This window comes from Solirubrobacter deserti (genome assembly GCF_027587175.1).
In the GTDB taxonomy this organism is placed as follows: Bacteria; Actinomycetota; Thermoleophilia; order Solirubrobacterales; family Solirubrobacteraceae; genus Solirubrobacter; species Solirubrobacter deserti.
Genome location: NZ_JAPCID010000002.1, coordinates 115,344 through 171,431, shown reverse-complemented (window position 1 = coordinate 171,431; position 56,088 = coordinate 115,344). Strand labels below are relative to the sequence as shown.

50 protein-coding genes and 1 pseudogene (2 of these 51 running past the window's edge) are annotated in these 56,088 nt (G+C 72.7%); 27 read left to right on the top strand and 24 right to left on the bottom strand.

Annotated elements, in window-relative coordinates:
- The 4 genes in view from OJ962_RS02005 to OJ962_RS01990 are tightly spaced (at most 48 nt apart) and all read left to right on the top strand, a layout consistent with a single transcriptional unit that may run on beyond the window.
- Window positions 1-148, top strand: the end of a protein-coding gene (locus OJ962_RS02005) for a type 2 periplasmic-binding domain-containing protein (RefSeq protein ID WP_202953188.1). It extends 524 nt beyond the left edge of the window; only the last 148 of its 672 coding nucleotides appear in the window; the start codon falls outside the window, past its left edge; the stop codon is at window positions 146-148.
- Window positions 145-1,146 carry a cation diffusion facilitator family transporter gene (locus tag OJ962_RS02000; protein ID WP_202953187.1) on the top strand — a complete coding sequence of 334 codons (1,002 nt, stop codon included), beginning with the start codon at window positions 145-147 and terminating at the stop codon, window positions 1,144-1,146. Before OJ962_RS02005 ends, OJ962_RS02000 begins: the two co-directional genes overlap by 4 nt.
- Before the next feature lie 48 nt (window positions 1,147-1,194).
- The gene (locus tag OJ962_RS01995; protein WP_238930991.1) at window positions 1,195-1,677 is read left to right on the top strand and encodes a DUF559 domain-containing protein; all 483 of its coding nucleotides are present in this window, start codon (window positions 1,195-1,197) and stop codon (window positions 1,675-1,677) included.
- A 35-nt stretch (window positions 1,678-1,712) separates the two neighbouring features.
- A complete protein-coding gene (locus OJ962_RS01990) occupies window positions 1,713-2,714 on the top strand; it encodes a TerC/Alx family metal homeostasis membrane protein (RefSeq protein ID WP_202953185.1) in 1,002 nt (333 codons plus the stop codon).
- Here OJ962_RS01990 and OJ962_RS01985 read toward each other — a convergent pair.
- On the bottom strand, window positions 2,711-2,908 hold the full coding sequence (locus OJ962_RS01985; RefSeq protein WP_202953184.1) for a PspC domain-containing protein: 198 nt from the start codon (window positions 2,906-2,908) through the stop codon (window positions 2,711-2,713). The two genes, OJ962_RS01990 and OJ962_RS01985, sit on opposite strands and share 4 nt — an antisense overlap.
- Window positions 2,909-3,012: 104 nt before the next feature.
- On the opposite strand from OJ962_RS01985, the gene OJ962_RS01980 reads away from it, so the two are divergent.
- The gene (locus tag OJ962_RS01980; RefSeq protein WP_202953183.1) at window positions 3,013-4,674 is read left to right on the top strand and encodes a hypothetical protein; all 1,662 of its coding nucleotides are present in this window, start codon (window positions 3,013-3,015) and stop codon (window positions 4,672-4,674) included.
- 146 nt (window positions 4,675-4,820) lie between these two features.
- On the opposite strand, the gene OJ962_RS01975 is transcribed toward OJ962_RS01980, so the two are convergent.
- The 4 genes from OJ962_RS01975 to OJ962_RS01960 all read right to left on the bottom strand — a co-directional run bounded on the left by OJ962_RS01975 (window position 4,821) and on the right by OJ962_RS01960 (window position 7,230).
- Window positions 4,821-5,192, bottom strand: coding sequence for a hypothetical protein (locus tag OJ962_RS01975; RefSeq protein WP_202953182.1), 372 nt, complete (start codon window positions 5,190-5,192; stop codon window positions 4,821-4,823).
- A 223-nt stretch (window positions 5,193-5,415) separates the two neighbouring features.
- A complete protein-coding gene (locus OJ962_RS01970; protein WP_202953181.1) occupies window positions 5,416-6,120 on the bottom strand; it encodes a GAF and ANTAR domain-containing protein in 705 nt (234 codons plus the stop codon).
- A 20-nt stretch (window positions 6,121-6,140) separates the two neighbouring features.
- Window positions 6,141-6,911: a cyclic nucleotide-binding domain-containing protein gene (locus tag OJ962_RS01965; protein WP_202953180.1), complete on the bottom strand. Its 771-nt coding sequence runs from the start codon at window positions 6,909-6,911 to the stop codon at window positions 6,141-6,143.
- Window positions 6,912-6,978: 67 nt separating this feature from the next.
- The gene (locus tag OJ962_RS01960; RefSeq protein ID WP_202953179.1) at window positions 6,979-7,230 is read right to left on the bottom strand and encodes a universal stress protein; all 252 of its coding nucleotides are present in this window, start codon (window positions 7,228-7,230) and stop codon (window positions 6,979-6,981) included.
- 183 nt (window positions 7,231-7,413) lie between these two features.
- Between OJ962_RS01960 and OJ962_RS01955 the strand changes: the two genes are divergently transcribed.
- Together OJ962_RS01955 and OJ962_RS01950 are read left to right on the top strand one after the other, a co-directional pair.
- A complete protein-coding gene (locus OJ962_RS01955) occupies window positions 7,414-8,892 on the top strand; it encodes a GAF domain-containing sensor histidine kinase (protein ID WP_202953178.1) in 1,479 nt (492 codons plus the stop codon).
- Window positions 8,893-8,901: 9 nt separating this feature from the next.
- A complete protein-coding gene (locus OJ962_RS01950; RefSeq protein ID WP_202953177.1) occupies window positions 8,902-9,105 on the top strand; it encodes a hypothetical protein in 204 nt (67 codons plus the stop codon).
- On the opposite strand, the gene OJ962_RS01945 is transcribed toward OJ962_RS01950, so the two are convergent.
- From OJ962_RS01945 to OJ962_RS01935, 3 genes are read right to left on the bottom strand one after another with little or no spacing between them, the layout of a single operon-like run.
- A complete protein-coding gene (locus OJ962_RS01945) occupies window positions 9,065-10,537 on the bottom strand; it encodes a hypothetical protein (RefSeq protein WP_202953176.1) in 1,473 nt (490 codons plus the stop codon). The two genes, OJ962_RS01950 and OJ962_RS01945, sit on opposite strands and share 41 nt — an antisense overlap.
- Window positions 10,534-11,088: an RNA polymerase sigma factor gene (locus OJ962_RS01940; RefSeq protein ID WP_202953175.1), complete on the bottom strand. Its 555-nt coding sequence runs from the start codon at window positions 11,086-11,088 to the stop codon at window positions 10,534-10,536. Before OJ962_RS01940 ends, OJ962_RS01945 begins: the two co-directional genes overlap by 4 nt.
- Window positions 11,072-12,658, bottom strand: a complete 1,587-nt coding sequence (locus tag OJ962_RS01935; protein ID WP_255525753.1) for a PAS domain-containing sensor histidine kinase — start codon at window positions 12,656-12,658, stop codon at window positions 11,072-11,074. The genes OJ962_RS01940 and OJ962_RS01935 overlap by 17 nt, the downstream gene beginning before the upstream one ends.
- A 125-nt stretch (window positions 12,659-12,783) precedes the next feature.
- Here OJ962_RS01935 and OJ962_RS01930 point away from each other — a divergent pair, with 125 nt between their 5' ends.
- Window positions 12,784-13,593 carry a neutral zinc metallopeptidase gene (locus tag OJ962_RS01930; RefSeq protein ID WP_202953173.1) on the top strand — a complete coding sequence of 270 codons (810 nt, stop codon included), beginning with the start codon at window positions 12,784-12,786 and terminating at the stop codon, window positions 13,591-13,593.
- Between the two features lie 11 nt (window positions 13,594-13,604).
- Here OJ962_RS01930 and OJ962_RS01925 read toward each other — a convergent pair whose 3' ends face one another.
- Window positions 13,605-14,174, bottom strand: coding sequence for a TetR/AcrR family transcriptional regulator (locus tag OJ962_RS01925; RefSeq protein ID WP_202953172.1), 570 nt, complete (start codon window positions 14,172-14,174; stop codon window positions 13,605-13,607).
- 138 nt (window positions 14,175-14,312) lie between these two features.
- On the opposite strand from OJ962_RS01925, the gene OJ962_RS01920 reads away from it, so the two are divergent.
- The 6 genes from OJ962_RS01920 to OJ962_RS01895 are packed head-to-tail and all read left to right on the top strand — an operon-like array spanning window position 14,313 to window position 22,530.
- Entirely contained in the window at window positions 14,313-15,359 is a 1,047-nt protein-coding gene (locus OJ962_RS01920) for a multicopper oxidase domain-containing protein (RefSeq protein WP_202953171.1), read from the top strand.
- Between the two features lie 8 nt (window positions 15,360-15,367).
- The gene (locus tag OJ962_RS01915; RefSeq protein ID WP_202953170.1) at window positions 15,368-16,936 is read left to right on the top strand and encodes a right-handed parallel beta-helix repeat-containing protein; all 1,569 of its coding nucleotides are present in this window, start codon (window positions 15,368-15,370) and stop codon (window positions 16,934-16,936) included.
- Window positions 16,937-16,989: 53 nt separating this feature from the next.
- On the top strand, window positions 16,990-19,674 hold the full coding sequence (locus OJ962_RS01910) for an ATP-binding protein (protein WP_202953169.1): 2,685 nt from the start codon (window positions 16,990-16,992) through the stop codon (window positions 19,672-19,674).
- The gene (locus OJ962_RS01905; protein ID WP_202953168.1) at window positions 19,671-20,060 is read left to right on the top strand and encodes a response regulator transcription factor; all 390 of its coding nucleotides are present in this window, start codon (window positions 19,671-19,673) and stop codon (window positions 20,058-20,060) included. Before OJ962_RS01910 ends, OJ962_RS01905 begins: the two co-directional genes overlap by 4 nt.
- Window positions 20,057-21,103 (top strand): HEAT repeat domain-containing protein, encoded by a 1,047-nt coding sequence (locus tag OJ962_RS01900; RefSeq protein WP_202953167.1) that lies wholly within the window; start codon window positions 20,057-20,059, stop codon window positions 21,101-21,103. Before OJ962_RS01905 ends, OJ962_RS01900 begins: the two co-directional genes overlap by 4 nt.
- Window positions 21,100-22,530 (top strand): glycosyltransferase family 2 protein, encoded by a 1,431-nt coding sequence (locus OJ962_RS01895; RefSeq protein WP_202953166.1) that lies wholly within the window; start codon window positions 21,100-21,102, stop codon window positions 22,528-22,530. The genes OJ962_RS01900 and OJ962_RS01895 overlap by 4 nt, the downstream gene beginning before the upstream one ends.
- Before the next feature lie 41 nt (window positions 22,531-22,571).
- On the opposite strand, the gene OJ962_RS01890 is transcribed toward OJ962_RS01895, so the two are convergent.
- Together OJ962_RS01890 and OJ962_RS01885 are read right to left on the bottom strand one after the other, a co-directional pair.
- Window positions 22,572-23,774 carry a PhoX family protein gene (locus tag OJ962_RS01890; protein WP_407697481.1) on the bottom strand — a complete coding sequence of 401 codons (1,203 nt, stop codon included), beginning with the start codon at window positions 23,772-23,774 and terminating at the stop codon, window positions 22,572-22,574.
- Window positions 23,774-24,772: pseudogene (locus OJ962_RS01885) on the bottom strand (PhoX family protein); the annotation flags it as partial. The pseudogene OJ962_RS01885 and the gene OJ962_RS01890, both read right to left, overlap by 1 nt.
- Before the next feature lie 115 nt (window positions 24,773-24,887).
- Here OJ962_RS01885 and OJ962_RS01880 point away from each other — a divergent pair.
- Window positions 24,888-26,471 (top strand): protein kinase domain-containing protein, encoded by a 1,584-nt coding sequence (locus tag OJ962_RS01880; protein WP_270006145.1) that lies wholly within the window; start codon window positions 24,888-24,890, stop codon window positions 26,469-26,471.
- Here OJ962_RS01880 and OJ962_RS01875 read toward each other — a convergent pair.
- Entirely contained in the window at window positions 26,441-27,370 is a 930-nt protein-coding gene (locus tag OJ962_RS01875; protein ID WP_202953161.1) for an AraC family transcriptional regulator, read from the bottom strand. The genes OJ962_RS01880 and OJ962_RS01875 overlap by 31 nt on opposite strands.
- A 75-nt stretch (window positions 27,371-27,445) precedes the next feature.
- Between OJ962_RS01875 and OJ962_RS01870 the strand changes: the two genes are divergently transcribed.
- The gene (locus tag OJ962_RS01870) at window positions 27,446-28,306 is read left to right on the top strand and encodes an NmrA family NAD(P)-binding protein (RefSeq protein ID WP_202953160.1); all 861 of its coding nucleotides are present in this window, start codon (window positions 27,446-27,448) and stop codon (window positions 28,304-28,306) included.
- Here OJ962_RS01870 and OJ962_RS01865 read toward each other — a convergent pair.
- Window positions 28,243-28,998: a peptide ligase PGM1-related protein gene (locus tag OJ962_RS01865; RefSeq protein WP_202953159.1), complete on the bottom strand. Its 756-nt coding sequence runs from the start codon at window positions 28,996-28,998 to the stop codon at window positions 28,243-28,245. The two genes, OJ962_RS01870 and OJ962_RS01865, sit on opposite strands and share 64 nt — an antisense overlap.
- 61 nt (window positions 28,999-29,059) lie before the next feature.
- On the opposite strand from OJ962_RS01865, the gene OJ962_RS01860 reads away from it, so the two are divergent.
- Window positions 29,060-29,194: a hypothetical protein gene (locus OJ962_RS01860; protein ID WP_255525662.1), complete on the top strand. Its 135-nt coding sequence runs from the start codon at window positions 29,060-29,062 to the stop codon at window positions 29,192-29,194.
- A gap of 15 nt (window positions 29,195-29,209) precedes the next feature.
- The gene (locus OJ962_RS01855; RefSeq protein WP_202953158.1) at window positions 29,210-30,124 is read left to right on the top strand and encodes a cation diffusion facilitator family transporter; all 915 of its coding nucleotides are present in this window, start codon (window positions 29,210-29,212) and stop codon (window positions 30,122-30,124) included.
- Here OJ962_RS01855 and OJ962_RS01850 read toward each other — a convergent pair.
- A complete protein-coding gene (locus OJ962_RS01850; RefSeq protein WP_202953157.1) occupies window positions 30,121-30,585 on the bottom strand; it encodes a GNAT family N-acetyltransferase in 465 nt (154 codons plus the stop codon). The genes OJ962_RS01855 and OJ962_RS01850 overlap by 4 nt on opposite strands.
- A gap of 14 nt (window positions 30,586-30,599) precedes the next feature.
- Between OJ962_RS01850 and OJ962_RS01845 the strand changes: the two genes are divergently transcribed.
- Complete coding sequence (locus tag OJ962_RS01845) at window positions 30,600-31,766, top strand: MFS transporter (protein WP_202953156.1); 1,167 nt, start codon at window positions 30,600-30,602, stop codon at window positions 31,764-31,766.
- Here the strand turns inward: OJ962_RS01845 and OJ962_RS01840 are convergent.
- From OJ962_RS01840 to OJ962_RS01800, 9 genes are all read right to left on the bottom strand, one after another.
- Window positions 31,744-32,274: a hypothetical protein gene (locus OJ962_RS01840; protein ID WP_202953155.1), complete on the bottom strand. Its 531-nt coding sequence runs from the start codon at window positions 32,272-32,274 to the stop codon at window positions 31,744-31,746. The two genes, OJ962_RS01845 and OJ962_RS01840, sit on opposite strands and share 23 nt — an antisense overlap.
- Window positions 32,271-33,002 (bottom strand): hypothetical protein, encoded by a 732-nt coding sequence (locus OJ962_RS01835; RefSeq protein ID WP_202953154.1) that lies wholly within the window; start codon window positions 33,000-33,002, stop codon window positions 32,271-32,273. The genes OJ962_RS01840 and OJ962_RS01835 overlap by 4 nt, the downstream gene beginning before the upstream one ends.
- Before the next feature lie 73 nt (window positions 33,003-33,075).
- Window positions 33,076-34,248 (bottom strand): glycosyltransferase family 4 protein, encoded by a 1,173-nt coding sequence (locus OJ962_RS01830; RefSeq protein ID WP_202953153.1) that lies wholly within the window; start codon window positions 34,246-34,248, stop codon window positions 33,076-33,078.
- Window positions 34,214-34,570 (bottom strand): hypothetical protein, encoded by a 357-nt coding sequence (locus OJ962_RS01825; protein WP_202953152.1) that lies wholly within the window; start codon window positions 34,568-34,570, stop codon window positions 34,214-34,216. The genes OJ962_RS01830 and OJ962_RS01825 overlap by 35 nt, the downstream gene beginning before the upstream one ends.
- Window positions 34,567-35,328, bottom strand: coding sequence for a hypothetical protein (locus OJ962_RS01820; protein ID WP_202953151.1), 762 nt, complete (start codon window positions 35,326-35,328; stop codon window positions 34,567-34,569). Before OJ962_RS01820 ends, OJ962_RS01825 begins: the two co-directional genes overlap by 4 nt.
- On the bottom strand, window positions 35,313-36,440 hold the full coding sequence (locus OJ962_RS01815) for a glycosyltransferase family 4 protein (RefSeq protein ID WP_202953150.1): 1,128 nt from the start codon (window positions 36,438-36,440) through the stop codon (window positions 35,313-35,315). The genes OJ962_RS01820 and OJ962_RS01815 overlap by 16 nt, the downstream gene beginning before the upstream one ends.
- Before the next feature lie 52 nt (window positions 36,441-36,492).
- Window positions 36,493-37,974: a phytoene desaturase family protein gene (locus tag OJ962_RS01810; protein ID WP_202953149.1), complete on the bottom strand. Its 1,482-nt coding sequence runs from the start codon at window positions 37,972-37,974 to the stop codon at window positions 36,493-36,495.
- A complete protein-coding gene (locus tag OJ962_RS01805) occupies window positions 37,971-39,038 on the bottom strand; it encodes a hypothetical protein (RefSeq protein WP_202953148.1) in 1,068 nt (355 codons plus the stop codon). Before OJ962_RS01805 ends, OJ962_RS01810 begins: the two co-directional genes overlap by 4 nt.
- Before the next feature lie 120 nt (window positions 39,039-39,158).
- Window positions 39,159-40,619 carry an APC family permease gene (locus tag OJ962_RS01800; RefSeq protein WP_202953147.1) on the bottom strand — a complete coding sequence of 487 codons (1,461 nt, stop codon included), beginning with the start codon at window positions 40,617-40,619 and terminating at the stop codon, window positions 39,159-39,161.
- A 118-nt stretch (window positions 40,620-40,737) separates the two neighbouring features.
- Between OJ962_RS01800 and OJ962_RS01795 the strand changes: the two genes are divergently transcribed.
- From OJ962_RS01795 to OJ962_RS01785, 3 genes are all read left to right on the top strand, one after another.
- Window positions 40,738-42,696: an ArnT family glycosyltransferase gene (locus OJ962_RS01795; RefSeq protein ID WP_270006144.1), complete on the top strand. Its 1,959-nt coding sequence runs from the start codon at window positions 40,738-40,740 to the stop codon at window positions 42,694-42,696.
- Between the two features lie 92 nt (window positions 42,697-42,788).
- Window positions 42,789-45,083, top strand: a complete 2,295-nt coding sequence (locus OJ962_RS01790) for an MXAN_6230/SCO0854 family RING domain-containing protein (protein WP_238931279.1) — start codon at window positions 42,789-42,791, stop codon at window positions 45,081-45,083.
- Window positions 45,084-45,149: 66 nt separating this feature from the next.
- Entirely contained in the window at window positions 45,150-52,325 is a 7,176-nt protein-coding gene (locus OJ962_RS01785) for a M36 family metallopeptidase (RefSeq protein WP_202953144.1), read from the top strand.
- Here OJ962_RS01785 and OJ962_RS01780 read toward each other — a convergent pair.
- Window positions 52,322-52,471 carry a hypothetical protein gene (locus OJ962_RS01780; protein WP_202953143.1) on the bottom strand — a complete coding sequence of 50 codons (150 nt, stop codon included), beginning with the start codon at window positions 52,469-52,471 and terminating at the stop codon, window positions 52,322-52,324. The two genes, OJ962_RS01785 and OJ962_RS01780, sit on opposite strands and share 4 nt — an antisense overlap.
- Window positions 52,472-52,507: 36 nt before the next feature.
- Between OJ962_RS01780 and OJ962_RS01775 the strand changes: the two genes are divergently transcribed.
- The 5 genes in view from OJ962_RS01775 to OJ962_RS01755 are tightly spaced (at most 34 nt apart) and all read left to right on the top strand, a layout consistent with a single transcriptional unit that may run on beyond the window.
- Entirely contained in the window at window positions 52,508-53,359 is an 852-nt protein-coding gene (locus OJ962_RS01775) for an STAS domain-containing protein (RefSeq protein ID WP_202953142.1), read from the top strand.
- Between the two features lie 14 nt (window positions 53,360-53,373).
- A complete protein-coding gene (locus OJ962_RS01770; RefSeq protein WP_407697479.1) occupies window positions 53,374-53,772 on the top strand; it encodes an STAS domain-containing protein in 399 nt (132 codons plus the stop codon).
- A 34-nt stretch (window positions 53,773-53,806) separates the two neighbouring features.
- On the top strand, window positions 53,807-54,160 hold the full coding sequence (locus tag OJ962_RS01765) for an ATP-binding protein (protein WP_270006143.1): 354 nt from the start codon (window positions 53,807-53,809) through the stop codon (window positions 54,158-54,160).
- Window positions 54,151-55,116 carry an ATP-binding protein gene (locus tag OJ962_RS01760; RefSeq protein WP_202953140.1) on the top strand — a complete coding sequence of 322 codons (966 nt, stop codon included), beginning with the start codon at window positions 54,151-54,153 and terminating at the stop codon, window positions 55,114-55,116. Before OJ962_RS01765 ends, OJ962_RS01760 begins: the two co-directional genes overlap by 10 nt.
- Window positions 55,113-56,088: the 5' portion of an ATP-binding protein gene (locus OJ962_RS01755; RefSeq protein WP_202953139.1), read on the top strand. It continues 725 nt past the right edge of the window; 976 of the gene's 1,701 nt are visible here — the first part of the coding sequence; it begins with the start codon at window positions 55,113-55,115; its stop codon lies off the right edge, out of view. The genes OJ962_RS01760 and OJ962_RS01755 overlap by 4 nt, the downstream gene beginning before the upstream one ends.

Genomic DNA, 56,088 nt, shown 5'->3' with positions numbered 1-56,088 from the left:
CGTGCGCACCGACGCCGAGCTCGACGAGCACGAGCACGCGATGGCCGTCTCGATGGGCGAGAACGCGATGCTGGTCACGCTGGAGCGGTTCCTGCTCGACCGCGAGGCCTACGCGCGCGAGCTGCTCGAGCGGGAGGGCAAGCCGTGAGGTACCCGCCGGGAGTCGAGATCCCGCCCGAGCTCGACGACGTCTACCGGCGCGCGGTTCGCCTCGAGTGGATCACGGTCGCCTACCTGATCTCCGCGGTGGTGGCGATCTACTTCACGCTCGGCAGCTCGCAGGCCATGAAGGGCGCGTGGCTGGAGGACCTGCTGTCGCTCGCGCCGCCGATCGCGTTCCTAATCGCAGACCGGATCCGCTACCGGCGACCCGACAAGGACTTCCCGTACGGCTACCACCGCGCGCTCGAGGTCGCCTTCCTGGCCGGCGCGCTGGCACTGCTGATCACGGGCCTGTACCTGATCTTCGACTCGGTGCTCAAGCTGCTGGCGGGCGAGCACGCGCCGATCGGCATGGTCGAGCTGTTCGACTGGCAGGTGTGGCTGGGCTGGCTGATGATCGCGGCGCTGCTGTGGTCGGCGATCCCGGTCCTGATCATCGGCCGGATCAAGACCGGGCTGGCTTTGAAGCTGCACGACAAGGTCCTCAACGCGGACGCCGCGATGAACCGCGCGGACTGGATGACCGCCGGCGCCGCCCTGGTCGGCGTGATCGGCATCGGCTTCGGCGTCTGGTGGCTCGACGCGGCGGCCGCGATCGTGATCGGCGCCGACATCACCCGCGACGGCTGGAAGTACACGCGAGCGGCGACCGCCGACCTCGTCGACGGCCGCCCTCGCCGCCTGGACGAGTCCGGCGTCCACGCGCTCGTGGGCCAGGTGCACGAGGTGGTCGGCTCGCTCGACTGGGTCGAGGTCGCCGCGGTGCGCATGCGCGAGCTCGGGCACGTGATCAGCGTCAGCGTCCTCGCGGTGCCGCGTGCGCCCGACGACCCCGGGCTGCTCGACCACGTCGAGGACGCGGTCCAGCGGATCTGCACGCTGGACTGGAAGCTGCAGGACGTGGTCGTCGCCGTCGTGCGCGAGCTCGACGAGGCCCCGGAGGACATCCTGGTCCGCCCGCGCTCGAATTTGGCACAGAGTTGAGGCGAACGCGTCTTGCTCCGTGTGTACGGGACGGCGTGAGATGGGGGCATGCCCGCCGACGCCCGCTTTTCGGACACTTTCAGGCACACCCCCTCGCGCAACCGTGAGATCCGCGCAGTCGCGGCGCGCCAGCGCGACCTGATCACCCGCGATCAGCTCTGGCGTGGGGGCCAGGGGCGGGCATCAGCCACTTCGCCGCAGGCAGCCTGCGCGGCGTCTCGCGCTTCCGCTCCCCGCGCATCGACGTCGTCTCGCCGCGCAAGCGCACCCTCGAAGGCGTCCGGGTCCACTACGCGCACCCTGGACCCAAACGACCTGACGACCGTCCACGGCAGGCCGGAGCAGCGGCTCGTCGTGGAGGTCGACGGCCCGGCGCACGGGCGCCCGTACAACCGCAACGCGGACACCCACCGCGACGCCGCGCGACAGGCGGCCGGTCACACCGTGCTGCGCTTCAGCGCGGACGAGGTCCAGCGCTACGGAGCCTCCGTCGCCGAACGCGTCCGAGGCGCCCTGATCGGCGCGAGATAAGAAGTCGCTCATGTTGAGCGGCTAACTCAATCTGCGTGCTTGAAGTCACCACGGCCGGATGGGCCATCACGCTCGGACTGATCGCCGGGCTCCTGATCCTCGACCTCGGACTGTCGGCCATGCGGCCGCACGCCGTCGGGTTCCGCGAGGCGGCGGCGTGGTCGATCTTCTACATCGCGATCGCCGTCGGGTTCGGCGTCGTGTTCGGGATGGTCGCCGGGTGGGAGTTCGGCGCGGAGTACTTCGCGGGCTACGTCGTCGAAAAGAGCCTGAGCGTCGACAACCTGTTCGTGTTCGTGGTGATCATGACCACGTTCGCCGTGCCCGCCGAGCACCAGCAGAAGGTGCTGATCATCGGGATCCTGCTGGCGCTGATCCTGCGCGCGATCTTCATCGCGCTCGGCGCGGCGCTGCTGTCGGCGTTCAGCTTCATGTTCCTGATCTTCGGGGCGTTGCTGATCTTCACGGCGGTGCAGCTGTTCCGGCACCGCGAGCAGGACCCGAGCATCGAGGACAACGCGGTGGTGGGCTTCGCGCGCCGGCGGCTGCCGTTCCGGGAGACCTACGACGGCGGGAAGCTGGTCACGCGCGAGAACGGCAAGCGGGTGTTCACGCCGCTGTTCATCGTGCTGCTGGCGATCGGCAGCACCGACATCCTGTTCGCGCTGGACTCGATCCCCGCGATCTTCGGCATCACGCAGGAGGCGTACATCGTGTTCGCGGCCAACGCGTTCGCGCTGCTCGGGCTGCGCGCGCTGTTCTTCCTCGTGTCCGGCCTGCTCGACCGGCTCGTCTACCTCTCGACCGGCCTGTCGCTAATCCTCGCGTTCATCGGCGTCAAGCTGATCCTGCACTTCGGCCACGAGCAGAGCGACTCGGTCCCGGAGATCGAGACGACCACGAGCCTGGTCGTGATCGTCGTCATCCTCGTGGTCACGACCGTGGCGAGCCTGGTCAAGTCGCGCCGGGACCCGTCGGCCAAGGCGCACGCCGGCTCGGTGCGCGATCAGTCCAAGCGCAGGGAGAACCGCGGCTAGAAGCCGCGACGGTCGGTCGGCACGACGATCCAGAGCCCGAGGTAGAGCAGGATCTGCGGGCCGGGCAGCAGGCAGGAGATCACGAACAGGGTCCGCATCTGCCACGGCTTCATGCCGAAGCGGCGGGCGAGGCCGGCGCAGACGCCGGCGATCATGCGGCCTCGCTTGGGTCGGACGAGCGCGGTGGTAGCCATGGCTCGACGGTACGTGTCGAGCCTGTCGACCAGATAAGCGCGTGTGGTCCGGACGACACCTTGGGTGGGTGATGCGGGGAAACCGGTCCAGTAGGGTCAACGGCATGGCAGCACGGGGTTTGCTGGCGGCGATCATCGCGTTCGTGGTGATCGCGGCGCCGGCGGAAGCGACGATTCGCAAGGGCTCGATCGACGATCAGCCCCAGGACACGAACACCAGCGGGCACGACATCCTGCAGGCCGTCGGCGTGTCCGACGACAAGGGCGCGGCCGCGATCGCGATCCGCGTGGGTGGGACGCCCGCGACGTCGGCGCTCGTCTCGGGTGCGCTCGGGACCCGGGCGCAGAACGGCACCTGCGGCGCACCGTTCGCGGTCTTCACCGGCATGGTGGGCAACGAGAACGCGCTCTTCGCCCGGGACACGGACACGCGCACGACGTTCCCCGCCCGGCTCGTCGTCGAGGGCACCACCGTGACGATCGCGGCGCAGGACGCCGCCCGGCTGAACCTGCCGTTCGACTGCGCGTACGCGTCGACGCGCAACGTCAACAACGTCCTCTACGACGAGACGGCCGAGTTCGGGCTCGAGGTCGAGGCGCCGCCCGCGGCGACGCCGACCGCGACGCCCAGCCCGACCCCGACCGCGGTGCCGCCCGCGCCCGTCCCGGCGCCGACGACCGCGACCGCTCCGCCGGTCCAGGTGCCCAAGGAGGCCAAGCTCACGGTGTCGCTCACCGGCACGCCGACCACGATCAAGCGCAACCGCGCGATGAAGCTCAAGCTCAAGGTCGCCAACGACGGGTCCAAGCGCTCGTCGAAGGTGTCGGTGAGCGTCGGCAAGGCGCGTGGGCTCTCGGTCTCCAAAGTCAAGGCGTTCAAGGCGCTCGACCCGGCCAAAAGCAAGACCGTGACGCTGAAGGTCACGCTGGGCAAGAAGGCCAAGGCGGAGACGACGCTCAAGGTCACGGTGAAGGCCGGCAAGCTCAAGCAGACGAGCTCGGTGCTGCTGAAGATCGGCAAGGCCAAGAAGATCACGCCGGGCAAGACGGTGCCGGCGCCAGAGGCGAAGAAGAGCCCGATCGTCGGCACGTACTGGTGGCGGACGGTCAACCACGTCGACTGGGCGTGGGACAACCGCGCGCTGTACTTCGTCGACGGCGGCGCCGTCTACAGCGGCTTCCCCGCGGGCGGGCTGCCGACCACGTGCACGACCCCGGTCCAGAGCCCGGAGGACGAGTTCGACACCCGCGAGGGCTGCCTCGCCTACAGCTTCGACGAGAAGACCGGCGCGGTCACGATCGGCGACAAGACGGGCACGTTCGCCAACGGCAAGCTGACGATCGACGGCCAGGGCTACTACGCCACGCAGATCCCGCCCGCCGGCACGCGCTTCAGCTTCTTCGAGCACAAGCACGTCGACTTCAACGGCATGTGCGGGATGTACCTGGGCTGCTCGGTCACCCAGAAGTTCCTGTCGATGTCACCGGACGGCAAGTTCATCCTCAGCCGCAGCACGACGACGACGATGGGCGACCCCGGCATGGGCCCGTTCACCGCGATCGGCAGCTATCCGCCCGACCAGCACGGCACGTACGAGGTGCTGGCCGGCGGCAAGATCCAGCTGTCCTACGCGGACGGGACCGTGAAGGTGGAGACGTTCGCGGTCGACACCAACCACGAGACGGACGTGCCGGACCCGGTCGGGGAAGGTGTCCTCATCGGCGAGGACAACTTCTACCCCGACCCGTTCCCGGAGATCGACTAGGACCGGCTCCCGGGAGTACGCACGATTCCGGCGGCCGCCGATCACCGCCTGGCGCCACCCGGCGACCGGTCATGGGCCACAGCACACTTCCGGTCACCGTGCGGCCCCAGCCGGCGCCGGCGATCGCGCGTACCCCCGGTCGCCGGTCAGCCGTTCGGCACGACGTAGTCGAACGTGACCACGCGCGAGCCCTTGGTGCCGCGCAGGCGATAGGTCTGCGCGGCGTTGGGCCGCAGCTCGCGCCACCGGTAGCCGCCCGCCGTGCGCGGCATCACGAGGTCGCCGTCGCCGCGCAGCGACGCCTCGAACTCCGCCATCCACGCGTGGGCGGCGTGATGGGCGGCCAGACACGAGGCGCCGGTGGCCTTGAGCTTGAAGACGCCGAAGGTCTTCGGCCCGCCGGGCTCGAACGCGTAGCGCAGGTCGGCGGAGGAGCACGAGCGCGGCTTGGCCTCGGCGGCGGCGGGAGCGGCGGCGAGGAGCGACAGGGCGGCGAGAGCGGGGAGGAGGCGGCGCATGGGTCGGGTGAGCCTACGGGCGCGCCGCGGGACCCTGCGATGGGGGTGCCCGTACCGGGGCGGGAGAGGCTCCACGACAAGCCGGCGCGTCCGCGGGCCGCTCGGAAGCGAGTGGGTCAGACTCGTCGGGAAGCCCGTTCGCAGAGGCGGTGACGGGAGGCCGGCGGCACGCGGACGCGCCGTCGTCATCCCCCTCAGGGCTCTTGAGCAAACGCGAGTACGCTCACTGTTCGCCGGGTGACACACTGGCGAGGATGTCGGCCGCGACGTCGGCCGCCCGGCGGCGTGAATCACGCGCGGCGGAGCGCAGCCGCTCGAACGCGGCGAGCTGGTCGAGCCGGTGGCGTTCCATCAGCACGCCGACGGCCCGCTCGATCACGACGCGGTGCTCGAGCGCGTGCTCGAGCTGCTTGACGGTCTTCTCGTTGCGCTGCGCGCGCATGGCCGTCAGCAGCAGGCGCTCGATCAGGGCGGCGTAGGCCAGCAGGCCTTCGACCTCGTGGTCGTCCCAGCGGTGGGGCGAGTCGCAGTAGGCGTCGAGCGAGCCGGCGACAGCGCCGCCGATGTGGAGCGGCACCCCGAGAACCCCGCGCACGCGGGTCGCACTCAGGTCCTCGTGGATCTCGGGCCAGCGCTCGTCGGCCGTGACGTCCTCGGTCTTGACGATGTGGTCGGTGACCAGCGACTGCACGCACGGCCCCGTGCCCGCCCGGACCTGCGCCCGCTCGAGCTCGCGTCCGTGCCCGTCGCTGGAGGCGGCGTAGTGCAGGACCTGGCCGGCGTCGAGGAACATCACGCCGCAGCCCGCGACGTTGAACAGGGCGGCGGCGGAATTGACCGCCTGCTGGATGGCCTCGAGAATGGGGGTCTCACCCTCGAGCTCTTCCAGCTCCCTCAGCGTTCGATGAAGTTCAGCGGCCGTTTCCACGGCCAGCATCCTAGGTGGTTCTAGACGGCGAGCAGTCGGCGGCGCTGCGCGACGCTGTCCGGCGCCGGGCGCGGCACGGTCTCGTCGTCGCGCACGAGCCAGGTGCCGTCGGGCCGGCGGATCAGCCGGCCCGCGCGCTCGAGCGCCGCGGCGGCGGTGGAGACGGACGGGCGCCGAGCGCCGACGAGCTCGCCGAGCATGCGGTGGCTCAGGCACAGCGGGAGCAGGATGCCGTCCCCGGTGACGCGGCCCCAGCGCTCGCAGAAGTGGCGGATGACGGCGACCAGGCGCTCGTCCACGCGTGTGAGCTGCGCAATCGCCTTGACCGTCGCGAGCCGGTGTGCGCGCGCCTCGATGCGCTCCATCAGCATCGCGGCGACCCCGGGGTAGGCGGCGGCGCGGGCCATGAACGAGCTGTCGAGCAGCGCGACCCGGCCGGTGGCGAGGACGTTCCAGCGCACGTCGGCCTCGACGAGCCGGGTCTCGCCGTCCGCCCACGGGCGGATCAGGTCACCGGCGCCCAGCAGTTCGCTGCTCACGTCACCGGCGAGCGCGACCTCGCGCGCGACCACGCCGCTGAGGATCAGCAGGCCCGCGTTGGCGGGGGAGGCGTCGCGCAGGCGGCCGACCTCCCACGGGCCCGTGGTGAGCGGGGCCGAAGTGGTCGTCAGCGATGCGCGAGCTCGCGAGAAGGACTCGGCGTCGAGCAGCATGCCCAGCTCCGGGTCGGCTTCCAGCAGCAGGAGCCGCGGCCGTGATGTGGCGGCGGTGGGTGCGGCGGGTTGAAGCAATTGACCCCTGCGTCAGTTCGTCGGTACGAGGACCGGTTGCGGGGTCAAGGCGAACCGGCAATTCACCCTAGCAACGCCTCCGCGCCCGTGTGAAGGGGCACGTCAACGCTCGAGGCAGTACCAGTACGGGGCAGTGAGCGTGGTGGATCAGCGGACCGCTCGTCCCGCCGGTGAGCACCGCGCGCAGCGGTCCGTAGCCGCGCGAGCCGACCAGCAACAGGTCGAGCTGGTCGCGGTGAGCGGCGAGCGCGGCCCACGGCCGGCCGTCCAGGACGGCGGTCTGCGCGCGGGCGGCGGCGTCCTCGAGCGGGGTCCGCATCGAGACCAGGTTCGAGCAGCCGTGTCATGCGCCGGACGGTGAGCTCACCGGCGGCGGGGTCGTGATCGATCGCGGCGACCACGAGGGGCGGAAACCGTGGTCGGCCGCGGTCCGGGTCCGTGGAAACTACAGCTCGACGAGCTTGTGCTCGAGCGTGTAGATTAACACCGTCTGGCGAGGCTGGTGGACGTCGGGCGGTCGCTCGTGACCGAGCTCGACCCGGAGGCCGTCCTGCAGCGGCTGCTCGAGGTGGCGCGCGAGCTCACGCACGCGCGCTACGCCGCGATCGGCTTGCTGGACGAGCGCCGCGAGCGGCTCGAGCGCTTTCTCACCGCGGGCATCGACCCGGACGTCCACCGCGCGATCGGGGACCTTCCGCGCGGGCGCGGCGTGCTCGGCGTCCTCATCAGCGATCCCCGGCCGCTGCGGTTGCCGGACGTCGGCGCGCACCCGCAGTCCTACGGGTTCCCGCTCGCGCATCCGGAGATGACGACGTTCCTGGGCGTCCCACTGATCATCGACGGCCAGCCGTGGGGCAACCTGTACCTGACGGAGAAGGACGCGGGCGAGTTCACGGCCGAGGAGGATGAGGAGACCGTGGTCGTGCTCGCCGACTGGGCGGCGATCGCGATCCGCAACGCGCGCCTGTACCGCACCGTCCGCGAGCGCCGGGACGAGCTCGAGCGCACGATGCGCGGTTTGGAGACGACGACCGAGATCAGCCGCGCGCTCGGCGGCATGACCGACCTCGACCGGGTCCTGGAGCTCGTGGTCAAGCGCTCGCGCGCGCTGCTGGACGCGCGGGCGGCGGAGATCGCGCTCGGCGAGCATCACGTGCTGGCGGCGCGGGCGGGGGAGGAGACCGACGGCCGCGGCGACCGGATCGACGCGCCGATGATCTTCCGCCATCGCACGGTCGGCACGCTCACCGTGATCGACCGCCTGCACGGCGACCGTCCGTTCAACGAGGAGGACGAGCGTCTGCTGCAGGCGTTCGCGGCCAGCGCCGCGACGGCCGTGGCCACCGCGCAGAACGCGAGCGAGGAGGCGTTGCGGCGCAGCATCGAGGCGTCCGAGGCCGAGCGCACCCGCTGGGCCCGGGAGCTGCACGACGACACGCTCCAGCAGCTCGCCGGCCTGCGCATGTTGCTCTCGGGCGCGCGCCGCAGAGGCGACGCCGCCCGCATCGGGGCCGCGATCGAGGACGCGCTGGAGCAGATCACGACCGCGATCGGCGACCTGCGCTCGTTGATCACCGAGCTGCGACCCGCCGCGCTCGACGAGCTCGGCATCAAGCCCGCGCTGGAGTCGCTGGCGGCGCGCTTCGAGCGCCAGACCGACATCGAGGTCGACCTCGACGTCACCGACACGCGCTTGGATCCCGAGATCGAGTCGACGGTCTACCGGCTCGTGCAGGAGGCGCTGACCAACATCACCAAGCATGCTCGCGCGCAGCGCGTGGCCGTGCAGGTCGAGGCGCGCGGGGGCGAGATCGCGCTGGTGGTGCGCGACGACGGCACGGGCTTCGACCCCCAGCAGCAGTCGAGCGGCTTCGGGCTGATCGGGATGCGTGAGCGGCTCGCGCTCGTCGACGGCGCGCTCGAGCTGCAGACCTCGCCGGGCGCCGGCACCGAGCTGCGCGCGCGGATTCCGCGGCGCTAGCGTTCGCTCATGCCCGCGCTGCTGACCGAGGGCTCGGATGTGACCGTCATGTACCTGGGGGCGACCGAGCCCGGCGTGGTCGAGCGGCTCGAGGACGGCGGGCGGACCGCGCTCGTGGTCACCGAGAGCGGCGACGTGCTGCGCTTCGTGCTGATGGCGAGCGCGGACTACATCACGGCCGATCGCTCCGCCCGCCTGCGACCCGGCGCGTGAAGCGGCCGATCAGCTCCCCGTCCTCGCGCGTGGCGGCGGTGAGCACCACCCGCCCCTCCAGGGTTCCGTGGCAGCGGTTGCCGACGACGCCCTCGAGCTCCACCGTGTCGCCGCGCGCGTAGTTGCGCCGGCTCGGGGTGAACATGACCACGCTGCGGCAGCGCTTGTCGGCGCTGCGCGGGAACCGGCCCTCGAGGCGGTACTCCTGGCCCGCGCCGGTGATCGCCGCGGGCGCGCGGAAGCGCACGGTGAACCACGTGAACCCGCGCTCGCGCCGCGCCGTCACGCGCAGCGGGCGCCGCAGCGAGGCGGCGTCGACCTGCTTGGGCTCCACGTACCCCTTCGGCTCGCAGACCCGCGGCGTTCCGGGCACCGGGCAGCTGGTGCCGTCGCGGTAGTCGATGCGCGTGATCGCCCCGCCCGGGAAGCCCGCCGTGGGCGCGCCGCCCATCATCGTCACCGTCTCGTCGGTCCCTCGGTCGGTCACGTACAGATACGCGCCGTCGGGCGCCAGCGGGACCTGCGCGCTGCCGTCCGTGAACGTGACCTTCGTCGCCTCCGGGCCCAGCAGCCCGAACGCGATCCGCCGCGCATTGGCCGGGTTGCAGCGCGGCTTGTCCCGGTCGCCGTCGAGCGGGCCGCGGCACGCGCGCTCGCGCGTCTCCCCGCTCGCGTAGCTGAGCTTGTCGACGGCCAGGAAGAAGCGGCCGTTGCCGTCGGGCAGCTGGCACGGAGTGTCGGGCGCGCCGCCGACCGTGTTCCGGAGTGGGTGGAAGCGGCCGTCGTCGTTCGCAACCCCGTCCTGGCCCAGCAGCCCGAGCTGCTCGCCGACGACCCGCCCGACCTGCACGCACAGCATCCCGCGCGTGGTCGGAACGAGCCGCATGCCCCACGGCGGGCCACCGTGCGGGTCGGGCACCCGCAGCGCCAGCAGCTGCGCCGCGCCTTCCCGGGCGGTTCCGGAGCCGACGGCGGGATCGCGCTGCACCTGCTTGGGCTGAACGGGCTCGCCGACCGGCGGCAGCTGGAGCACGCCCGTGGCCGCGAGCGCGCCCCCGGTCGCGGCGAGGCCGCCGGCGACGAAGAGCCCGACGAGCGCGGGCCGACGCCGTCGGGGCCGGCGAGCGCGGAGCAGCCCGTCGCGAAGATGGGGGAGGAGGGGCGCACGGGCGGGCGCGGCGAGGTCGTTGCGGCGACCGGGGGCGGCGAGGTCGTTGCGCCCGGGGGCGGCGAGGTCGGTGGGGCGGCCGGGGGCGGCGAGGTCGGTGGGGCGGCCGGGGTCGGTGGGGCGGCCGGGGGCGGCGAGGTCGGTGGGGCGGCCGGGGGCGGCGAGGTCGGCGGGGCCGGAGGGGCGTCCGGCGCCGGTCTGCGCGGTCGCGCGCGCGTCGGCGGCACGGACGAGCGCGTCGCGCAGGTGCGGCAGGATCGTCATCGGGCGCCCTCGCCGAGCATCCGGCGGAGGCGGCCGAGGCCGCGGCTCACGCGCTGGCGGACGACGGCCTCCGAGCAGCGCAGGTCGCTCGCGATGTCCGCGTACTCGCGCTCGTCGAGCACGCGGGCGCGCAGGGCGGCGGCCTGGTCAGGCGGGAGCTCGGCGAGCCAAGCCTCGACGATCGCGTCGCCCTCGGCGGTCACCAGCGCCTCGATCAGCTCGACGTGGGACGGCGCCAGGACCAGCGTCTCGAGGCCGATCCGGCGGCGCGCGGCGGTCTCGACCCGCCCGCGGCGGGCGCTGCCCGAGAGCACGTTGCGGGCGATCCCGAACAGCCACATGCGGGCGGTTCCGCGCTCAGGGTCGAACCGGTCGACGCCGTCCAGCGCGGCCGCGAACGTCTCCGCGGTCAGGTCCGCGGCCAGCTCGGGGCGGCGGGTGACCGCCCCGAAGAAGCCCAGCACCGCGCGTTCGTGGCGCTCGTAGAAGACGCCGAACGCCGCTCGATCACGCCCGCTCTCGGCGAGCAACTGCTCATCGCTGCGATCCATTCACGGGCAACTTGGCCCGGCCGTCCGGATTTGTGACGAGGTGCGCGTCGAGCGTCTCCAGCAGCCGCGCGACCTGGATCGGCTTGGTCAGGTACGCGGCCGCGCCGGCGTCGAGCAGCCGCTTGGTCTGGGACTTGGTCGCATCCGCGCTCAGCACGACCACCGGGATCTGCCGCGTCGCCGGGTCGGCCTTCAGCCGCGCCAGCACCTCATCGCCGTCCAGGTCCGGGAGGTGGATGTCGAGCAGGATCAGGTCCGGCAGGTGCTCGCGGGCGAGCTCGAGCCCGAGCCGGCCCTGCATCGCGGGCAGCAGCGACACGCTCGGCCGCGCCTGCAGGATCGCCTCGATCAGGCGGATGTTCGCCAGCGTGTCCTCGACGTAGAGCACGCGCCGCTCGCCGTCGTACTCGAGGTCGGTGACCAGCGCGCCGCCGTCGGTCGCGTCGGCGATCGTGACCTCGTCCCCGCGCGCGAGCTCGATCCAGAATGTCGACCCCTCGCCGGCCACGCTCTCGACGCCGATCTCGCCCTGCATCGCCTCCACGAGGTTGCGCGAGAGCGCGAGGCCGAGCCCGATGCCGTCGATGCCGGACTCGGCCGCGCCCAGCCGCTCGAACGGGACGAACAGCTTGGCCCGCGCCTCCGGCTCGATCCCGTGGCCGGTGTCGCGCACCTCGATGCGGACGAGCTCCGCGTCGGCGTTGCCCGGCCCGATCGCGATGTGCACCGTGCCGCCGTGGCGGTTGTACTTGATCGCGTTGACCACCAGGTTGATCAGCACCTGCTTGAGCCGCCGGCTGTCGGCGAACGCGTAGCCGTGGCCGCCGGGCGAGGTGACCGGCTCGAGCGTGATGTCGTCACGGCCCGCGAGCGGGCGCAGCAGCTCGAGCACGTCGTGGAGCAGCGGGCCGAGCGCGACCGGCTCCAGCGACAGCGACATCCGGCCGGCCGCGATCCGCGAGATGTCGAGCACGTCGTCGATCAACCGGCTCAGGTGCTGGCTCGCCGAGCGGATCAGCCCGGCCCACTCGCGCTGGCGCGGCTCGAGCTCGGCCAGCGCCAGCAGCTCGCTGAAGCCGCTCACGGCCGTCAGCGGCGTGCGCAGCTCGTGGCTCATGCGCGACAGGAACTCGTCCTTGGCCGTGCTCGCCGCGCGCAGTTGCTCGTTGACGTGCACGAGCTCGCTGACGTCCTCGACGCGGTGGATGATGTACGCGAGCTGCCCCGCCGCGTCGAACACCGGCGAGTTCACGGGGGACCAGTAGCGGGCCTCGAACGAGCCGTCCGGGCTTCGGATGTCGTACTTCTGCGTCGCCATCGTGTGCGGCTTGCCGGTGTCGATGACGCGCCGGAGCGACGCGCCGAGGTTCGCCTCGCCGGTCGCGGCCCCGTCGTCCGGGTTGTCCGGGAACACGTCGAACAGGCCACGCCCCACGATCGCCTCGCGCTCGGTCATCGTCGCGTCCAGGTACGCCCGCGTGACCCCTACGATCGTCAGACCGGGGTCCAGGACGAGCAGCGGGACCGGCGCGTGCTCGAAGAGGGCGCGGAAGTCGGGCTCATGAGACAGAGCGCGCGGAGACTACCGCGCGCGAACCCCTCGCCGGACCCATGCCCGGCGGTTTGTTCGAGCGCGAACGTGGCACCGCCGCGCGCACCGCTCGTGAACGCCCGCGACGTGGGTAGGCTCGCGGCGTGCGACGACTGGTGATGCTGCTGGCGCTGACGCTGTGCCTGGGCGGGTGCGGGTCCGAGGACACCGGCAACCTGCGCGACCGTGTCGATGAGCTCGAGCAGCGGGCGCGCGCGAAGGCGGACGAGCTTCGCTCGCGCTTCGAGCAGATCCTGGACGAGATCGAGCGCGCGATCCCCGAGGCCCGCGAGACGAGCCCGGACGTGCGGCGCGGGGAGGAGGACGTCGAGGCGTTCCTGACGACCATCGTCCAGAACATCCACGCCTACTGGCAGCAGACGCTGCGGGAGAACGGGCTGCCGGAGCCGCGCGTGTTCTACGTCTGGGTCCCGCCGGGGCGCGTGGCGCAGAGCGCGTGCGGGCCGGCCGGCGACGACGCCGCGTTCTACTGCTCGGGCGACGACACGATCTACGTCTCGCAGGCGTTCGCCGGCGCGCTGTGGAACGGCGTGCTGCGCGGGCTGCCCGGCGACGGCCGCGCCGCCGGGGACTTCGGCGTCGCCTACGTGGTCGCGCACGAGTACGGGCACAACCTGCAGCACGAGTTCGGCGTCTTCGATCAGTTCCGGGGGCCGACGGTGCGGCCGCTGGAGCTGCAGGCCGACTGCTTCGCGGGCACCTGGGGCAACTCAGTCTACCGGCAGGGCCTGCTCGAGCCGGGCGACATCGAGGAGGCGATCGGCACCGCGCTCGCCGTCGGCGACTTCGACACCAACAACCAGCAGCACCACGGCACGCCCGACGAACGCCGCGCCGCCTGGCTGCGCGGGTTCGAGAGCGGCCGCCCGTCCGACTGCACGCTCGGCACCTAGCGCCGGGCCGCTCAGGCGAGCAGCGCTTCCAGCTGTCGCCGGACCGCAGCGCGGACCCAGTCCCGGTCGGCGACGCCGGACGCCAGCGCGCTCATCCGCAGCCCGTCGAGGGCCGCGATCACGAGCCGCACGTCGACCGTCGCGGCCTCGCCGAGGACGCGGTCGCCGAGCGCGCGCAGCCCGCGGCCCCACTGGCGGTGCACGGCCAGCGCGCCCTCGGACCCGAGCAGCTCGGCCTGCAGGCGATACAGCGCGACCGTCAACTCGCGCTCCTCACCGAGCTGGGCGAGCAGCCAGTCGGCGAGCTCGTCCGCCCAGGCGGCCACGTCGAACCCGGTCAGCCGGTCGGCGATCGCCGCGATGCTCGCCACCTCGTGCTCGGCCGTCCAGACGAGCGCGGCCTCGAGGATGTCGGCCTTGGTGGCGTAATGCCAGGTGGTCGAGGACAGCGCGACGCCGGCCTCGGCGGCCACGCGCCGGTGTGTGACGGCGGCGACGCCCTCGCGCGCGACGATCCGCACGGTCGCGGCGACGATCGCGTCCCGGACCCGTTGCGACGCCTCGGCACGTGTGGCGGGCATGAGAGCGCCAACAGTACCCGGGAGATCCGCGAAGCGATCTCCAAGCCAAGGTGGCGACGAAGCCGGCCGCGCCCACAAAGCGCCCGGTACGTTCGTACTTGCGGGGCGAGTACGCGCGTACTAGATTGCGCGCGGTCCATGAGCGGATCGGCACAAACCACGCGGCGGTCGTTCTTCGGCCTCGCGGGCGGTGTCGCGCTGCTGTGCACGATCGGCGGCGAGGAGATCGACGTCTCCGCGCCGGGCGGGCTCGAACGCGCCGACGCGGCCGCGGCACGCATCAACAAGCCGCGCGCGCGGGCCGCGCAGGGGCTGCCGCAGCTCCAGCCGCAGCCCGGCGGCATCCGGCGCGAGTACTGGGTCCAGGCCGAGCCGGCGCGCTGGGCGATCACGCCGCGCGGCCAGGACGAGTGGCACGGCCGCGCGACGGGCGGGCGCAACGTCTTCACCGCGTTCGTGTACCGCGGCATGACGCCGGGCTTCGCGGGCCACCTGGTCGACCACCCGACGATCCCGGGTCCGCTGCTGCAGGCGGAGGTCGGCGACGTGCTCGTCGTGCACTTCCGCAACGCGGACACCAAGCAGGGCGTCACGATGCACCCGCACGGCGTCAAGTACAACCCGGAGTACGACGGCGCCTACATGGGCGAGTTCACGCGCGACGGCGGGTTCGTCGCGCCCGGCGAGAGCTTCACCTACCAGTGGGAGTGCACGCCGGACTCCGTCGGCGCCTGGCCGTACCACGACCACGGGCCCAACCACACGCTCAACTCGTTCCGCGGGCTGTTCGGCGCGATCGTCGTGCGCCCGAAGGGCGAGAAGAAGCCCGACCGGGTCTTCAACCTGTTCGCGCACCAGCTGAGCCCGCCGGTCACCCGCCTGGAGCGCAACTTCCACTGCTTCAACGGCCGCGCCTACGCCGGCAACACGCCCACGCTGCGCGCGCGGCCCGGCGAGGACGTCGAGCTCAACGTCTTCGGCCAGGACAACAACTTCCACACGTTCCACATCCACGGCCACCGCTGGAAGGACGCGGCGGGGGCCTTCACCGACAACCCGGGGTTCGGGGCCAACGAGTGCGTCAGAGCGCGCTTCGTGGAGGACAACCCCGGCCGCTGGCTCTACCACTGCCACGTCTTCTCGCATCAGGACGTCGGCATGGCGGGCTGGTACCTCGTCGAATAGGAGCCCAGATGCGCGCCATCGCCATCGCCGTCGCCGCCGTCCTGCTCGCCGCGCCCGCGGCCTACGCGCAGACCTACCCCGAGCCGAAGGAGCCCGGCCCGGTCGCCGCCAAGCCGAGGGGCCCGTTCAAGACCCACACGGTCTGCAAGCAGCAGGGCCGCTGCGACTTCTCCACGATCCAGAAGGCCGTGGACAAGGCGAAGGCCGGGGACACGATCCGCGTGCGCAACGGCACCTATCGGGAGGCCGTGCGCATCCAGGGCACCAAGAAGCGCTATCTGAAACTGATCGGCAACCCGAAGGCGCCGGCGAAGGTGCTGCTCAAGGCCAAGGGCAACATGCAGAACGGCGTCGCGGTCAACGACGCCGACGAGGTGACCGTCGACGGCTTCATGGCCCGCGGCTACAAGGCCAACGGGTTCTTCTTCACGAACCTCAACGGCTACACGATGAACCACCTGATCGCGCGCCAGACGGGCGTCTACGGCCTGTACGCGTTCAACACCATCGGCGGCCAGATCCTCAACTCCGAGGCCTATTACGTCAACGACGGCGCGTTCTACATCGGCCAGACGCCGCCGCAGACCTCACCCGTCCGCACGATGGTGCGCAACGTCAAGGGCTGGGGCAGCCCGCTCGGCTTCAGCGCCACGAACATGCGGTACGTGACGATCACCAAGAGCCAGTTCTTCAACAACGCGCTCGGGATCGCGCCCAACGCGCTCGACAGCGAGAAGTTCCCGCCCGCCGAGGACAACGTGATCATCGACAACGACGTCTTCTGGAACAACTTCAACTTCCACGAGGGCAACCCGCCGTTCCCGCGGCGCGAGTCCGGCGTCCCCGCGCTGGCGCCGGTCGGCACCGGGATCATCCTGCTCGGCGGGCGCGGCAACCGGATCGAGAACAACCGCATCCACGGCAACTACCTGGCGGGCGTCGTCGCGGTCGAGAGCATCCTGCTCCAGGACCCGCCCGAAGCGCGCGTGCTGCGCAACAACGTCATCCAGAACAACCAGTGGGGCCTCAACGGCACCGACCTCAACGGGCGCGACATCGTCTACGACGGCAGCGGGACCAACAACTGCTTCAGCGGCGCCACGTCGATGTTCCCGGCCGACGGGTCCACCTTCGCGGGCTGCGGCGGCACCAACGCGTTCAGCGCCGACGCGCGCAACCAGATGCTGGCGTGGTCGGGCAAGGGCGCGCTGACCGGCTGGGTCAAGCGCCCGCATCCGCCCAAGCCGGGCTATGAGCCGCTCGAGGTGTTCGGCGCCGCGGCGTCGGCCGCGCTGGCCAGGACCAAGACGGTCGACATGGGCGACAACTACTACGCGCCGACGAAGCTCACCGTGGCCCGGAACACGACCGTGGCGTGGCGCTGGCCGGACTTCGAGCAGGCGGGCGACGTGCACGACGTCAAGCTCAAGTCCGGCCCCAAGGGCGTCAAGCCGTTCCAGTCCGAGGCGGCCGCCACCGACTACAGCTTCAAGCGCAAGCTCACGGTCCCGGGCACGTACAAGATCGTGTGCACCCTGCACGAGGAGATGACGATGACGGTGAAGGTGCGAAAGTAGACGCAAGCGGCGCGGTTTTGACCGCGTCGACATCGGCAATCCTGACGGGAACAGTGATCCGCGGACTCACCGCTCGGCTTCTCCTGGCCGGAGGCCTCGCGTTCCTGCTCTGCGCGGGCACGTTCGCCGTGGTCCTGACGCTGGTGCACGACGCGCGCGACGCGTCGAAGAGCCTGCAGGTGGCCAACGCGCGCACGTCGGCGGTCAACCGCGTCCTCAGCCTCGTAATCGACATGGAGACGAGCCTGCGAGGCTACGTCGTCTCGCGCGACGAGCAGTTCCTCGGTCCGTACCGGCGCGCCGTCGCCGCGCTGCCGGCAGCGGAGCGTGCGCTGCTCGCGGCGAGCGCCGGAGACCCGGCGCAGACGGCCGCGGCGCGGGAGCTCGTGGCCGCCGGCGATGCCTACCGCGGCTGGCAGCAGGATCAGCTCGAGCGCGCGCAGCGGGACCCGGATGCGGCGGCGCAGGTGATCGCGACCGGTGCCGGCATGCGCCAGGTCGACCGCATGCGCGGCCTCGTCGGCACGCTCGTGAGCCGCCAGTCGGAGGTCGCGCGCAACGAGCGCGAGGGGCTCGACGGGGCCACCGGGCGCGCGACCACGCTCGCGCTCCTCGGCCTGCTCGGGATCCCGCTGCTGCTCGCCGCCGTCGTCTTCCTCAGCGCGCGGCACGTCTCGCAGCCGCTGCAGCGCCTCGCGCGCGCCGCCGGCCGTGTGCGCGGAGGCGACCTGGACACGCGCGTGCCCGAGGACGGGATGAGCGAGGTGGCCGACGTGGCGCGGTCGTTCAACGCGATGGCCGCGTCGCTCGCGGAGGCCCGGGAGGAGCTCGAGCAGCACAACACCGAGCTCGAGGCCCAGCGCGGCCAGCTCGCCGCGACCGTCGCCGAGCTCGAGCTCGAGAAGGCGCGCATCGAGACCTTCCACGACGTCGTGTCGGCGTTCACCTCCGAGGTCGAGCTCGACCGGCTGGCGCCATTGTTGCTGGCGAAGCTCCGCACCGTCGCCGGGGCGCGCGGCGGGGCGCTGTACGTCGCCGACCCGATCGCGGTCGAGCGCGGGCTGTCGCTGTACGAGACGGCCGCGATCGACCCCGCGAGGTTGCCGCCGTGCTTCACCCCGGAGACCGTCGAGCGCGAGTTCCTGCGCCACCTGCTGCTCCCGCTGGCCACCTCGGGGCGCCCGATCGGCGTCATCACGCTCCTGGACCCGGTCTCGCGCGACCTCGCGACCCTGCAGCGGATGGCCGACGCGGCGGCCGTCGCGCTCTCCAACGCCCTCGCGCTGGAGACCGCGCGCCACCAGGCCGACGTCAACCGAGCCGTGCTGGAGACCGCGCACGACGCGTTCGTGGCCGTGGACGCCGACCGCCGCATCACCGCGTGGACGCCGCAGGCCGCGGCCCTGTTCGGCTACAGCGAGCAGCAGGCCCGCGGGCAGCTGGTCGACGAGCTGCTGCTGCCCGAGCGCTGGCGCGCCGCCTACCGGGCCAAGCACGAAGAGCTGCTGGCGACGCGCACCGACACGCGCCGCTTCGAGCTGCCCGCGGTGCACCGTGACGGTAGCCGGCTGACGATCGAGGTCTCGGTCTCGCCCCTGAAGGTCGGCGACACGTGGCAGGTCAACGGGTTCGTGCGCGACATCGGCGGCCGCGTCGCGCGCGAGCGCGCTCGCGAGGCCCAGCGCGCGGTCGGCGTGGCGCTGGCCGAGGCGGGCGCCGGCGAGAGCGTCGTCCCGCGCATCCTCGAGGCGCTCGGCCGCGCGCTGCACTGGCCCGTGGCCGTGCACTGGGTGCCCGACCCGCTCGCCGGCGAGCAGCGGCGCGCGGCCGAGTGGCGCGACCCCGACTACGGCGGCGAGCCGCTGTCGACGTCGGTGTCGATGCCGATCACGGACGGGCCCGGCGGCTTCGGCTCGTTCGAGTTCTGGCAGCGCCGCCGCGTCCCGCTCGACCAGGAGCTCACGGACGCGCTCGAGTCGATCTCCAAGCTCGTCGCCGAGGTGCTCGAGCGCCGGCGCGCCGAGACCGAAACCGAGCGGCTCAAGAACGAGTTCTTCGCGCTCGTCTCGCACGAGCTGCGCACGCCGTTGACGTCGATCCTCGGGTACCTGGAGCTGATCCTCGAGGAGGAGGCCGGCGAGGTCCCGCAGGAGCAGCTGAAGTTCCTGCATGTGATCGAGCGCAACGCGCGGCGGCTGCTGCGGCTGGTCGGCGACCTGCTGTTCGTCGCCCAGGTCGAGGCGGGCACGCTCAACCTGGACCGGCACGAGGTGGACCTGGAAGCCGTCGTGCTGGAGGCCGTCGAGGCCGGGCGCCCGCGCGCCGACCAGGCCGGCGTGACGTTGACGGCGCACACCGAGCCGGTGCCCGCGTTGGACGGCGACCGCGACCGGCTCTTCCAGGTGGTCGACAACCTGATCGCGAACGCGGTCAAGTTCACGCCGGCGGGCGGCAGCGTCAGCGTGCGCGCCGGCCGCCGCCACGGCTCCGCGTTCATCGCGGTCACCGACACCGGCGTCGGGATCGCCTCCGACGAGCAGCACCGCCTGTTCGAGCGCTTCTACCGCACCAAGGCCGCGACCGAGGCGTCCGTGCAGGGCATCGGGCTCGGCCTGTCGATCGTCCGGGCGATTGCCCAGGGCCACGGCGGGGAAGTCGCCTGCGAGAGCGAAGAGGGTGTTGGTACGACTTTCACTGTGGAGCTCCCCATTCCCATCCACGAGGTGACGGCAAGATGAGCGATGGTCCGCGCACGGTGCTGGTGGCCGACGACGACGAGGACATCCTCCAGCTCGTCTCGTTCCGCCTCGAGCGCGCCGGCTACACGGTCGTGACGGCGTCCGACGGTCAACAGGCGTTGGCCGCCGCGCGCGAACACAAGCCCGACCTGGCCGTGCTCGACGTGATGATGCCGGGGCTGAACGGCTACGAGGTCACGCGCCAGCTGCGCGACGACGAGGCGACGGCCGCGATCCCCGTGATCCTGCTGACCGCGCGCGTCCAGGAGGCGGACGTGAGCCGCGGCTTCGAGGCCGGCGCCGACGACTACCTGCGCAAGCCGTTCAGCCCGCAGGAGCTGCGTTCCCGCGTCCAGGCGATCCTGGCCAGGCGCAGCGTCAGGTGATCGACGCCCTCCAGCTGCTCGGCGGTGCGCTGTCCGTGCTCGCCGTCGCGACCATGGTCGTGCTCGTGGCCCGGCGCGTCGCGCTCAGCCGGACCGAGCGCCGGCGCGCCGCGCTCGAGCACGAGCTGACGCCGCTCGCGCTCGAGCTCGTCGACGGTGAGGAGCCGGAGCTCGGGCGCTTGTCGGCGGCGCAGGAACGCGCGCTGGCGGCGATCCTCGGCCGCTACGCCCGCAAGCTGCGCGGCGAGCCGCGAGACCGGATCGCGGCCTTCTTCGAGGAGCGCGGCGCGGTGCGGCGCGAGCTGGGCCAGCTGCGGTCCCGGCGGTCGGCCAAACGCGCCACGGCGGCGTTCGCGCTCGGCGACATGGGCGCCCTCAGCACCGTGGACGCGCTCATCGGCGCGCTCGACGACCGCGCGCGCGACGTGCGCTCAGCGGCCGCGCGCAGCCTCGGCATGCTCGAGGCGGAGGCGGCCGTCCCGCGGCTCGTGGAGTCGCTGGCCGGCAGCGAGGTGCCGCGCGCGATCGCGGGCGGCGCGCTGCTCGCGATGGGCTCCAAGGCCGCACCGGGCCTGCGCTCGCTGCTGGACGCGCCGGACCCCGGCGTGCGCGCGAACGCGATCGAGCTGCTCGGCTTCACCGGCGACGCGACCGACGCCGACGCGCTCGACAAGGCCCTGCGCGAGGACCACGCGATCGCCGCGAGCTCCTGGGGCGAGCACGCCGAGGTGCGGGCGGCGGCGGCGCGGGCGCTGGGGCGGATCGGGACGCGGCGCGCCGCAGCCGGGCTGCGCGGCGCGCTCAACGACCCGGCGCCGTTCGTGCGTACCGCGGCAGCGCACGCGCTGGGGCGGATCGGGGATCGTGACGCCTTCGACGCACTGGTCCGGCAGGCCTCTGACGACATGTACGACCCCGCTCAAGCCGCCGCGCAGGCGCTGGCCGCGATCGATCCGATGAAGGCCATGCGGCTCGGGGGCGTCGAGGGCGCGAGCGCGCACCTCGCCGAGGCCGCCGCGCTGGCCGAGCTGGAGCCCGCGTGATCCGCGATGTCATCGAGGCGTTCGGCGTCGTCGTCATCGCCTACTTCGCCGTCCTGAACCTGCTCTACATCGCATTCACCGCGCTCGCCTGGCGGTCGATCACGCGCTATCTGCACTCGCTCGAGTACGCGGCGATCGACGAGGCGCTCGCTTCGCCGCTGACGCCGCCGATCTCCATCCTGCTGCCGGGCTACAACGAGGAGGCCGGGATCGTCCAGAGCGTGCACGCGCTGCTGCAGCTGCGCTTCCCGGAGTTCGAGGTGATCGCGATCAACGACGGCTCCAAGGACTCCACGCTGCAGCAGCTGCACGACGCGTTCGACCTGGTGGAGGCGCCGCGGGCGCTGCGCGGGACGGTCGCGCACGCGCCGATCCGCGGCACCTACCGCTCACCGCGGCATCCGGAGCTGCTGGTCGTGGACAAGGAGAACGGCGGCAAGGCGGACGCGCTCAACGCGGGCGTGGACGCGGCGCGCTACCCGTACGTGTGCGCGGTCGACGCCGACGCGATCATCGAGCCGGAGGCGCTGCTGCGTGTCGCCAAGCCACTGCTCGACGACCCCGACCTGGTCGTGGCCACGGGCGGGATCGTCCGGATCGCGAACGGCTGCACCGTCGAGGACGGGCGCGTGACCGAGGTCCGGCTCCCGAAGAACCGCCTGGCGACGCTGCAGGTGGTCGAGTACTTCCGCGCGTTCCTGGTCGGGCGCGTGGGGTGGAGCCAGCTGCACGCGCTGCTGATCATCTCGGGCGCGTTCGGGCTGTTCCGGCGCTCGACGGTCGAGGCCGTCGGCGGCTGGGACCACACGACCGTCGGCGAGGACATGGAGCTGGTGGTGCGCATGCACCGGCACATGCGGGAGTCGGGCCAGGAGTACCGCGTGCAGTTCGTCCCGGACCCGGTGTGCTGGACGGAGGCGCCGGAGACGCTGAAGGTCCTGTCGCGGCAGCGCCGGCGCTGGCAGCGCGGGCTGTTCGAGACGCTGTGGCGGCACAAGCGGATGACGCTGAACCCGCGCTACGGCGCGCTCGGGATGCTCGCGATGCCGTACTTCATCGTGTTCGAGCTGCTCGGCCCGCCGATCGCGCTGCTCGGCTACCTGGTGCTGCCGATCTCGTGGGCGCTCGGCCTGCTGTCCTGGCCGTTCGTGCTCGCCTTCTTCGTGTTCGCGGTGATGCTCGGCCAGCTGCTCTCGATCAGCGCGCTCGCGCTGGAGGAGTTCTCGTTCCGCCGCCACCCGCGCGGGCGGGAGATCCTGCGCATGTCCGCGTACGCCGCGATCGAGAACCTGGGCTACCGGCAGCTCACGGATCTCTGGCGCGGCGTCGCGTTCTGGGATCTCATCCGGGGCAAGAAGTCCTGGGGCGACATGCAGCGGCGCGGCTTCCAGACCGCGCCGAGCGATCAGTTGTCGAACAGCAGCTGAGGGCGTGGCGGCGCGCCAACACGCGCCGCCACGCCGGACGGCTAGGAGCGGCGGAAGGACAGCCGCTTGGTACGCGTCGACTTGTTGCCCGCCGCGTCCGTCGCGGTCACGGCCAGCGACGCCGGGACCGTGCGCTCGCGGCGCAGCAGCACGCGCAGCGCGGCGGCCGGGCGCAGACGCACCGTGATCTCGCCCGGCGCCGTGACGCGCTGGGTGACGCGGGCGAGCCGGCGCGGCTTGCCACGGCGGCCCTTGCGCGTGGTGAGCTGGCCGTAGAGCGTGACGATCAGCGTCGACGGCTCGTCCACCCGCAGCTTGAACGACGTGCCGCGGCTGCCGATCAGCGTCGCCAGGCTCTGGCGGCCGGCCGAGACGAACGAGATGTACGTCGGCGACTTGTCCGCGCCGGGCGGGGGCGGGATGACGTTGCCGCCGCCGGGCGGGGGCTCCTGGCCGGGCGGGATCTTGGAGATCGCCACCAGCGACGGGACGGGGGTCGAGGGGTTCTGGCCCGTGGTCTTGTTGCCCTTCGGCCAGTACGAGCTGTAGGTCGTGACGTTGCCGTACACGCCGCCGTTGTTCACGGACGGGGTCTCCTCGCCCGGGTGCTGGACGTTGACGAACAGCGTCTGCTCGTCCGGCGTGAAGTACGGACCGGTGCCCTCGGCCTCGACCGGCATGTTGGCGAACCGGAACGCGACGCCGGCGTTCGGACCCGTGCGGGGGACCATGTAGACGGCGTTGTTCTGATGGAAGCGCACGCGCTGGGCGGTCGTCGTGCGGTCGTTGTTGAGCGCGCTCGAGGAGACGTCGGTGACGACCCAGAGGTTGCCGGCCTTGTCGAAGACGAGGTTGTCCGGTGACGAGAAGCCCTGCTCACCCGGCTCGGGACGGCCGGTCGGGCCGCCCGCGGACCAGTCCTCCCAGGTGAACTGCGCGCCGGCGCCGACCGAGGCCGGGTCGTTGTTCGCCTCGCGCAGGCGCCGGATCGACCCGTGGGTGTCGTTGACGGTGCTGTTGTTGGTCAGCGCGATGTAGACGGTGCCGTCCTCGTCGACCTCGACGTCCTCAGGCCGGTTGGTCGCGTAGTGCGTGTCGAACTCGCTGTTGCCGACTGCGGCCCGGATGCGAGCCTGGGTGTCGACGAGCTCACCCTCCTGGACCTCGCGCCAGTAACCGGTGCCGCTCGTCTCGCTCGTGAGGTTGAAGTTCCCGTCGAAGGTGCGCCGGCTCTGCGGTCCCAGCGCGCGATGTAGAGCGTCCCGGACTCGAGGATGCGCAGGTTCTCCTCGCGCCGCCCGGGGCGGTAGGGCAGGTCGGAGACGAACTTGTAGACGCCGCCGTTGTTGACGTCGTCACCCATGTAGAGCACGAACGGCTTGTTCGCCAGCGCGCGGAAGGCCGTGTTCTCGTGCCGGAAGCGCCCCAGCGCGGTGTGCTTGCGGCCCACGAAGCTCGGGTCGTACGGGTCGTGCTCGCACACCCAACCGTACTTGGCCGGCTGGGCCGACGCATCCGAGCCGTTGCCGTTGATGTAGTCGGTCGTGCCGGTGCGGGCCTGGTCCCAGCCGTAGCCGAGGTAGTCCTGGTAGTTCTCCTCGCAGCTGAGCGCCGTGCCCCAGGGCGTGATGCCGCCCGAGCAGTTCGCCAGCGAGCCGCTCGCGGTCGCGCCGATGCCCGGGTAGGCCGGGTTGTTCGCCAGCGGTCCCGTGAAGTTCAGGGTCGGGCCCCCGCCGGTGATGCGGCGGTTGTAGCGTGACGGGGACACGACGGACCACGTGCCGTCCGCGGCGCGGCGGACGTGCAGGACCGAGTTGCCGACCGACCCGCGTTCGATCTCGACCTGCGCGGCGGTCTTCGCCGGGGCCGAGGTCACGCCGTGCTGGAAGAACGGCGCGGGGTACTCGTGGTTGATGAACAGCAGCCCCTCGCTGGACCCGTTGAGCGGGAAGTAGGCGAGGAAGTCGTTGTTGTAGCCGTACGTGATGACCGTGCCGTCCTCGTTGGCCACCTGGTCGCCGTAGCCGATGATCACCTGCGCGCGGTAGCCCGCCGGGACCTCGAACGCATCGGCCGAGGAGGCCGCGATGGCGCGGAAGGCCGAGAAGTCGCTCGGCGTGGCGCTCTGGGCAAGTGCCGTCGCGGTGTCCAGGTAGCCGGTACGGTCCAGGGCGACCGCGGCCACAGTCGATGCGCCCGCGGAGGCTATGCCCCGGATGAAGGAACGGCGAGTCGAGTCCATCCCGGGACCCTGGACCGCTTGCCGTTGCGAATCGTGAACGAGTTGTAACGCCCTATCTACTACAGAGGATCGTTGACCGGTGTCTGACGCCGCGCCTACCGTTGGGCGCTACGAAGTGCTACGGGTCCTGGGCGAGGGCGGGATGGCGATCGTCCACCTGGCGCGACAGCCGGACCTGCAGCGGCTCGTCGCGCTGAAGGAGCTGCGGGCGCTGCGCGGGGAGGACGTCCAGCGCTTCCTGCGCGAGGCGCGGCTGGCCGGGTCGCTCAGCGATCCGCACATCGTGACGGTGTTCGAGTACTTCGAGCACGCCGGCGTCCCGTTCCTGGCCATGGAGCACCTCGAGCGCGGCTCGCTGCGGCCGTTCGTCGGCCACCTGGACCTGCCGCAGATCGCGGGCGTGCTCGAGAGCGTGCTCGCGGGGCTGATGGCGGCCGAGCAGGCCGGGATCGTCCATCGCGACCTCAAGCCCGAGAACGTGCTTGTGAGCGCGGACGGACGCGTGAAGGTCGCCGACTTCGGGATCGCCAAGGCCACTGACGCCGTCGGCGCGGGCACGCTGAAGACGTCCACGGGGATGATGATCGGCACGCCGGCCTACATGGCGCCCGAGCAGGCGCTGGGCAAGGACGTCGGCCCGTGGACCGACCTCTACAGCACGGGCTGCCTCGCGTACGAGCTGCTGACGGGGCGGCGCCCGTTCCACGACGTCGAGGCACCGGTGGCGGTCCTGATGCGGCACGCCAGGGACCCGACCCCGCCCGTGCAACACGCCGCCCCCGGGCTGGCGGCGGGGGTGGCGGGGAGGGCGGAGAAGGCCCGCCGGCAGCGCCCGCCGTCGGCGGCGGCCGCCTGGGACGCGCTCGAGGAGATCGTCGTCGACGTCCTCGGCCCGCGCTGGCGCCGTGACGCGCGGCTGCTCAACCACCCCGGCGAGGTGCTGGTCGTGGACGAGACGGCGCCCGCGCTGCCGGTCACGGCCACGCCCTACGCGCCGCCGCCGCCGGACCTTCCGCCGGGTCCGCTCGCGCCGCACGTGGACCCGGGCCGCGTGCACGGGACGCCGGCCGAGCGCGCCGGCCCGCGCCGGTGGCCGTTCGTGGCCGCCGCGCTCGCGGTGATCGCGGCGGTCGTGGTCGTCGTGGTGCTGCTCGGAGGCGGCGGGGAGGAGCCCGTCGACGACCTGGCGACCAACGGCTCGTTCGAGCAGGGCACCAGCGGCTGGGTGGCGTTCCAGTCGACGATGGTGGTCGAGGCCGCCGACGGCGCGCGAGACGGCAGCCAGGTCGCGCGCGTGACGTCGAACGTGGACGGCGATCAGTACGCGGTCGACGACGAGCCCGACTCGGTCGTCGAAGGGTCGGTGAAGGGCCGGCACTACACCGCGAGCGCCTGGGTCAGGGCGACCGAGTCGACGGAGGGCAAGCCGGTGTGCATCGCGATCCGCGAGTGGAAGCCCGGCACGGACGCCGGCTCGGCCGCGACCGCCGAGGGCAAGGTGACGCTGACGGGCTCCTTCCAGCGCGTGTCCGCCAGCTACGTCGCCACCGCGGACGGCAACACGATCGACGTCCACGTGTACCGCTGGGCCGACGACGTCGTGGCCGGCGAGGCCTTCCAGGTCGACTCGATCGTGCTCGAGTCCGACGACGCGGGCGGGCCGAACGATCAGCTGGTGGCCGAGGCCAGGTGCGCCTGAGCGCGCCACTTGCCGGGCGCGAGACCGTGGTGGCGCTTGAACGCGGCGGCGAACGAGAACTCGGACGCGTAGCCCAGGGCGGAGGCGACGGCGGCGATCTGGTCTTCGGAGTCGCGCAGCTGCTCGCGGGCGAGCGCCATCCGCCAGCTCGTGACGTACGTGAGCGGCGCGACGCCGAGCGCTGCGCTGAAGCGGCGGGCGAACGCCGCGCGTGACAGCGTGGCCTCGGCGGCGAGCGACTCGACCGTCCAGGGGTGGTCCGGCCGGGCGTGCACCGCGCGCAGCGCCGGGCCGAGCTGCGGATCGGCGGATGCGCGGTACCACGCCGGCGCGTCCTCCCGCATCGCCGTGAAGTGCTCGCGCAGCGCCTGGACGAGCGCGACGTCCAGCAGCCGGTCGAGCAGCGTCTGCTGGCCCGGCTCGTCGGTGTCCATCTCGCGCGCGAGCAGGTCGAGCGTCGTACGCAGGGCGCTGCCCGCCGCGGGCCGCAGGCGGATCGTGTCCGGCAGCCGGCGCAGCAGCTCGTCGCACAGGTCGCCCTCGAACATGTAGGCGCCGCAGAAGAACTCGGCCGGGTCGCCTTCCGTGCCGCTCGCGTACCGGCGCTCGGACACGCGGGTGTCCGCGAGGAAGTCGTCGAGCGGCGTCAGCGCCGCGTCCGGCGAGGTCGCCAGGCAGTGGTCGAGCCCGCCGCGCACGAGCGCGATGTCGCCCGAGATCAGCCGCTCGCAGCGCGTCCGGTCGTCCGTCCACAGGAACAGCTCGCCCTCCACGACGGCGTGCACGGCGAGCCCGGCGACCGCGTCGAACGCGAGCCCGAACGGACCGCGGATGACGGAGTGCGAAAAGCACGCGCCGCGGGCGCGTGCGCGCTCCAGCATGTCTGTCACCAAGTCCACGAGGCGAGACGATCGCATATCTGAGAGAGCGGATCAAGCATGGATCATCTCGATTCTGTGCGGTGAACTGCACGTATGAGCACGATTCTGGTTCTCGGGGGCACCGGCAAGACCGGTCGCCGCATCGCTCCTCGCCTGCGCGCCGCGGGCGCGACGGTCCGCACGGCTGCGCGCAAGAACGCCGACGTGCGCTTCGACTGGCACGACCCCTCGACCTACGACGCCGCGCTCGCCGGCGCGGCCGCCGTCTACGTCGTCGCGCCCGACTTCGACCTCGGCTACGTCGGGTACGCGGTGCAGCTGTTCGACCGGTCCGAGGCCGCCGGCGTCCGCCACGTCACGTTCCTCAGCGCCCGTGGCGTCGAGCTCGCGCCGCCGGAGAACGCCCATCGCGCCGTCGAGCTCGAGCTCGGCCGCCGGACCGCGTTCACCCACTCGATCCTGCGCCCCGGCTGGTTCATGCAGGACTTCGACGAGTTCTTCTTCGCGCCCACGATCGTCAGCGACGGCATCGTCGTCGCGCCCACCGGCGACGGCGCGGAGGCCTTCATCCACGCCGACGACATCGCCGACGTCGCGGCGGCGACGCTGCTGGACCCGGACGCGCACGCCGGCGCCGAGTACACGCTGGCCGGGCCGGAGGCGCTCTCGTTCGCGCAGGTGGCGGAAAAGATCACCGCGGCGTCGGGCCGCGCGGTCCGTCACGTCGACCCGTCGCCGGAGGCGTGGCGCGACGACCTGATGGCCAACGGCGTCCCGGCCGACTACGCCCAGCTGCTGGCCGACCTCACCGGGCTGATCCGCGCGAGCGCGAACGGCCCGACGGACGACGTCGAGCGCGTCACCGGACGCCCGCCGCGGTCGTTCGACGCCTACGCCGCCGAGCGCAACGTCGTCGCCGCGTGGACGGCGGCGAGCGCGCCCGCGCCCGCGTAGAAGCACTGCTCGGCCTCCGTGCGCGCGTTGCCGAGCGCGACCAGGCTCAGCTCGCCCGTGTCCGCGAGCGACTCCAGCCCGTACAGCACCACGCCCGCGCGCGCGATCGGGTTCCAGGCGGCCCCGGACGCGCGCAGGGCCGCGACGGCCTCACGCCAGTCGCCGTCGAAGAAGACGGTGCCGGCGCGGAAGGCGTTCGCGCGCAGGGCGAGCAGCGTCGCGTGCGCGTGCTCCTCCGGCTGGTCGCTCGGCCCGATCGCGGCGGCGGCTTGGTCGAAGTCGAGCGCGAAGGCGCCGGTGAAGCCGTTCGCCGCCACCCGCGCGCCCGTGCGCGCGCCGTGGCGGTAGAGCTCGTCGATGTAGGCCGCGCCGGAGGACAGCCGCGTGCCGCCGTCCGGGAGCCGGTCGTGCGCGGACAGCACCTGCACCGAGTGGTCGGCCCGCACGCGGACGCGCACGGTGGCCGCGGGGTCGGCGTCCGCGGGGGCGAGCGGGACGCGAGCCGCCCGCAGGTCGTTGAGGGAGACGACCGCGGGCTCCGGCTCGTATACGCTCTCGACGATCCGGTCTCCCGCCCCGACACCGATCAGCTCGAGGTAGTAGGAGATCAGCGCCGGCTCGACCGGTCCGGGCACCGCGACCTGAGCCGAGGGGTGGCTGAGCTCGAGGAGGCGGTGCAGCGGATGGGTCATGCCGGGTAGCGTACCGATAAACCCGACCGGGTTTCCACTATTTCCTCCCAGGAGGTCGAGTATGTCGGTCACCGCCGCGATCGAAGCCAACGAGCAAGCCATCGGCACCGAGGCGGGCAACGCCCACTGCCCGGTGCTCGACCTGTTCCGCAACGCGACGCCGGTGGAGCCCCGCCTGGCGGTCAGCACCGCGTAGCTAGCATCGTGCGCCATGGCGCACGATCATGGGCACGGGCATGGTCACAGCCACGGGCCGTCCGCGGACGCGGATCGCCGGTGGCTGACCGTCGCCCTGCTGCTGATCGTCTCGTTCATGGTCGTCGAGGTCGTCGTCGGTCTGATCGCGTCCTCGCTCGCGCTGCTCTCGGACGCCGCGCACATGCTCACCGACGCGGGGGCGATCGCGCTCGCGCTGGTGGCGGCCGGGCTGGCCGCGCGGCCGCCTACGCGCCGCTTCACGTTCGGGCTGGGACGGGCCGAGATCCTCGCGGCCCAGGCGAACGGCGCGACGCTGCTCGTGCTCGCCGGCGTGCTCGCGCTCGAGTCCGTGCGGCGGCTGTTCGAGCCGCCGGAGGTCGAGGGCGGGCTCGTGATCGTCGTCGGCGTGCTCGGCGCGCTGGTGAACATCGCATCGGCGTGGGCGCTCTCGCGCTCCGAGCGCCGTGGGCTCAACGTCGAAGGGGCCATGGCGCACGTGCTGATGGACCTCTACGGCTCGGTCGCGGCCGTGATCGCGGGCGTGGTCATCGTGTTGACGGGCTTCGGGGAGGCGGACGGCATCGCGGCGCTGCTCGTGTCCGCGCTGATGGTGCGCTCAGGCTGGCGGCTGCTGCGCGACTCGGGCCGGATCCTGCTCGAGGGCACGCCGAAGGACATCGACATCAACGAGGTCGGCACCGCGCTCGCCCGCGCGGACGGCGTCGTCGAGGTGCACGACCTGCACGTGTGGGAGGTCACGTCCGGCTTCCCGGCGCTCGCCGCGCACGTCCTCGTCCGCGAGGGCGACGACTGCCACGGCCGCCGGCGTCAGCTCGAGTCCTTGCTGCACGAGCGCTTCGGCATCGATCACACGACGCTCCAGGTCGACCACCAGCACCCGGACCGGCTGCTGACGCTGGGCGCCTAGTGCAGCGCGCGCGTCATGAACGTGCACGCCGGGTGGGGCGTGTAGTTCCCGAACGGCTCGCATTCGGAGAAGCCCGCCCGCGCGTACAGCGTCCGCGCCGGCACCCACTCGGGGCCCGACCCGGTCTCCAGGCTCACGCGCGCGTACCCGCGCTCGCGCGCCACGGCGAGCAGATGGGCGACGAGCGCCCGGCCGACGCCCCGCCCGCGTGCGGCCTCCGCGGTGTGCATCGACTTCAGCTCGGCGTGCGTGTCGTCGAGGTGCTTGAGCGCGGCGACGCCGAGCAGCTCGCCGTCGCCGGCGCGGAAGCTGTAGAGCGTCACGGCGGCGTCGGTGAGCTCGTCGGCCGCCAGGGAGAAGTCGTCGTCGGGCCCGGTGTGGGCACGGATGAACGCCAGGTGGCTCGTCAGGAGGGCGTGCACGTCGTCGGCGTGCGGGTCGTCGGGAGCGATCTGCGACATGGGTGGCGGCCAGTATGAGCCCCGAGTCCGCCGCCGTCCGCGCCGTCTACGCGGCGTTCGTCGTCAACGGCTTCGCGTTCGCGAGCTGGGCGTCGCGGATCCCGCAGGTCAAGGCGCAGCTCGAGTTGAGCGCGGCCGAGCTCGGCTTCGTCCTGTTCGCGATCGCGGTCGGCTCGGTGGTCGGGCTGCCGCTCTCGGGGCCGATCATCCACCGCTTCGGCTCCCGCCGCTGCGTGGCCGTGGGCAGCGCGCTGAGCGGGACGGCGCTGGTGGGCGTCGCCCTGAGCCTGGACGTCGGCGTGATCCCGGTGGTCCTCGGGCTGGTGCTGACCGGCTACGGGATGGCGAGCTGGGACGTGGCCATGAACGTCCAGGGCGCGCTGGTCGAGCAGCGGATCGGGCGGGCGATCATGCCCCGCTTTCACGCCGGGTTCAGCTTCGGCACCGTCGGCGGCGCGCTCGGCGGTGTGGCGATGGTCGCGCTCGACGTGCCCGTCTCCGTGCACCTCGCCGTGGTCGGCGCGGCGGTGGCGGTGGGGCTGCCGCTGGCCGTGCGGGCGTTCCTGCCCGACCGCGAGGACGAGGACGAGGCGCCGAGCTACGGCTTCCGCGCCTGGAAGGAGCCGCGGACGCTGCTGGTCGGCGTGTTCGTGCTGGCGTTCGCGTTCGCCGAGGGCGCCGGCAACGACTGGATCGGCGTCGCGCTGATCGAGGACCACGGCGCAGCCGACGCGATCGGGACGCTCGGGCTCGCCGCCTTTCTGACGGCGATGACCGCCGTGCGCTGGGTCGGCCCGGGGCTGCTCGAGCGCCACGGGCGCGTGAAGATCGTCCGCGGCCTGGCGGTGCTGTCGGTGATCGGGCTGGGCTTGTTCTGCTTCGGGCCGAGCACGGGCGTCGCGATCGCCGGCGCCGTGCTGTGGGGCGCCGGCCTCGCGCTTGGATTCCCGGTGGGGATGAGCGCCGGGGCCGATGACCCCGCGCTCGCCGCGGCGCGGGTGAGCGTCGTCTCCTCGATCGCCTACTGCGCGTTCCTGGCCGGGCCGCCGCTGCTCGGCGTGCTCGGCGAGCACAGCAGCGTCTCGCGCGCGCTGATCGCGGTGATCGCGCTGCTCGGGCTGGCCGCGTTGATTGCGGGCGCCGTGCGCCCGCTCGCGACTAGCTCGACGACCCCGCGATGATCGCGACGATGATGAACAACCACAAGAGGGCCCAGAACACGAGCCCGAGCGCGATGAACACCCAGTCGATCGTCTGCATCGGCGCGTTGGTCGCCTGACCGTTCGTGGCCGCGCGGTGCGCCTGGTTCATCCGCGACTGCACGATCGGGAAGGTGAAGATCCCGGGGAAGCCGAGGATCAGCGTGAGGATGAAGAACAGCACCATGGGGAAGTCCTCCGAGCGCGCGCGCTTGCAGTACTCCTCGATGTCCTTCCAGGCCAGTAACCACATCACGTAGTTCGCGATCGGCACGACGTACATCACCGTGCGGAACGCCGGTGACGGCGCCGGGTTGTTGACCTTGTTGGAGACCTCGCGGGTGGTGTGGTAGATCCACGCGAAGGCCCACAGCCCGCCGCTCACGAGCAGCAGGAGAAAGCACCGCCCGACGCTGCGGATCACCCGCGTGTCGTGGAACCCCGGAGGCGGCTGCTGCTGATCGTAGTAGCCCGGCATCGGTGCGCTCATGCGCGGATCATTGCAGCGCGGGCGTACTGATCGTCGAGTGCGCGCGGCAGCGGCACCGCGGTGTGCCGGTCCCGATGCGGAGCGGTTTCGTGGATCGCGTTGAAGCCGGCCGCAGTGACGATGTGCTCGGCGTGTACGAGGTGCGGTTCGGCGGGATACACGTCGAGGTGCTTCGGGTGGATCACGAGCGTCTTCCCGCGCGCGTGCGCGAGCAGCTGATCGAGTTCGTGCTCGGGACCGGCGTGCACGACGAGCGTGTGCGGGCCGTCGTGCAGCGCCGCGCCCGGCGCGGCGTGGGGGAGTGTCAGCGGCGTGATCGGGCCGGGCGGCGCGTACGGCAGCGGTTCGAGCGCGTGCACGGCTTGGTAGCGCGGAAGCGGCCCGTCCAGGCGCGGCGCGTACGCGTCCCAGCGCAGCGCGCGGGCGACCAGCCGCGCGCGCGGGAGCTCCAGGCCGCACAGCTCGCCGAGGATCCCGCCGGGGAACGCGTCCACGAGCAGCTCGTCGGGCTGGAGGTCGTCGAGCAACGCGCGCAACCAGGCACGAAACGCGTCCCGGTCCTCGCCGAGCCGGCGGGGGACGGGGATGACGGGCCGCCCGGCGGTCACGCGCGGGTCGCGCGCGTGCTTGGAGGCGGTGAGCAGGACGGCGTCCTCGCGGTCGCCGAGGACCTTGCGCGCGCGAGTGAGATGGCCGAGCCCGCCGCCGAGGGCGTAGTAGAGGATCACGGGCCCGTGGGATTGGGCCGGGCCGAGTGCGCGCGGGAGCGGGGCGGCGCGCCCCGCACGCGGCGGCGGCGCGTCATCGGACCGCCGCGAGGCGCGTCGCGCGCGTCTCGTGCAGCGCCTCGACGTAGGCGGCGATCTCGCGGTCGCCGTCGAGCGTCGTGCGGGCGAGCTCGCGGCACGCTTCGGCCATCCGCTCGCGCCCGGCGGCGTCCAGGCGTGCGGCGCGTTGCAGCGCCCACGCGGCGCGGGGCTCGTCGCCCGGCTCGAACAGGAACGCGGTCTCGCCGTCGGCGAGCACGTCGGCCATGCCGTCCACGCGCGCGGCGATCATCGGGACGCCGAGCGCGGCCGCTTCGACCAGCACGTTCGGGAGCCCGTCATAGAAGGACGGGATCGCCAAGAAGTCGCACGCGGCGTACCAGGGCAGCAGCTCGTAGCGGTCCAGGAACGGCAGCGCCGTGTGCTCGAGCTCGTGCTCGGCCAGCCAGGCCTCCATGTCCGGCGCCATCCAGCCCGCCAGCAGCAGGTGGAAGCGGTCGGCGACGCCGGAGCGCAGCAGCGCGTCGAGCAGGAAGACGCCGCCCTTCTTGGCCTTCAGCTGGCCGAACAGGCCGAGCGTGAGCCGGTCACGGCCCTCCCGCCAGGCGGCGGCGTGCGCGCGGTCGGACGGCGCGAGCGCCCACTCGCGCTCGATCCCGTTGGGAATCCACCGGGTGGTGGTCTCAGGGTGCATGGCCGCGATGCGCTCGACCTTCGAGCGCGAGTTGGCGATCACCAGCGCGCTGCGGCGCAGCGCGTCGTCGAGAACCGGCCGGCGCCGGATCGAGAAGACGGCGGCGTCGAAGTCGTTGCCGCGGATCAGCGTGATCAGCGGCGCCCCGAGCCAGGCGGCGAGCACCGGGCCGGCCATGATCGGGCGCGAGCCGCCGAACGCGACGACGTGCGTGTACGCGACCGGCTGCGCCTGCAGCGTCGCCCACGCCCGGTTGAGCGCGTGCGCCGGGTCGTCCTCCACCGCGCAGCTGAGATAGCGCCCGCCCGCCTGCTCCTCCAGCACCCATGGCCGGAACCCGCGCGCGGTCGGCACGAAGTGCAGGACGTCGACGAGCACGCCCGCGCGGCGCAGCCCGCGGACGATCCGGTCGCACGACTGCGCCATCCCGCCGCGGCTCGGCGGGTACGTCTCGGTCAGCCAGAGGGCGCGGAGCGGTTCAGGAGTCGCCGAAGCCGCCGCCGTCGTCGTCATCGTTGGGGTCGTCGTACCAGCGGTAGTCGGTGTCGCTCCAGTAGGGGTCGCCCGTGCCCCAGTAGACCGGCGAGTAGTCGCCTGTCCGGTACCAGCGGTGGCGGGAGCGGATGGCGTAGCCCGTCGCGTCCTCGTCGAGCGCCGCGTCCTCCTCGCGCTTGGCGGCGCACTCGACGCAGATCCCGGCCTGGGTGATGTGCTCGGGGCAGATGCGGCGCGAGCACACGCTGCAGGTGGCGACCGCGGAGTTCGCGCAGTCGCGCAGCGTGAAGAAGCCGCGCTTGCACGAGCACAGGTCCAGCCCTCCGAACGCGGCGGTCACAGCTTCTTCCTCCGCGCGGGCGCGACGCGCTCGTAGGCGCCCGAGATGAGCTCGATCAGCGACTCCAGCTGCGGGACGGCCTCCATGTTCGGCGCGACCAGCGTGCCGCCCAGCGTCACCTTGGTGTGCTTGTCGGCGGGCTTGAGCTTGACCTTCGGCGCCGCGCGCCCGCCCGCGGTCTTCGCGTACATGCGGTTGGACGCCGTCAGCGTGACCGTCAGCTCCGTCTTCTTCTTGTTCTTGGTCTTGCGCTTGATCTTCCCGCGCGGGTTCTTCTTCTCCTTGAAGGTGGAGCGCACGTGGTCGATCACGGCGAACTGGAGCCGCGACCCGTCGGCGAAGCGGGTGCGGCCCTGAAGCCAGATGTCGTCGTAGAAGGTGTCGACGATCTTGCGGTAGGGCGGCTTCTTGTACGGCGGCGTGCTGCGGGTCGCCTTGCCCGACTGCAGCGGCCCGCTGAGATCGACCCACAGCTCCAGCGGCGCGCCGGGCTCGATGTCCTCGCGCAGGATCGCCAGCAGCGGAAACGCGAACGTCCGCAACCCGTTCGGGACGTCGTTCTTGCGCGCGTAGCGGCGGGCGAAGAAGCCGCCGCCGCCCTGGCGGACCTGATCGGCGTGGCGGTCGTATTCGGCGACCGGCCCGAGCAGCGCGATCCACTCGTCCGGTGTGCGCGCGCCGGAGAAGCGGCGCGTGCGGACGATCTCCTGTTGTTGCGGCGTGAGGGCGTTGAACGCCTGCTTCACGGTGTTGGCCACGCCGGAATCCTCTCACCGTAGGCGGCTTGAAGGCGCGCCACGCTCGCCTCCCACGTGAAGTGGCGCTCGATGTGGGCGCGCGCGGCGGCGCCCATCCGCGCCCGCTCCTCGGGGAAGTCGAGCAGCACGCGGATGGCGCGGGCCAGCTCGCCGGGCCGGTCCGGGGCGACCAGCCGGCCGGTCTCGCCGTCCGTGATGAGCTCGCGGACGGCGGGCAAGTCGGACGCGACGACGGGTACGCCGGCCGCCATCGACTCGAGGATCTTCAGCGGCGCGCAGCCCTGGTGCACGTTGCGCGAGCAGTCGCGCAGCGGCGCGAGGCTCAAGAGCGCGTGGTCGCGCCAGCGCGCGAGCTCCTCCTCGGGCAGGGCGAAGTGCCAGTGGACCTCGACGCCGAGCCGCTCGGCCAGCTTGCGGTACGCCTTGGCGCGTCGCGGGTGCACGGACGCGCAGATCACGAGCGGGAGGCCGAGCCGGGCCACGGCCCGCAACGCGGTGTCCACGCCCTGCCACGGCTGCAGCGCGCCGAAGTAGAGGAGGTAGTCCTGCAGCGGTGGAGGTTCGGCCTGCGGGCGGATGTCCGCGCCGTTGGGGATGACGGTCGCGGGCACGGGCAGCCGGTTCGCCGTCACCTGCGACGGCGTGATGACGATGTCCGCCGCCTCCAGGCAGCGGCGCTCGAGCTCGGCCATCCGGTCGAGGCCGGGGATCGCGGGATACAGGAACGGCAGCTCGATCGAGGGCAGGCCGTTGACCTCGTAGACCGTGGTGAACGATCCGCCGTGCTCGACGATCGGGACGCCGCCCCACGGATCCCGGAAGTGGGCGATCTCGAGGTCGGGGAGGTCTTGCAGCAGCGCGGCCAGGCGCGCCCCGAAGCCCGCGGCGCGCTCGAGCACGTGCTCGGCCTCGCGCATGTAGCGGACGATCTCGACGTTTCCCTCGCGCTGGTACGGCGGCAGCCCGTCACCGCCGAGCACGTACAGCAGCCCGCCGCCGCTGCGCTCGAACAGGGCCCGGGCGAAGCGGTCGATGTGGACGGCGCTGCCCTTGCGCGACGGGAAGCGGTCGAACGCCACGTACAGCGCGCGGTGGGGCAGTGCCGGGATCAATTGGGAACCCAGGACTTGGCGGCGCTGGTCAACGTCCCTGCATGCAGGCTGGTCACTTCAGCGCGGCACGGGCGGCGGCGTCGCCGGGCACGCCGTGGACGGCGCCTCCGGGGAACGTCGCGGCGCTGCCGATGAACAGGCCCTTGAGCGGCGTGGCGTAGGGGGTGAGCTTGGGCAGCGGGCGGAACACGACCTGGTTGAGACGATAGGAGCCGCCGCCGACGTCGCCGCCGATCAGGTTCGCGTTGCGCGCCTCGAGCTCCCGCGGGCCCTGGACGTGGCGGGCGAGGATGCGGTCGCGGAAGCCGGGCGCGAAGCGCTCCACCTGCTTCTCCATACGCTCGGCCATCTCCGGCGTGTCCTTGACCCAGTCCACGCCCTTCTGCGGGCCGTGGGTGTAGGCCCAGGCCGTGTGCTTGCCCTCGGGCGCGCGGGTCGGGTCGGCGAGGCTCTGCTGGCCGAGCAGCAGGAACGGGTTGTCGGACAGGCCGTGGCGGGCCTGGTTGACGGAGTCGAGGAACTCCTGCTCGGAGCCGGCGACGTGCACGGTCCCGGCCCGGTGGACGTCCGGGTTCTCCCACGGGATCGGCCCGTCCAGCGCCCAGTCGACCTTCACCGTGGCCGCGCCGAGCCTGTAGCGGTTGAGCGCCGTGCGGTACCAGGTCGGGAGGTCGGCGAGCTGGGTCAACGCGCTCGGCATCACGTCGCCGATGACGAGGTTCGCGCGGAACTGGTCGTCGGCGGTCTCGACACCGGTGACCTTGCCCTCCGCGCTGGTGATCTTCATGACGCGCGCGTTGCAGCGCAGCTCACCGCCGAGGCTCTTGAAGTAGCTGACGAGCGCGTCGGTGAGCCGCTCCGCGCCGCCTTTCGGGGACGGCCAGCCGACGGCGTGACCGAGCAGGTTGAGGTAGAAGGCGGCGATCGCGGAGCCGTTGCCGTCCGGCGGCGTGTCGCCGTGCATGGCGGCGCCGTACAGCCACGCGCGCGAGCTCGGCTCGTGGAACAGGCGCCGGCCGAGGCCGGTGGCCTTGCCGGGGAGCAGGCGGGCGAAGTCGAGCAGACGGATCGGACCGGCGCCGGCGAGCAGCTTGATCGGGCCGCCGACCGGCGGGAACCCCGACAGCATCGTCGCCCGGACGGCGTCGAAGTTGTCCAGGAACGGCCTGGCGAACTGCGCCCATTTCGGGCCGTCGACCGGGCCGAGGCTCTCGATCGTGCGCTGCAGGTCGCGGTACAGGAGCTTGGCCTCGCCGTTCGGGAGCGGGTGCGCGTAGGCGGCCTCCGGGTGCGACCACTCCAGCCCGTGCTGGGCCAGCGGCATGCGGGCGAAGACGGGGGAGGCGGCGGTGGCGGGATAGACCGAGCTGAACGTGTCGTTGAGGAAGCCGGGCAGCGTCAGCTCCTCGGTGCGGACGGCGCCGCCGGGCGCGTCCGCGGCCTCGAGGATGAGGACCTGGCGCCCGGCTTCGGCGAGGCGGATGGCGGCGGCGAGCCCGTTGGGGCCCGCGCCGATGACGATCGCGTCAGTCACTGGGCTCCGAGGGCGATCGCGATCTGGTGCAGCATGCTGAGCTCCGGCTCGTTGCCGACGCCCCAGAACGCGTGCTGGGCGTCCTTGCCCTGGCTCTGGTAGGCCTTGTCGAGGTGCCAGCTCATCGGGTCCCACGTGCCGGCGGCGCGCGCGTAGGCCTTCCCGTCGAGCGCGTAGAGCACGAGGCGGTTGTGGCCGGAGCCCATGAAGTGGCCGGCGTGCGTCGTGAGGTCGAAGCCGACGAGCGGCTCGCCGCCCTCGGGCACGATCCGCGGCTCGCCGTGCTGCTTCATGCCGGCCTCGAGGCCCTCGAACCAGTTGTGCAGGGCCTTCGGGTCCTCGGGGGTGACCAGCGTCGTGATCGTCACGTAGCCGCGCGTCCACAGCGGGACGGGCTTGTCCGTGCCGGCCGCGACCTCGATCTCGAACGTCTGGTTGAGCAGGCCACCCGGGCGCAGCGGCGTGAAGCGGCCGAGCTCGGACGCGTAGTCGGGCCACGTCTCCGGCTTCGTGAGCGCAGCGATCACGGCTTCCGCGGACGGCATCTCGACCGGGTCGTAGGTGTGCCAGACCTGCTGGTCCAGCGGCGCGGACTCGGCGGTCAGCTCGCCCACCTTGGCCAGCGCGAGGCGGTGGGCGTGGTCGTAGGCGGCCTTGTCCTCGGGGGTCTCGAAGGCGATGCCCCAGCCGCGGCGCTCTGCGTCGGCGTAGGCCTCGGGGAACCAGTCGCCGATCAGGGCGGCGGCGCCGCGCTCGAGCGCCTCGCGGTCCAGCCAGCCCTTGTTGCCGAAGCGCTCGCCGCCGAATGCGCGGTGGAAGGCGGGGAGGTCGGTGACGCGCAGCCGGCGGGTCGGGTCCTTGCGGTACCAGTAGGTCGTCAGGACGCTGAACGCGAGGCGCAAGTCGTCGACCGCGCGCTCCTCGCGGGCCCGGCGGTAGTACGCGGCGTTGAGGAAGTCGGTGACCCAGGGGGCGGCGTCACGGCCCGCGATCGACGAGCCCGCCATCCGGGCGAAGCCGATGGGACCGGGCTGATTGGGGGCGGTGGTCTCGTTCGTCGTCATGGTCTTGATGGTCGTCTGCGAACCGGGCTTCCCCGTCGGGGTCGGCCACAAAGACGTTCCGTAGAAACTACTCGTGATCCTCGGGGCCGATCGTCTTGCCGACGGCGTGGATGACGCCGTCTACGGAGTCGCCCGCATCGTGGTCGCGTCTCCGTACGGTGCGTCGCTGCGCTCGTACGGGCGGGCGAGCAGCATGTAGGCGACGCCGACGGTGGCGACGATCCCGCACCCGAGCACCACGATCCAGTTGTCGTACCAAGCGACCTCGTCGCCGCCGCGCGGCCACGCCAGGTTCAGCGCGCCCGCGACGCCGTAGACGAGGGCGGCGACGTTGACCGGGAAGCCGTAGCGGCCGAGCGTGAACTTGCCGCTCGGGTTCCAGCCACGCGAGCGCGCGATCAGCGCGGCCAGCACGACCATCTGGAACGCGATGTAGATGCCGCAGGACGCGAACGAGATGACCTTCAGCAGCGCGCTCTCGCTGACGATCTCGGCGATCGCCACGACGGCGGCGGGGGTGAGGCAGGCGACGGTGAGCGCGACGGGCGGCACGTGGCGCTCGGGGGAGAAGCGGCTGAGTGCGTCGCTCGCCACGATCATCCGGTCGCGCGCGTACGAGTAGATGAGCCGGCTGGCCGCGGCCTGCAGGCTCAGGATGCAGGACACGAACGAGATCAGCACGACGATCGTGATGATCTTCGAGCCGACGCTGCCGAACACGTCGCTGAACACGGACCCGACCGGGTCCGCGTTCTCGCCGCTGATGATCGCGCTGAAGTTCGGCTGGGCGAGTATCAGCGCGGCCGTGATCAGCAACGCCGCGGCGCCGCCGACGTAGATCGTGCGGCGCATCGCCTTCGGGATCGTGCGGCCGGGGTCGGGCACCTCCTCGGCCACGTCACCGCAGGCCTCGAAGCCGTAGAACAGATACAGGCCGAGCAGGGACGCCGCCAGGAACGCGCCGAGGTAGCTCCCGTCACCCTCGGTCCCGAGCGAGTCGAAGAACACGCTGAAGTCGTGCTGGCGCTCGAACAGCAGCAGCCACAGGCCGACGGCCAGCGCGCCGATGAGCTCGGCGACGAAGCCGGCCATCGCCACGCGGCCGAGCGTCTTCGTCCCGCTCAAGTTGATCAGCAAGCACAGGACCATCAGCGCCGCCGCGATCAACACCGTCGTGGTGCGCGTGGGCGTGAAGCCGAACAGGCTGCCGACGAACACCACCGCGCCCGTGGAGACGGACGCGACGGTGGCGATCAGCGCCCAGCCGTAGATCCAGCCGGTCAGCCAGGCCCAGCGCCGGCCGATCAGCCGTCTTGCCCACGGATAGATCCCGCCCGCGACCGGGAACTGCGCGACGATCTCCGCGAACACGAGCGCCACGAGCAGCTGCCCGATCCCCGCGATCACGATGCTCCAGATCATCGGCGGCCCACCGGCCACGAACCCGAGCGCAAACACGCTGTAGATCCCCACGACCGGCGACAGGTACGTGAACCCGAGCGCGAAGTTCTCCCACAGCCCCATCCGCCGCTCGAAGCGGCTCTCGTAGCCCAGCTCCTTCAACCGTGCGGCGTCGTCCATGGCGCGGAAACATTTCACGCTTTCCGGACGGACTTGTGACATTTGCGGCTTGCCGGTTCCCAGGAACCTCTGAGGGTGCGCCCAGGCCGCTCGCAGCCGGCAGGTCGATGGTGGGCGCATGTCAACCCTCGCCCTTGATCAGCCGCGCCGCCGGGCCGGTTCTCTTTCTGCCCTCCGGGCGCTCGTCCAGCGACCGGAGCTGCTCGTCCTGCTCGCGCTCGCGGGAGGGCTGAACCTGTGGGCGCTCGACCTCAACGGCTACGCGAACGACTACTACGCGGCCGCCGTGCGGTCGATGACGCAGTCCTGGCACGCGTTCCTGTACGGCTCGTTCGACGCCGCCGGTCTGCAGACCGTGGACAAACCGCCGCTCGCGCTGTGGGTGCAGGCACTGTCGGCGCGCGTGTTCGGGTTCAACTCGTGGGCGCTGCTGGTGCCGCAGGCGCTGATGGGGGTCGCGACCGTCGGGTTGACCTACGACCTCGCGCGCTCGCGGTTCGGCCGCGCCGCCGGGTTCGTGGCCGGGCTGACGCTCGCGCTGACGCCGATCACGGTCGCGATGGCGCGCCACAACAACCCGGACGCGCTGCTCGTGCTCTGCCTGGTGGCCGCGGTATGGGCGCTCGACCGGGGCCTGCGGCGCGAGGGCAGCCTGAAGTGGCTCGTGCTCAGCGGCGTGTTCGTCGGCCTCGGGTTCGAGACGAAGATGGCCGCGGCGCTGCTGGTGGTCCCGGGGCTCGCGCTGGCGTGGTTCTGCGTAGCGCCGAAGGGCCGCGTCACCGCGGCCAAGCAGCTGCTCGTCGGCGGCGCGGCGATGGCCGTGGTCGGCCTCGCGTGGCCGATGCTGCTGTGGCTGACGCCCGCGAGCGAGCGCCCGTACGTCTCCGGCACCGACGACAACTCGATCTGGTCGCTGATCCTCGGCTACAACGGCCTCGGCCGGCTGTTCGGCCAGGACGGCGGACCCGGCGGCGGAGGCGGCGGCGTGTTCGGCGGCGAGGCCGGGCCGGCGCGCCTGCTCAACGCGGCGCTCGGCGGGCAGGCGGGCTGGCTGATCGGCTTCGCGCTGGTCGCGGCGCTCGGCCTGCTGCTCACCTCGCGCCTGCGGCGCGACGACGCGCGCACGGGCTACCTGATCGCCGTCGGCGGCGCGTTCGCGGTCACGGCGGTCGCGTTCAGCCGCGCTTCGGGCATCTTCCACCCGTACTACGTGGCCGCGCTCGCGCCGTTCACCGCGCTGCTCGTGGGCGCGGGCTGGAGCCTGCTGCGCAGCCGCACGTGGGGTCCGCTGCTGATCGCCGGCGGTCTCGCGACCGAGATCGTCGTGATCGCCGACAGCGCCACCGACCTCAGCTGGGCCACGGGCGTGCTGCTCGTCCTCGGCGCGGTCGCGGCGGCGGTGATCGTGTTCGCACCCAAGCTGCGCGCGATCGCGGCGGCGGCCGCCGTCGGCCTTCTGTTGTTCGCACCCGCGTCGTGGGCGGTGCGGACGCTCGGCCACGCGACGAGCTCGACGTTCCCGGCGGGCGGCCCCGCGTCGCAGGGCATGGGCGGTGGCCGCGGCGGGCTCCCGGGTGGGAACGGGCAGGGCGGCCCAGGCGGCGGCGGGTTCGCGCCGGGCATGGGCGGCGCGGCGCCCGGCGCCACCGGCTCGTCCGGCACGAACAGCGGCGGCGCCGCGGCGCCCGGCCCGGGCGGTGGCGGCGGCATGTTCGGCGGCGACACGAGCGCGCTGACCGAGGCGGTCGCGTACGCCAACGCCAACGGCGGCGGCACCGTCGTGGTCTCCAGCCAGTCGGGCGCGGCGCAGTCAATCGTCGAGTCCGGCGCCGACGTGGCCGCGATCGGCGGCTTCTCCGGCCGCGAGACGGTCGTGACCGCCGAGTGGCTCGCAGACGCCGTCGAGGACGGGCGGATCCGCTGGATCATCGCCTCCTCCGACAGCGGCGGGATGCGCGACGGGCGCACGGGCGCGTCGCACGCGATGACGATCGCCACGCAGGTCGGCAAGGCCACGACCATCGACGGCCTCTACGACCTCCAGGGCACCGCCGATGAGATTCGCACCGCGGCGTAGTCTTCGTTGACAGAGGGGTGGCACCGGGGCGTGCTTCCTTCTCACCTATCCCACCGGTAGTGCGCCCGCTCTCCACCCCTCTCCTGTTGCTGATGGTCCGCCGCGAGCGGCTCGTGTTCCTCGAGCCCGGCGGCGGACCCGACGCACGCACGGACGAGGTGCTCGCGCGCATCGAGGCGCGGGCCGCCGAGCTCGGGTACGTGTTCAGCAAAGGGCTCTACGCCCAGCTGAACGTCACGCCTTCGGCCGAGCTCGCCGGCATCGGCGACGATCTGCTCCAGCAGCTCGCCACCGAACGCGGCGCGCACGTCCCGCACGTGCCGCTGTTTCGCAACTTCCCGGACTCGACGCCGCAGGACACGTTCCAGCTCTACCTCGAGCGCACGCTCACGCACGTGTTCGCGAGCCCGGACCAGCCCTGCCTGAACTGCACGACCGTCGACCACGTGTACGTGCTGGACCCGTGCGGGCACCTGGTGTGCGCGAACTGCTGGGACGCGACCGACTACAGCGCCTGCCCGATCTGCCACCGCCGGGTCGCACTGGACAACCCGTTCGTGCAACCCGCGCCGCAGCGCGAGCCGCTGTGGGACCCGCGCGAGCTCACCCTGCTCGACATCGGCCGCGACCTGGACGCCACGGCGACGTCCATCTACACGGAGCTGCTCGCGCGGACCACGCCGCTGAACCGCCAGGACCGCGAGGACCTCAAGACGCTCGTGCGCCACTGCGGCGTCGAGCTCGTCCCCGCCCACATCCTTGTGCGCGAGACGATGGCGCTGATCTTCGGCACCTGGCTGGAGTTCGACGTCGCCCGTCCGCACCTGAAGACCGCGACCGACGTGCTGCGCGTGCTGTTCGTCGCGCTCGGCGGCGAAGCGGACCTCGTCGCGGCGCCCAAGCCGCTGCCGAACATCCCGCGCCCGGTCCGGCGCTTCGTCCTGACCGTCCTGGAGGCCATCCCACAGGACCAGCTCGCGGAGGACATGCGCCGCCACGCGACCCACTGGAAGCGGATCGGCGAGAAGCTGCACCCGTACGAGTTCCAGGCGCGCTACCCGAACGTGGCGCTCGCGTTCGCCGCGATCCGCCGCACGCGCGTGGACGACGACTTCACCGCGGGCAGCACCGCCACGGTCACGCGTGAGCGCGTTCGCCTGCGCACGTTCGCCACCCAGCTCGAGGAGGCGCTCGCCGCGCAGGACGCCGAGCTCGCGCTGGAGCTCGCGCAGCGCCGCCCGGGCGAGCTCGTCCGCCGCCTCGACCACCTCCTGCGCGCCGGCGCGGACGCGATCCCCGCGCTCGCCGCCGCCGCGCCGAGCGTCCCCGCGCCGCTGCTGCTGACCGCGATGGCGTCGATCCGCACCCGCGCGCGGCCGCTGCCCACGCGCGTGTTCTTCCCGCGGGGCGAGGTGACGAAGGCGTTCGCCACCGAGGACACGCGCGCGCCGCTCGACCAGGCCACGATCGACGCCGTCGTCGAGACCATCCAGCGCGAGCTGATCGCCCGCGCCGCCCGCGCGGAGCCGCTGGACACCGTGCTGCTCGACGAGGCCGCCAAGGACCTCACGCTCCCGTTCCGTGAGCGTCACAGCGCCCGCGCGCTGCGGACCGTCGCGCGCGGCAGCCGCCTCCCGCTGCCGCCCACCGACAACCTGCGGCTGTTCCTGCACTGGACCGAGCCCGAGCACACGCGCGTGGACCTCGACCTCAGCGTCGCGCTCTACGACGCCAACTGGCGGATGGTCGGCCTGTGCGACTACGCGTCGCTGCGCCACGAGGGCGCGACCCACTCGGGCGACCTGACGTCCGCGCCGGCCCCGCTCGGCGCCTCCGAGTTCGTCGATCTCGACCTGCCGCAGCTGACGGCGGCCGGCGTCGCGCACCTGGTCACGATCGTCTTCTCCTACAACAACGTCCCGTTCGACGCGATGACCGACGCCTTCGCCGGCTTCATGAGCGGCCGCACGCAGCAGGGCGCGATCTTCGACGCCCGGACCGTCGAGCAGCGCTTCGACCTGCAGGGCAACGCGAAGATCGCGGTCCCGGCGATCCTCGACCTGCAACGCCGCGAGCTGCTGTGGGCCGACGTGAACCTGCCGCCGACGATGCGCTTCCACAGCGTCGGCGGCTACCGCGCGACGCTCGCCCACATCGGCCAGGATCTCCAGGTCTACTTCAGCTCCGGCGCGCGCCCCACGCAGTGGGACCTGCAGGCCGTGCACGCCGCCGCACGGGCGCGCCGCGTGATCGTCCGGCGCCGCGACGGCACGCTCGAGGCCTTCACGGCCGAGCCGGCACCCGCGTTCATCGCGCGCCTCGAGATCCGGGGCGAGCCCACCACCGAACGGCCCGACCCGACGCCCGAGACGACCCGAATGCTTTGACTTAAGATACGCACTAGGGATTACCCCGATGTGCGTACGCGCGCGTCCTGAGAGCCTCGGCGCACCATGCGCTCCCTCCCGGCCACGGCGCTCGCCGCGCTCCTGCTCCTCGCCGTCGTGCTCGCTCCCGGCTCCGACCCCGAGCGTGAACCCGCACCCGTCCCGAGCCGTCCCGCGCCCGTCGCGCACCTCGGCGCGCCGCTGACCGGTCCCGCGCCCGGCGACCGGGCCGAGCACGTCCTCGACTACGTGCGCGCGCAGGGCAAGCTCCGCGCGCGGGACGTCAAGGCGCTCAAGCGGGAGCGGTCGACCACGACGAACGGCCTCACGCGCCTGCGCTGGCGCCAGCAGCGCGACGGCGTGACGCTGATCGACGGGGACCTGCGGGCGACGGTCACGCGCGACGGCCGGATTGTGAGCGTCGGCGGCGAGGTGCGGCCCGGTATCGCGGACGCGGACACGACGCCGTCGATCACGGCGAGCGCCGCCCGTGCCGCCGCCGCGAAGCGGACGAAGGGACCGGCGACGGCCACGGTCAAGCGCGCCGGGACAGCCGGCAAGCGCGCCACCACGTTCGCCAACGGCGACCGCGCCCACCTCGTGCTGACCGCGCACACCGGCGACGTCAAGCTCGCCTGGCGCGTGATCCGTGAGCAGGGCGACGCGCTCTACGACCAGCTCGTGGACGCCCACACCGGCGCCGAGCTGCGCCGGGTCAACCGCGCCCAGCGCGCCACCGCGCTCGCGTTCGAGAACTGGCCGGGCGCGCCCATCGGCGGCAAGCAGCAGCCGGTCAGCCTCGACGGCTGGCTCTCGTCCGGTGCCGCCACGCTGTTCGGCCGCCGTGCCGACGTCTGGCTCGACCTCGACGGCGACCGCGAGAACGACCCCGAGGACCGCACGCTCGCCAGCTCGCCCGGCAACTGGAGCTACACGCGCATGGCGTTCCCCGGCCAGGACTGCCCGACGGTCGGCTGCTCGTGGGACCCGGCCCGGCCCGCCACGACCCGGATCAACCGCTACCAGGCCGCCACGCAGGCGTTCGTCACGCTCAGCCGCGTCCAGGACCACTACCGCGCCGCGCCGATCAGCTTCGACGCGTTCCGCGACGACGACCCGGTGAAGGTGCTCGTCAACGCCGGTTCCGACGGCCTGACGATCAACGACAGCGGCATCGTCGTCTACCCGGAGGGCACGAGCCCCGTGATGCGGCTCTCGCTGGTCCTCAACCACCGCCCGCCGCTGCCGGCGGTGAGCTCCGCGGAGGAGCCGGCGACGATCGCGCACGAGCTCGCGCACGGGCTCGCCGGGCGGCTGGTGACCGACGGCGAGGGCTGGGAGGCGCTCACGCAGCTGCAGGCCGACGCGCTCGACGAGGGCCTGGCCGATTTCTACGCGCTCGACTGGCTCGTCGACACGGACGCGATCGCCGACGGGCCCGCGAGCGGGGACGTGCGCTTCGCGCGCTTCGCCGACCCGCAGAGCCTCGTCTACCGCCATCAGGGGATCGACACGCCCGTGGACGAGGGCGGCTTCACCTACGACCACTACGGCATGATCGACGCCGACGGGCCCGAGCCGCACGCCGACGGCGAGATCATCGCCCAGACGCTGTGGGACCTGCGTGACGCGCTGATCGCCGCGTACGGTCAGCAGGACGGGCTGCACCGGGTCCGCCTGCTCGTGACCGAGGCGCTGCGCGAGGTCCCGGCCGAGCCGACGTTCCTGGACTTCCGCAACGCGCTGCTGCTGGTGGACGAGAACGTCCTCGCCGGGGCGGAGAAGGACCGCATCTGGACGGTGTTCGCCGCGCGCGGGATGGGCTGGTACGCGGCCGCGACGGACGCCGACGACGCCGACCCGAAGGCCGACCACACCAAGCCGAACACGGCCGCGCAGCGCGCCGTGGTGCACGGCGTCGTGCGCGACCGCGACAGCGGCGCGCCGCTCGCCAACGCGCAGGTCCGCTTCAGCGCCGGCCGGCGCCTGACGCCGGACCTGACCGCCCGCACCAACGCGCAGGGTGAGTACGCGATCGCCAACGTGCCGGTCGGGACCTACGGCAAGCTGACCGTGGACGCGGTCGGCTACGAGCGTGCACAGCGCCCGAACCTGGCCGTCGGCGGGCCGGCGACTCAGGCCGACCTCACCGCCCGGCGCAACTGGGCGGACGCGCGGATGGGCGCCGAGCTCGTCAGCGAGCCGCAGGAGAACGAGCCGCCGCCGCACTCCTGCCGCGCGCAGGCCGTGCTCGACGGCAGCGCGAAGTCCGGCTGGCGCACGGAGAACAGCGGCCCGCGCACGATCGAGATCAAGCTCCCGGCCGACGTGCGCGTGAGCGGCTTCGCCCTGAACCCGACGCCGCGCTGCCGCGCCGCGGACGGGATGATGCCGCAGACCGCGGTCATCGAGACCTCGGACAAGGCGGGCCGCGCCTGGGCTTCCGTCGGGACGATCCAGCTCGCGGCGGGCCACCGCCACAAGTTCCTCCAGCGGCCCACGTCCGGGGCGATCGAAGGCGTGCGCCGCGTGCGGCTGACCCTCTCGGACCCGCTCGACCCGGCCGCGAAGGACCTCTCGATCGCCGAGTTCATGGTCTTCGCGACGCCGGTGCACCCGCCGCGGGCCGTGTTCGCCGCGACGCCGGACGCGCCCGACGTCGACGAGGAGGTCACGTTCGACGCGCGCGGCTCCAAGGCGGGCTCGGCGGCGATCGTCGGCTACCGCTGGGACCTCGACGGCGACGGCACCTACGAGCGGGACACGGGCACGACACCGACCGTCAAGCACGCGTTCGACGAGAGCGGCACGCACACCGTGCGGTTGCAGGTGACCGCGCAGGACGGCGAGACGGACGAGTTCCGGGCGGCGGTGGCGGTCGGGCTCGGCGTCGAGATCTTCGACCTCGGCACGGCCGCCCCGGAGGACCACCAGGGGCGGGCGGTCGCGATCACGCCCCGCGGCGACGTCGTCGGCATGACGGGTCAGATCGGCCGCCCGGAGGACCCGTGGACGGGCACGACGCACGCGCTGCGCTACCGCGACGGCCAGCCCGCGGCGCTGGCCGGCCTGCCCGGCGCGACGCGCACGATCGCGTGGGACGCGAACGATCTCGGCCAGACCGTCGGCGTCTCCGACGACGACACGAGCACCGCCAACACGCGGGCGGTGCTGTGGAACGGCGACGTCCCGACCGACCTGGGCACGCTCGGCGGCACCTGGGCGCTCGGGCAGGGCATGAACAGCGGGGGCACGGTCGTCGGCGAGTCCGCGCTCGACCGCGACCGCTGGCGCGCGTTCGTCAAGCCGCTGGGCGCGCCGATGGAGGACATCCAGGTGCTGGCCGGCGTGCCCGAGCGCGAGCGCACGAACGCCTCGGCGACGGACGTCAGCGACAGCGGCGTCGTGGTCGGCTGTGTCGGCATGCCCGAGCCGGACCGCTGCGGCCAGCCGATCCGCTTCAGCGGCGGGACGCTGACGCGGCTCCCGAGCCTGGCCAGCGGCGCGGCCCTCAGCATCAACGAGTCGGGGGAGATCGCGGGCTGGGTGTCCGACCATGCGCTCCACGGCCACCAGGCCGCGCGCTGGAGCGCGGCGGGCACGCTCGAGCGCATGGACGACCTCGGCGGTCCGTCCGTCGCGCGGACGATCAACGAGGCGGGGACGATCGTCGGCCACGCCGGAGACCAGCTCGGGCGCACGATCGCCTTCCGCTGGCGGCGCGGGCGCCCGATGGAGGACCTCAACCGCTACGTCCGCGGCACGCGCTGGTCGCTGGTCAGCGCGGAGGGCATCAACGACCGCGACGAGATCGTCGGTACCGGCCTGGTCGACGGCGTGCGCCGCGCGTACCAGCTCTCGCTCGGCCCGTGCCGAGTGTGCGTGGAGCAGGTGACCCTGCAGGAGCGCGACGTCGCCAGCGGTGAGTGGGCGCCGGTCGGCGCCGACGGAACCGTGGACGGAAACCGCGTGCGCGCGCTGGTGAAGGTCGCCAACCGTGACACGCGCCACCACGTCGCGCGCGTGAACGCCCATGACGAGAACGTCGGCGCGTTCTTCGCCGCGCCCGTCGACCCGGTCTCGCTCGAGCCCGGACAGGAGCGCACGGTCACGCTCGAATACGACACCGAGGGCCTGGCCTGGAACGCCGCCGGCGGTCCCGACTCCGACCACGTGATCCGCTTCCTCGCGAGCCGCGGTCGCACGACCTACAACAGCCGCGGCGCGGTGCTGAAGATCCGCCCGAAGCCGCTGGTGCTCGTGCACGGCGAGTTCGCGACCGCGGGCGCGTGGGACGCGATGGCCGAACAGGTCCGGCGCGTGCACCCGGACTGGCGTGCCGTCCCGGTGGGCGGCATGGACACGGGCAACTGGACCGCGCTGGACCGCGAGACGCCCGGCGTCGAGCGCAACGCGGCGGTCCTGGCCGAAGCGGTCCGCACCGTGCGCATGGACGAGGACGCCGCGCGCGTGGACGTCGTCGCCCACGGCCTCGGCGGCCTGATCGCGCGCCAATACGTGCACACCCTGTCCGACCTCGCGACCCCGGTCGAGCATCTGCTGATGCTCGGCACGCCGAACCTCGGCACCCCGTGCGCCGAGCTCGCGCACGTGCCCGCCGTCTACCAGCTCCGGCGCGAGCTGGTTGCCGCGTTCAACACGCGCGTGACCGAGCGTCGCGGCGTGCAGTTCGCGGCCTTCTCGGGCTCGGCGGCCGCCGGTACCTGCGGCACGGCCGAGCCGGGCGACGGCGTGTCCGGCGTGACGAGCCAGCGCTGGACGCTCGAGGACGTCCGCGAGGCCCCGGTGCTCCACGGCGAGATGATCGACTCCGGCCTCGTGCTGCGCTCATTCATCGTCCCGCACGTGGCCGGCCTGCCCGAGGGCCCGGGCGCGCCCGCCGGCGAGAAGCGCGCGGCGGCGGACGACGAGGGCGCCGCGGCGCCGCGCGCTCGGGCCGCGGCCGCGGACGTGGGCGAGGACGCCCCGCGCGTGCTCGGGCGCACCCACGACCTGCTCGCGCGGGAGCTGGTGGCGCTCGCGCCGGGCGCGACGGTCGACACGCCGCTCACGGTCGACGGCGGCTCGCGGATCGCCGTGCAGGTGCTCGCCTCGCCGCGGGTCACCGCCGAGCTGGTGGCCCCGAACGGGACCGTCGTGCAGCGCATCGTGGCCGGGCAGGGCGAGGGCCGGGCGCCGGTGCGGTCGCTCGTCGCCGACGACCCGGATCGCGGGCGCTGGCTCGTGCGGCTGCAGTCGACGGCGCAGGCCGCCGAGCAGGCGCAGGTCGCCGCGCAGCTCGAAGAGGACCGGTGGGAGCTCGACCTGCGGTACGGGCGCGCGCCCGGTGGCGGACCCACACCGCTGCTCGCGATCGTCGAGCGCGACGACCGGCGCGTCCCGGGCGCGACCGTCGACGTGTCCGTCAAGCGCGAGGGGCGCGCGCCGGTCACGGTGACGCTGCTCGACGAGGCCGGCACGGGCTGCTATCGCGGCGCGGTCCAGCTGGAGGCGGGCGCGGCCGTCGCCACGCTGCGCGCGCAGGCGCTCGGCCAGCTGCGCCTGCGCGAGGCGTGGATGGAGGTGCGCGCCGGCGACGGCGCTGCGCCGGCCTGCCCGGCCCGCGCGGGCCGCAACGGCGAGCTCGTGTTCAACCAGCTGATCGGCACGCAGCGCTCGTGGGGGGCGGTCAAGCCGTCCGGCCAGCCGGTCGACCCGCCGCCGCTGTCGCCGTTCGTCCAGCGGGCCGCGCACTCGCCCGACGGGACGCGCATCGGGCACGTCAGCGTCGCCGGCGTGACGATCGCGAACGCCGACGGCAGCGAGGAGCGCACGCTGCCGCTGCCGCCCGCGCACCAGCGCAGCGGGCTCGCGTGGGCGCATGACGGCCGTCGCGTCGCGTACTCGGAGTGCCAGGAGCTCGCGCGCTGCGGGATCGTCATCCACGACCTCGAGGCCAACACGCGCACGGTCGTCCCGAACACGCAGGACGTCGACGCCAAGGAGCCCACCTGGTCGCCGGACGGCGAGCGGCTCGCGTTCACGGGCGCGCTCGCGGACGGCCGAGACATCTACGTCATCGACGTGGACGGCGGCGCCCGCGCCGCGATCACGCGCGGCATGGCGATCGCGACCTCGCCCGCGTGGTCACCGGACGGCTACCGGATCGCGTTCAGCGGTTTCGACCAGTACCGGCGCGACGACCAGCACTACATCGACGCGGAGATCTTCACCGTCGAGCCTGACGGCACGGGCCTGAGCAACCTCACCCGCGACCCCGAGTGCGACGACGACTGTCCGCTCTTCGACAGCGACGAGAACCCCGTGTGGTCCCCGGACGGGCGCCGGATCGCCTACACGTCCGAGCGCGGCGAGACCGTCGAGCGATCGTTCCACGTGTGGACGATGCGGCCCGATGGGGGCGGCAAGCGCAAGCTCACCAGCGGCGTCGCCTGGCGCGAGCGGCCGAGCTGGCGCGCACTGCCGTACCTGCAGGACCCGACGCCGCCCGAGTGCGACGAGCTGACCGCGACCGTCCCGCACGACGGCCGCCTGCGGATCAAGCTCATGTGCGGGGACCCGAACGGCGATCCGCTCAGCGTCCGCGTGCTCACGCCGCCGGCGCACGGCACGCTCGGGGCGGTCGAGGACGACCACACCGTCGTCTACACGCCGTCCGCCGGCTACGCGGGTGCCGACACGTTCACGTACGCGGCCTCCGACGGAGACAACGATGCCTCGCCGGCGACGGTGAACCTGACCGTCCAGGCGGCTCCGCCTCCGCCGCCCCCGCCGCCCCCGCCGCACGTCGGCGGTGCCGTCGGTGGCGGCGGCGGGGCCGGTGGCGGCGGCCCGTCGCACGGCCAGGACGATCCCGCGCCGCCCGGCGGCAGCCTCCCGCCGAGCTGCAACGTCGACCCGCGGACGAACCAGTGCTTCATCTCGATTCCGTGCGCGCCCGGCGGCGACATCAGCAACTGCACGATGAGCCTGAGCGAGGTCGCGGGCGGCGCGTCCGCGGCGAAGGCGCCGAGACGCGCGAAGCTCGTCAAGCCGGTCAAGCTGCGCGTCCCCGCGGGCACGACGGCCAGGCTCAAGATGCGGCTGACGCCGGGCGCGGTGAAGCGCCTCAAGCGGGCCCCGCTGAAGGTCCGGCTCAAGCTCGAGGTGCGCGCGACGGGCAGCGGCAAGCTGCTGTCCCGCCAGACGCGCACCGTGACCTTCAGGAAGGGGAAGCGCTAGGCGTCAGCATTGGAGTGCTGATCGGTGTCGCCCAGCGGCGAGTCGTCGTCCGCGGGCGCCGCGGGTGGCGTGTCCTTGTTCTCTGAGGACTCGCCGCCCTCGGCCCCGGGGGAGTTGTCCGTGCGGTCCTTCTCGTCACCGTCCATGCCGTTCTCCTACCCACCTTGGATAGGGTCCTCGCAATGAGTGAGGGACTGTCGGTCATCCAAGCGGTGCTGCGTGAACAGCGGACGGAGCTGCTGGACGCCTGGGTACAGGCGCAGTTGGCGGCGCCCGGCGTACGCACGGACCTGATCTCCGAGAGCGAGCTCCGGGTCGAGAGCGACCGCTTCCTGACCGCGCTCGCGATCGCCGTCACCGAGTCATCGACGGCTGACACCTCCGGCCCGGCCTGGGACGCGATCCGCGAGCAGCTCACGAACCTCAGCCGCACGCGCGCGACGCGCGGGTTCACGCCGACCGAGACGGCGACGTTCGTGTTCTCGTTCAAGGAGCCCCTGTTCGGCAAGCTGCCCGATGGCGCGGCGATATGGGCCGCGACGCAGCTGATCGACAACCTCGGCCTGTTCACCGCCGAGGCCTACCTGCGCACGCGCGAGGACGTCATCCGGCGCCAGCAGGACGAGCTGATCGAGCTCTCGACGCCGGTCGTCAAGCTCTGGCAGGGCGTCGTCGCGCTGCCGCTGATCGGCACGCTGGACTCGGCTCGCACGCAGGTCGTGATGGAGAGCCTGCTGCAGAAGATCGTCGAGACCGACTCAGCGATCGCGATCATCGACATCACCGGCGTCCCGACCGTGGACACGATGGTCGCCCAGCACCTGCTCAAGGCGGTCACCGCCGCGCGCCTGATGGGTGCTGACTGCATCATCTCCGGCATCCGCCCGCTGATCGCCCAGACGATCGTGCACCTCGGGCTGGACCTGTCCGAGGTCACGACCAAGTCGAGCCTGGCGGACGCGGTGACCGTCGCACTCGAGCGCACGGGCCATCAGATCGTGCGCCGCAAGGCGCCGGTCGCGACGGCGGAGTAGCCGGGATGGACCGCGTGAACCGGATCCCGATCCTCAAGCTCGGCCACCTGCTGCTGGTGAGCATCCAGGTCGACATGCACGACCGGATGGCGCTCGCGCTGCAGGAGGACCTGGCCGAGCGGATCGCGGAGACGGGCGCCCGCGGCGTGCTGATCGACATCTCCGGCCTGGAGTTCATCGACTCCTTCATCGGGCGCATGCTGTCCGACATCGCCGGGATCGCGCGCGTGCTGGACGCCGATACGGTGGTCGTCGGCATGCGGCCCGTGGTGGCGATCACGCTCGTGGATCTCGGCCTCACGCTGCCGGGCGTGCGCACGGCGCTCACGGTCGAGCGCGGCATGGCGATGCTCCCCGCACCGACCGTCGACGAGGATCCGGGCGACGAGGAGGCGGAGACCGCTGGCCCTTGACGAACCGCTCCCGCTGCGCACGGACGAGGACGTCGTGCGCGCGCGTCACCGCGTGCGGGAGCTGGCCCAGCAGGCCGGCCTGCGGCTCGTCGACCAGACGAAGTTCGTGACCGCCGTCTCCGAGCTGGCGCGCAACACGATCATCCACGGCGGCGGCGGCCGGCTGCGCGCCGGGCTGCTGCTCGACGGCGCCCGCCAGGGCGTCTACGCGACCTTCGAGGACGACGGACCCGGGATCCCGGACGTGCAGATGGCGCTCACCGACGGGTTCAGCACCGGCACCGGGCTCGGCCTGGGGTTCGGCGGGGCGCGCCGGCTCGTGAACGACTTCGACGTGCGGGACAACCCGACCGGCGGCACGATCGTGCGCGTGGCCACATGGCGCTGAGCGCCCCGGCCCGCCTGCGCGTCGACGATCCCTCCGGAGTGGCACCCGCGCGCCGTGCGGTGGAGCAGCTCGCGGACGACCTCGGCTTCGACGAGCAGCGCAAGGGCGAGGCCGCGATCGTCGTCACCGAGCTGGCCACGAACCTCGTGCGCCACGCCGGCGGCGGCGAGATCATCCTACGCGTGAACCGCACGCGGGGCGCGACGATCGACGCGATCGCGTGCGACCGCGGCCCGGGGATCTCCAACCTCGCGCGCGCCCGCGACGACGGCTACTCGACCGGCGGCGGCCCCGGCAACGGCCTCGGCGCGATCGGCCGCATGTCCACGATGGACCTCCAGTCCGGGCCGGGCGGCGCGGTCGTGCTCGCGCGCCTCGGCGGCGAGGTGCCGCCGCTGGATGGGCTCGCGCTGGCGATGGCGGGGGAGAGCGCGAGCGGTGACGCGTGGGGCTCGGTCACCGACGGCGAGTTCACGACGATCCTGCTCGCGGACGGGCTCGGCCACGGCGACGCCGCCGCCGCGGCGGCCAACACCGCCGTGCGCGAGCTCAGTCCCGGGCTGGACGCCACGGCCGCGCTCACCCGCATCCACGGCGCGCTGCTGCCCACGCGCGGGGCCGCGGGCGCGGTCGCGCGCTGGAACCGCCGCACGGGCGCGCTTCAGTACGCCGGCATCGGCAACATCGCGGCGACGATCGTCATCGAGGGCGAGACGCGCTCGCTCGTGTCGATGCCCGGCATCCTCGGGCACGGCGTCCAGCGCCCGCGCGCGTTCGACTACGGGTTCCCGCCCGGCGCGCTGCTCGTCATGCACTCCGACGGATTGCGGTCCGGCTGGGACCTGAACGCGTATCCGGGCCTGCCGCGCCGCGACCCGCTCGTGACCGCGGCGGTGCTGATCCGGGACTTCGAGCGCGGCCGCGACGACGTGAGCGTGGTGGTGGCGCGCGGATGAACGCGCCGATCGGCGACGAGGTCGCGCGCGTTGACCTGCGCCACGACGAGGGCGTGGTCACGGCGCGCCAGCGCGCGCGCGACGTCGCCGAGCTGCTCGGGTTCGACCGGCTCGAGCAGACGCGGATCGCCACCGCGGTGTCCGAGCTCGCGCGCAACGCGCACCGCTACGCCGGCGGCGGCGAGGTGCGCATCAGCTGCGGCGCGAACGCGATGCGCGTCGAGGTGGTCGACGCGGGCCCCGGGATCCCGAACCTGGAGGAGGTCCTGCGTGGCGACTACACGTCGGCCACCGGGCTCGGCCGCGGCCTGGTGGGCGTGCGTCAGCTGATGGACGAGTTCGAGATCGAGGCGGCGCGCGGCACCCGCGTGCGCGTGGCCAAGCGGCTGCCCGGGCCGGCGCCCGACGCGCGCGAGGTACGCGCCGAGCTGGCCCGGCGCGGCGCCGTCAACCCGTTCGACGAGGTCTCGCGCCAGAACGAGGAGCTGCTGCAGGCGCTCGGCGAGGTGCGGGCGCGCCAGAAGGCGATGCTCGCACTCAACCGCGAGCTGGAGGAGACCAACACCGGCGTGGTCGCGCTCTACGCCGAGCTCGACGAGCGCGCGCAGCGGCTGCGCGACGCCGACGAGCGCAAGTCGCGCTTCTTGGCGGACATGTCGCACGAGCTGCGCACGCCGCTGAACTCGATCATCGCGCTCGCGGAGCTGCTGCTGAGCGGGAAGCCGCCGCTCGCGAGCGAGCAGGCGACGCAGGTGTCGTTCATTCGGCGCGTCGCGCAGGACCAGCTGACCCTGGTCGGCGACCTGCTCGACATCGCCAAGATCGAGGCCGGGCGGCTGGAGCTCGAGCTCGAGGACGTGGCGCTGTCCGAGCTGCTGGTCTTGCTGCGCGGGCAGCTGCGCCCCCTGCTCAAGGACGCCGGCGTGCAGCTACGCTTCGACTTCCCGCCGGCGGAGGCGACGCTGCGCACCG

What these genes read in the sequence shown, in the direction of transcription:
- OJ962_RS01960 (WP_202953179.1), bottom strand. Translation starts at nt 7,230, where the DNA reads ATGCGGACCCCGCTCGAGGACGCCGCCGCCCGCGCGCAGACCGCCGTC.
- OJ962_RS01775 (WP_202953142.1), top strand. Translation starts at nt 52,508, where the DNA reads ATGAGTGAGGGACTGTCGGTCATCCAAGCGGTGCTGCGTGAACAGCGG.
- OJ962_RS01840 (WP_202953155.1), bottom strand. Translation starts at nt 32,274, where the DNA reads ATGAGCGCACCGATGCCGGGCTACTACGATCAGCAGCAGCCGCCTCCG.
- OJ962_RS01850 (WP_202953157.1), bottom strand. Translation starts at nt 30,585, where the DNA reads ATGTCGCAGATCGCTCCCGACGACCCGCACGCCGACGACGTGCACGCC.
- OJ962_RS01860 (WP_255525662.1), top strand. Translation starts at nt 29,060, where the DNA reads ATGTCGGTCACCGCCGCGATCGAAGCCAACGAGCAAGCCATCGGCACC.
- OJ962_RS01785 (WP_202953144.1), top strand. Translation starts at nt 45,150, where the DNA reads ATGCGCTCCCTCCCGGCCACGGCGCTCGCCGCGCTCCTGCTCCTCGCC.
- OJ962_RS01870 (WP_202953160.1), top strand. Translation starts at nt 27,446, where the DNA reads ATGAGCACGATTCTGGTTCTCGGGGGCACCGGCAAGACCGGTCGCCGC.
- OJ962_RS01760 (WP_202953140.1), top strand. Translation starts at nt 54,151, where the DNA reads ATGGCGCTGAGCGCCCCGGCCCGCCTGCGCGTCGACGATCCCTCCGGA.
- OJ962_RS01920 (WP_202953171.1), top strand. Translation starts at nt 14,313, where the DNA reads ATGAGCGGATCGGCACAAACCACGCGGCGGTCGTTCTTCGGCCTCGCG.
- OJ962_RS01995 (WP_238930991.1), top strand. Translation starts at nt 1,195, where the DNA reads ATGCCCGCCGACGCCCGCTTTTCGGACACTTTCAGGCACACCCCCTCG.
- OJ962_RS01915 (WP_202953170.1), top strand. Translation starts at nt 15,368, where the DNA reads ATGCGCGCCATCGCCATCGCCGTCGCCGCCGTCCTGCTCGCCGCGCCC.
- OJ962_RS01975 (WP_202953182.1), bottom strand. Translation starts at nt 5,192, where the DNA reads ATGCGCCGCCTCCTCCCCGCTCTCGCCGCCCTGTCGCTCCTCGCCGCC.
- OJ962_RS01855 (WP_202953158.1), top strand. Translation starts at nt 29,210, where the DNA reads ATGGCGCACGATCATGGGCACGGGCATGGTCACAGCCACGGGCCGTCC.
- OJ962_RS01940 (WP_202953175.1), bottom strand. Translation starts at nt 11,088, where the DNA reads ATGGATCGCAGCGATGAGCAGTTGCTCGCCGAGAGCGGGCGTGATCGA.
- OJ962_RS01780 (WP_202953143.1), bottom strand. Translation starts at nt 52,471, where the DNA reads ATGGACGGTGACGAGAAGGACCGCACGGACAACTCCCCCGGGGCCGAG.
- OJ962_RS01905 (WP_202953168.1), top strand. Translation starts at nt 19,671, where the DNA reads ATGAGCGATGGTCCGCGCACGGTGCTGGTGGCCGACGACGACGAGGAC.
- OJ962_RS01800 (WP_202953147.1), bottom strand. Translation starts at nt 40,619, where the DNA reads ATGGACGACGCCGCACGGTTGAAGGAGCTGGGCTACGAGAGCCGCTTC.
- OJ962_RS01980 (WP_202953183.1), top strand. Translation starts at nt 3,013, where the DNA reads ATGGCAGCACGGGGTTTGCTGGCGGCGATCATCGCGTTCGTGGTGATC.
- OJ962_RS01790 (WP_238931279.1), top strand. Translation starts at nt 42,789, where the DNA reads ATGGTCCGCCGCGAGCGGCTCGTGTTCCTCGAGCCCGGCGGCGGACCC.
- OJ962_RS01865 (WP_202953159.1), bottom strand. Translation starts at nt 28,998, where the DNA reads ATGACCCATCCGCTGCACCGCCTCCTCGAGCTCAGCCACCCCTCGGCT.
- OJ962_RS01985 (WP_202953184.1), bottom strand. Translation starts at nt 2,908, where the DNA reads ATGGCTACCACCGCGCTCGTCCGACCCAAGCGAGGCCGCATGATCGCC.
- OJ962_RS01830 (WP_202953153.1), bottom strand. Translation starts at nt 34,248, where the DNA reads ATGACGACGACGGCGGCGGCTTCGGCGACTCCTGAACCGCTCCGCGCC.
- OJ962_RS01845 (WP_202953156.1), top strand. Translation starts at nt 30,600, where the DNA reads ATGAGCCCCGAGTCCGCCGCCGTCCGCGCCGTCTACGCGGCGTTCGTC.
- OJ962_RS01945 (WP_202953176.1), bottom strand. Translation starts at nt 10,537, where the DNA reads ATGACGATCCTGCCGCACCTGCGCGACGCGCTCGTCCGTGCCGCCGAC.
- OJ962_RS01950 (WP_202953177.1), top strand. Translation starts at nt 8,902, where the DNA reads ATGCCCGCGCTGCTGACCGAGGGCTCGGATGTGACCGTCATGTACCTG.
- OJ962_RS01795 (WP_270006144.1), top strand. Translation starts at nt 40,738, where the DNA reads ATGTCAACCCTCGCCCTTGATCAGCCGCGCCGCCGGGCCGGTTCTCTT.
- OJ962_RS01805 (WP_202953148.1), bottom strand. Translation starts at nt 39,038, where the DNA reads ATGACGACGAACGAGACCACCGCCCCCAATCAGCCCGGTCCCATCGGC.
- OJ962_RS01925 (WP_202953172.1), bottom strand. Translation starts at nt 14,174, where the DNA reads ATGCCCGCCACACGTGCCGAGGCGTCGCAACGGGTCCGGGACGCGATC.